The organism is Embleya sp. NPDC005971 (assembly GCF_040629175.1).
In the GTDB taxonomy this organism is placed as follows: Bacteria; Actinomycetota; Actinomycetes; order Streptomycetales; family Streptomycetaceae; genus Embleya.
The window spans coordinates 1-55,782 of record NZ_JBEXUX010000065.1; the positions used below are offsets into that span (position 1 = coordinate 1).

Genomic DNA, 55,782 nt, shown 5'->3' on the forward strand with positions numbered 1-55,782 from the left:
GCTCAGAGACGGAACCTTCTACGAATCCCGACCGGCCGAACCGGTCGCAGCATGACCCGATCTCGGTTGACGAAAGACATAGAGGCACCCCCCCCAGGCGCCGATCCGCCGTATTGGACCGACCATTACAAAACCTGTTAGCGTTCTCGCATGGCCCGACCCCGGAAGTTCGACGAAGACGAGGCGGTCCAGGCGGCGCTCGAAGCCTTCTGGGTCGCCGGCTACGAGGCCACCTCGACCCAGGACCTGTGCGACGCGACCGGGCTCGGCCGCAGCAGCATCTACAACACGTTCGTCAGCAAGCACGAGCTGTTCCTGCGGGCGCTGCGGAGCTACATCGAGCACATGACATCGCTTCAGGTCGCGAACCTGGAGAGCGATCGGCCCGTGCACGACAAGATCCGCGCACTGTTGTCCGTGATCGTGGCCGAGGAGAGCGACGAGACCGGCGACCGGCGCGGCTGCCTGGTCGTGAACACCGCGATCGAATTGGCCGGGCGCGATCCGGAGGTGGCCCTGCTGCTCAAGCGCGACTACGCGCGCCGGCATGCCGCGATCAAGGCCGCCATCGACAGCGGTCGCCTGGCCGGCGAGGTCGATCGGGACAAGGACGCCGGCGCACTCGCGCACGCCGTGATCGGCACGGTGTCGGGCATCCGCCTGGCCGCACGCAGCGGCGTGGACCGAGCCGGCCTGGAGGCGATCGCGAACACGACCCTGGGCGCGCTGTAGGCGGAGGGAAACACCCACCGGAAACACCCGCCCGCCCAGGCGACCCACTCCGCGCGCCGCCGGGAGCGACCACGCATGCGCTCGTTTTGAACTGATCATTCCAAAACACATCACCCACGACACTCGGGAGTCCCCCATGCCCCTTGCCGTCTACATCCTCGGACTGGGCATATTCGCCCAGGGCACCTCGGAGTTCATGCTCTCCGGGCTGCTGGAGACGATGGCCGCCGATCTCGGCGTGTCCATCCCCGACGCCGGGTTGCTGATCTCCGCCTTCGCCGTCGGCATGGTCGTCGGCGCGCCGCTGCTCGCGGTCGCCACGCTGCAATGGCCGCGCCGCACCGCGCTGGTCGCGTTCCAGGTCGTGTTCGTGCTCGGCCACGTGGTCGGCGCGCTGGCGCCCGGCTATTGGCTCGTGCTGGCCACCCGCTTCGTGAGCGCCGTCGCGTACGCGGGCTTCTGGGCGGTCGCCGCCGTCACCGCGCTGGGCCTGGTCGCCGCGAACGCGAAGGCCAAGGCGATGGCCGTGGTGGCGGGCGGACTGTCCCTGGCCACCGTGGTCGGCCTGCCGCTGGGCACGATGATCGGCAACTGGGCCGGTTGGCGTGCGGCGTTCTGGGCGGTCGCGGTACTGACGGCGCTCAGCACGGTGGCCGTGTACATGGTCCTGCCGGCCGGGCGCCCCACCCACGAGACGCCGCGTTCGGTACGCACCGAACTGCGCGCGATGCGGCGGCCACAGTTGTGGGTGGCCTACGCGACCACCGCGTTCAGCTTCGGCGCCGTGGTCGCGGTCTTCAGCTACCTGGGCACGATGCTGACCAACACCACGGGCATCGGCGAGGCGTGGGTGCCGCTGGCGTTGTCCTGGTACGGCGTGGGCGCGGTGGTCGGGATCACCGCGGGCGGCCGACTGGCCGACGAGCACCCGTTCGGCACGTTGTACGCGAGCATCGGCACGATCGTGGCCGTGTGCGTCCTGCTCGCGCTCACCGCCGAGAACCTCGCGGCCACCCTGGTCCTGGTCTTCCTGCTCGGGCTGGCCGGATTCGCCGCCAACCCGGCCGTCAACGCCCGGGTGTTCGCGATCGCCGCCGACGCGCCGACCCTGGCCGGGGCGACCAACACCGCGTCGTTCAACGTCGGCATCACCATCGGGCCGCTCCTGGGCGGCCGGGTGATCGCGGCCGGCTTCGACTACGCGGCGGTGGCCTGGGTCGGCGCCGGGCTGGGGCTGGCCGGACTGGCGGCCGCTCGACTGGACTCGCGGTTGCGCGCCCGCGGCCGCGGCCGGCTCGACCGGGCCGCGCCGCCGACCCTTTCGGCGCCGGAGCCGGTCGGGCTGTCCGGGCGGGGCGTCTGACAGAGCATCAGTTCCTTGATTTTCCCGGGCGCCGGGGCTGCCGATCGGGTTACCGGCGGGTCTAATCTGATGACCTGCTTCCGATGGTCCTTTTCGGTCGAACGGGTGTAAAACCACCCGTCTAGGACAGGACGGTTCGCCATGGCCACCATCGACCCCGCAAGACCCTCCCCGTCCGAACCGCCGCTGCGTCGCGCAGCCGGCGAGAAGGGCCTCAAGACCGGCGCGCTGGGCCTTGCCTCCAGCGTCGTGATCGGGCTCGCCTCCACCGCACCGGCCTACAGCATCGCCGCGACGCTCGGCATCATCGTCGCGGGCGTCGGCCTGCAATCGCCGATCGTGATGGTGCTGGCCTTCATCCCGATGTTCCTGATCGCCTACGGCTACAAGGAACTCAACGAGGACACCCCGGACTGCGGCACCACGTTCACGTGGGGTTCGCGCACGTTCGGGCCGATGACCGGCTGGATGGGCGGCTGGGCCATCATCGTCGCGGACGTCATCGTGATGGCCAACCTCGCGCAGATCGCGGGACAGTACGGCTTCCAACTGATCGGCGCCCACGGCCTGGCCGAGGACACGTTCTGGACGACGTTCGCCGGGGTCGTCTGGATCATCCTGATGACCTGGATCTGCTACGTCGGGATCGAACTGTCGGCCAACCTCCAGAAGGTGCTGCTGACCATCGAGATCGTGGTGCTGATCGCCCTCGGTCTGACCGCGCTGTGGAAGGTCTACCTGGGCAACGCGCCGGACGGCTCGGTGCACATCGGCTGGTCCTGGTTCAACCCGTTCGAGATCGACTCGATCGACGCGCTGACCAAGGGCGTCCTGGCCGCGGTGTTCATCTACTGGGGCTGGGACACCGCCGTCTCGATCAACGAGGAGACCGCGGACACCCGGCACACCCCGGGTCGGGCCGCGGTCGTGTCGACCGTGCTCCTGCTGCTGATCTATCTGTTGATCAGCACCTCGGCCCTGTCCTTCGCGGGCGCCGGCGACACCGGCAACGGTCTGGCCAATCCGGACAACTCCGGGGACGTCCTGTCCAGTCTCGGATCGAGCGTGTTCGGCACCGAGGGGTTCGGCTGGTTCATGGCCAAGCTGCTCGTGTTCATGGTGCTCACGTCGTCGGCCGCCTCCACCCAGACCACGATCCTGCCGACCGCACGCACCGCGCTGTCGATGGCCGCACACCGGGCCATCCCGCAGAACTTCGCCCGCGTGCACCACCGGAACCTGGTGCCGACCTGGTCCACGGTCGGGATGGGCATCGCGTCGGTGGTCTTCTACGTCGCGATCACCCGGGTCAGCACGAACGTGCTCACCGACTCGATCGGTTCGATCGGGCTGGCCATCGCGTTCTACTACGGCATCACCGGCTTCGCGTGCGTCTGGTTCCACCGGCGGGTGCTCACCCGCAGCCGACGCGACCTGGTCACCAAGGGCATCATGCCGGGCCTGGGCGGGGCGCTGCTGGCGTACTTCTTCGTCGACGCGTGCATCGTGTATTCGGACAAGGACTACGGCACGACCTACTGGACCCTGCCGTTCGCGCCGCACTGGCAGCTCGGCGGGGTATTCCTGACCGGGATCGGCGCACTGCTCCTGGGCGCGGTACTGATGCTCGGGTATCGGTTCGCGCAGCCGGCGTTCTTCCGCGGCGAGACCCTGCCGCGTGCGGTGGCGGAGCGGAACCCGGCGGGCGGTCCGGTCGAGCCCTGACGTCGGACCCCGACCCGGTGGGCCCGGCTCGACGGCCGGGCCCACCATCGCTCAGCGCTCATCGCTCGGCACTCAGCGCTCAGCGCTCAGCGCTCAGCGCTCAGCGCTCACGGAACTGCTCCAACACCCGCCGCTCGCGCTTTGTCGGCCGGCCGGCACCACGATCGCGCCGGGCCACCGCGACCTCTTCGCGCGGTGGCGGCGGGGGGCTGTTGTCGATCAGACACTCGGCGGCCACCGGCGGGCCGACCCGCTTGCGGACGATGCGCTTGACCACGACGATCCGCTCGTGCCCGTCCTGACGCAGCCGCACCTCGTCGCCGACCTTGATCGCCTGCGCCGGCTTCACCTTGTCCCCGTTGACCCGCACGTGCCCGGCCTTGCACGCCGCCGCAGCCAACGACCGAGTCTTGGTCAACCGCACCGACCAGACCCAACTGTCGACCCGCACGGTCCCCTCGTCAGTCGCTCCCATCCCCCGACTCTAATACCGCCCCCACGAAGACCGACCCGATATCGCCGGCCACCGGCAACGTGGAGAGAACGCGACGACCCCGGAGGTCGACACGATCACGGCGACGGCCGCGCCGATCAGCTTGGTGCGCATTGATTCCGCCCGTTCGTGCGAGGTCATCGGCCTGCCCCGAGCCGGGGTACCCGGAGCGCTTTCCATCACTGCGCCCCGCTTGGTTCACGTGGGCGGACCGAAGGACGGTTGGGTGATGCCGTCGAGGATGTGGTCGGTGCAGGGCCATCGGTCGGGCCGTCGGACGAGGTGTCGGTGGCCGGAGTGGATCGGGCGCCCGGCGGCTCCGAAGAGTCGGAGATGGGCCCGCGACGTATGCGCGTGCAGGGCCGAGGTGCGTGACGGGTCCAATGCACCACCGCCCTGGTGTGGTTGGCCCCACCTGTTTGCACCGGGCTGCACGACCGGGTGTTCGGGTGTCCGCACGGTGGTTGGTCGATGGGGCTGCGCGGGACGGTGAGGCGGTGTTGCCGAATCGTCGAGGAGTCGTCGTGTCCCCACCCGTGGTCCATGTCCCTGGCAGCCCGTTTCTCCTGACCCGCCGTCGGTGTTGTGCGCTGGCCGTCGCGCTGACCGGCTCGGCGGTGGTGGTGGCGATGCCGGCCGCCGCTGCGGAGCGCGGGCCGGTCGGCCGCGAGCAATTGCGCCGCGAGGCACAGTGGTTGCTGGGCGAGGGCGGCTACGTGAACGCCGCGATCGTGGCCCGCGATGGGCGCGAGTGTGCCGAGGGGTATGCCGGACCGGCCGATCTGCGCACCGGGCGGCCCGTACCGCGTGCCGCGCGACTGCGGATCGGCAGCGCGACCAAGACGTTCGTGGCGACCGTCGTGCTGCAACTGGTCGCCGAAGGACGGTTGTCGCTCGCCGACTCGGTGGACAGGTGGTTGCCGGGAGTCGTCGCAGGCAATGGCAATGACGGGCGTCGGGTGACCGTGCGGAATCTGCTCCAGCACACCAGCGGTTTGCACAACTACTCGAATGAACTGCCGGATACCGCCGAGGGGTTCGAGCGGGACCGGCTGCGCAGCAGTACTCCGGCCGGGCTGGTCGCCGGGGCGATGCGCTTCGCGCCGAGCTTTCCGCCGGCCGACCCGGTGGACCCGACGCCGAACTGGGAGTACTCGAACACCAATTACGTCCTGGCCGGGATGATCGTCCGGCAGGCCACCGGGCGTTCCTGGGCCGAGGAGGTGCATCGCCGGGTGGTGCGCCCGCTCGGTCTGGTCGACACCTACGCCCCCGGCGACGATCCGACGCTGCGTGCGCCCTACACGCACTCCTATCACCGCTTCGCGGATCGGGACGCCTGGGTGGATACGACCATTCGCAACATGACCTGGGGCGATGCCGCCGGCGAGATGATCAGTACCCATGCCGACCTGGACCGCTTCTTCACCGCGCTGTTGCGGGGCCGGTTGTTGCCGCCCGCGCAACTCGCCCTGATGTGCGACACCGTGCCGATGCTGGCCGACTTCGAGCAGGTCATGCCGGGAGTGCGCTATGGGCTCGGACTGATGCGCCAACCGCTGCCCGGCGGCGGATTCCGCTGGGGACACGGCGGCGACATCGAGGGCAGCAAGATCCGGATGGGGGTCACCGAGGACGGCCGGCGCAGCGCCGTGATCGTGGTCAACGGCACCTACGCGGACGACGAACACGAGTTGCCCGCCGAGGTGTCCGTGCAGCGACTGACCGACCGGCTGCTCGCTCCCGGGGCCTCCTGAGCACGTCTGCACGTGTCCCGAGGTGATCGCCCGCCCGCACGCGCCCGGCGACCACCTCGGACTCGCTGCCGAGACCACACCACCACCGTCACCGGCCCACGCCGCCACCGCCAACCCGGAAAGGAACCCACGATGAACTTAGCCACCCGGCCATCCCGTTCGAGGCTCCGTGCCGCATGCCTCCTGACCGCCGCCGCCGTTCTCGTCGGAGCAACAACGGCCGCCGCAGCGCCGAACGACCCTTCCCACCGGCCCCCTTCCCACCTCCAACGCGACGCCGACGCCATCCACGCCGCCGGCGCCATCGGCGTCACCGTGCACTACTCCGCGCCGGCCACGATCCGCACCGCCCGCAGCGGCGAAGCCGAACTCGGCACCGGCCGGCCACCGCCCCGCAACGGCTACTACCGAATCGGCAGCACCACCAAGACCTTCGTGGCCACCGTCACCCTGCAACTGGTGGCCGAGGGCCGGCTGCGCCTGGACGAGCCGATCGAGCCCTGGCTGCCGGGGCTGGTGCGCGGCAACGGCAACGACGGCCGCCGCATCACCCTGCGGCAACTGCTCCAGCACACCAGCGGCATCCCGAACTACACCGCCCTCCCGGCCGCCGTCCCGGGGCTGTACTCCGCACGCGGCTACCGGGAGAACCGCTTCCGGCACTACCGGCCCGAAGAACTGGTCGCCGCCGCACTCACGTTGCCGAGCCGCTTCGAACCCGGCACCTCGTGGGCCTACTCCAACACCAACTACCTGCTCGTCGGCATGATCATCGAGCGTGCGACGGGCCGATCGTGGGGCACCGAGGTGCACGACCGGATCCTGCGCCCACTCGGCCTGCACGACACCAGGGTCCCGGGCGACGACCCCTACCTGCCCCGCCCGCACGCACAAGCCCAGCACACCTTCACCGGCGACGACCGGCCCACCGACACGACCGTGCTCAACCACACCGTGGCCGACGCGGCGGGCGCGATGTACGGCACGCCGAGCGACATCGACCGCTTCTTCACCGCGCTGCTCTCCGGTCGGCTGCTCGGCCCCGCCGAACTCGCCGAGATGCAGCGCGTACACCCGATTCCGGACGAGCCCGGGCGCGGCTACGGCCTGGGCCTGGAGAGCACCGAGCTGAGCTGCGGCGGGCGCTATTGGCAGCACGGCGGCGACGTTCTGGGCTTCTCCAGCGAGAACGGCGTCACGGCCGACGGTCGGCGCGCCGTCCTGGTGGTGAAGAACGGCGTCGACGAGAACGACGAGGCGGGCGGCGCCCGAGTGGACGCGGCGACCAGGACGCTGATCGACCACGCCCTGTGCGCGCCGGACTCGTCCCGACCGTGACCCCCTGCCGACTACGGCTTGGGCGAGAGCAGTTCGGCCCACCCCTCCAGGGTCGGCCGTTCCGCGAGGTCGGCGAAGTCCACCGCGACGCCGTGCTCCCGGGTCCAGCGTTCGACCAGGGCCATCACCCGCACCGAGTCGAGGCCGTAGTCGACCAGGTTCTCGTCGTCGGGGATGTCCACCGGATCCTCGCCGAGGATGTCGGCGACGTCGGTGCGAATCAGTTCGAGGTTCAGGGCCATGTCCGGTCTACTTCCCCGCGAACAGCGATTTGGTATCGGTGACCACCGCGCAGTTCGCGGCGGCCCATTGCAGTGCCATCCGGTGGTTGTCCGAGGTGAAGTCGGCCACCGCGTCGGCCACCACGAACGCCTGGATGTCCTGCATCCACGCGTCGCACGCCGTGGTCATCACGCCGATGTGCGCGTATACCCCGACGATCACCAGTTGATCGCGGCCGAGTTCGCGCATCCACTCGCGCAGCTCGGTGCGGACGAAGGCGCTGTACTTCCACTTGGTCAGCACGGTGTCGGCCGGGCCCGGTGCCACGGCCGGGGCGATGGCCGCCGCGTGCGGATCGTCGGGGAGCCCGGGGCCCCAGAAGTCCTGCTGTAGGCCGCGCTGTTCGGCGCTCTGGCCGCCGGGCTGCGCGGAGTGGACCACCGGCACGTCGAGCCGACCGCAGTCGTCCTTGAGTCGGGCGACGTTGGTCAACAACTCGGTGACCGGCGAGGCGTCCGGGGTGAACGCGGACAGGAAGTAGTTCTGCAGGTCGTGCACGAGCAGCACGGCACGCGCCGGGTCGACGACCCAGTCGACCCGGTTGGTCGGCAGCTCGGTCACATCCGGCATCGGATACGGAGCGATCTTCGGCAGTGCCATGACGGCCTTTCAAGGGGAGAGGGGTGAATCGCCCGAATCAGCGTGCGTTCTCGGCCAGTCCGGCGGAGATCGCCGCACGCAGGTCCTTCTTGCTGACCTTGCCGACGCCCGTGTACGGGAACGTCTCGACGAACTCGACGTGATCGGGCACCTTGTAGCCGGCCAAACCGCGTTCGCGCACGAACCGGCGGATCGCCACCGGCTTGAGCGGCTCGGCCCCGGCACGCAGGATCACGTAGGCACAGGTGCGTTCGCCCAGGTAGGCGTCCGGTACCGCGACCACGGCCACGTCGTGCACGGACGGGTGGGCGAGGATGTGGTTCTCCACCTCCTCGGCCGCGACCTTCTCGCCGCCGCGATTGATCTGGTCCTTGGCCCGGCCCTCGACCACCAGGTGGCCCGAGGGCAGCCGGCGGACCACGTCCCCGGTGCGGTAGAAGCCGTCCTGCGTGAACGATCTCGCGTTGTGCTCGGGCGCGTTCCAGTAGCCGCGAATCGTGTACGGCCCTCGGGTGAGCAGGTGACCGGTCTCGCCCTCGGGCAGATCCGTATCGGCGTCGTCGACGATCCGGATCTCGTCGTCGGGCGAGATCGGCCGGCCCTGGGAGGTGACGATCAGCTCTTCCGGGTCGTCCAGTCGGGTGTAGTTGACCAGGCCCTCGGCCATCCCGAACACCTGCTGGAGCGTGCAGCCGATCGTCGGGGCGACCCGGCGGGCCGCCTCCTCGCTGAACTTCGCCCCGCCGACGAGCAGTACCCGAAGGCTGCTCAGGTCGAAGCCGCCGCGCTCGGCCGCCACGGTCCAGGCCAGTGCCAGCGGCGGGACCACCCCGGTGATGGTCACCCGTTCGCGCTCGATCAGCGCGAACGCCACGTCGGGGGTGGGTTTGGGGCACAACACCACGCGGGCTCCCGCGTACAACGCGCCCAGCGTGCCGGGCGAGCTGAGCGGGAAGTTGTGGGCGGCGGGAAGGGCGCACAGGTACACGCTGTCCGCGTCCACCGCGCAGATCTCGTTCGAGCCGCGCAGCGAGTAGATGTAGTCGTCGTGCGTGCGCGGGATGAGCTTGGGCACGCCGGTGCTGCCGCCGGACAGTTGCAGGAAGGCGAGTTCGTCCGGGGCGGGTGGGTCGGCGAGTTCCACCGGGTCGCGTTCGATGTCGGCCAGTGCGGTGTGTTCGCCGGGTTCGCCGACCACCAGGACGTGCTTGAGCGTGGGCAGGTCGGCGCGTACCCGGCTCGCCAGTGCCCGGTGGTCGAAGCCCTCGGACACGTCGGGGATCACGTAGGCGACGGCCTCGGTGAACGAGCAGAAGTAGGCGATCTCGGTCTCGCGGTGTGCGGGCAGTGCGAACACCGGCAACGCGCCGATCCGAAACAGCGCGAAGACAACGGCGAAGAACTCGGCCACGTTGGGGAGTTGAACGACCACCCGGTCGCCCCGGCCGATGCCGCGCGCGAGCAGCCCGGCGGCGAGCCGGTCGGCCCGCTCGTGCAAGTGCGCGTAGGTCCAGCGGCGGTCGCCGTCCACGATCGCGATCCGGTCGGGGTGCGCCGCGGCGCGTTCGCGCAGCATGCCGCCGAACGTCTCGCCGCGCCAATACCCGGCGGCCCGGTAGCGCTCGGCGAACTCGGCGGGCCACGTGGGACCGAGGCTCGGGGTGCTCACGGCCGGCCACCCACGGCGTGCAGGAAGGTGTGGAACTTTGCCTCGGTCTCGGCTATTTCGGCCTCCGGCGAGGAGGCCGTCACGATGCCCGCGCCGGCGTACAGCCGCAGGGTGTCCGCGTCCGCCTCGGCGCAGCGGATGGTGACCACCCATTCGCCGTCGCCGTCCGCGTCGCCCCAGCCGACCATGCCGGTGTACAGGCCCCGGTCGAACGGCTCCAGGTCGGCGATGGTCTGCCGGGCGGTCGTGGTCGGGGTGCCGCATACCGCCGGGGTCGGGTGCAGCGCGCAGGCCAACTCCAGTGCGGAGGCCGGGTTCCGGTCCGGGAGCGTGCCGGTGACCGTGGTGGACAGGTGCCACATCGCGGCGGTGCAGACCAGGGTCGGCCGCTCGGGCACCTCCAGCGTCTCGCAGAACGGCGCGAGCGCGGCCCGCACCGCGGCCACCACGACGGCGTGTTCGTGCAGGTCCTTGTCGGATTCGAGCAGGCCGGTCGCGCGTCGTACGTCCTCGGCCAGGTCGCTGCTGCGCTTGGCGGAGCCGGCCAGCGGGTTGGCCCGCAGTTGCCGACCGGTACGCGAGACGAGCAGTTCCGGACTGGCGCCGATCAGTGTGCTGCCGGCGCGCACCCCGGGCACCGCGAAGGTGTAGCCGTGCGGGTCGCGCCGGGCCAGGCGCTGCAACAGCACCGGTATGTCCGGCGGTTGGGCCGAACGCAGTTCCAGGGTGCGGGCCAGCACCACCTTGTCCAGCGCGCCGGCGCGCATGCGCCGGACCGCCTCGGCCACGCTCACTCCGTACGCCTCGGGCGTGGGCATCGACCGGATGTCCCAGGCGGTGGAGCTCGGTTCGGGCGCGGGCAGCACGATCAGCGGGTCGGCGGACAGCGGCGGTCCCCAGCCGGCCGCCTCCGGGACCGCCAGCGCGGCGCGTTCGCCCTGATCGAAGGGGACGGCGCCGAGCACGATCGGGGCGCGTCCGCCGACCGGGCTCGCCGCGGCCAGGGTCTCCGCGACCCGGGCGGCCAACGGCCGATCGTCGTGCCCGACTTCCGCCTGCACGCCGTGGGTGAGCAGGGTGCGGGTGGGCGTGGCGAGGAAGCGCGCGTCGCCGGGTCGATACGCGTCGAGCAGCGCGGTCGCCGCGCCCACTGTGGCGAGGCCGGTGGCTTCTGGGGTGGTCACCTGAGGCTCCTTTGATTCTCCGGCGGGGTGTTGCGGAGGCCGTGTGCTGCAAAGGCCGTGCGGCGGCTCGATCGACGAGCCGGGGTCGAACCGGTGCGGGATGGTGTCCGCCGCGCCGGGGGACGGTGTCGGTCGGGCCCGGCACAGGTGCCGAGGGTCCGTCACACGTGCAGCGTCGCGCCGCCGTCGACGTACATGTTGTGCATGGTGATCTGCCGGGCCCGGTCGGAGGCGAGGAAGACGACCGCCTCGGCGATGTCGGCCGGGTCGGCGATCCGGCCCAGCGGGATACCGGTGCGGTAGTTGGCCAGGTCGCCGTCGAGGACCCGCCGGGGCGCGTCCGCGTCGGTCCACAGGGCGCGTTGCATGGGGGTGTCGGTGGAGCCGGGTGAGACCACGTTGCAGCGCACGCCGCTGCGGGCGAGTTCCAGGCCCAGACACATCGTGAACATGGTCGCGGCGGCCTTGGACGCCGCGTACGCGGCCATCCCGGTGCGCGGGATGCCGGCCGCGTTGGAGCCGACGGTGACGATGCTGCCCGCACCGCGTTCGACCATCGGACCGGCCACCGCGCGGCTGGTGTGGAAGACCCCGGTGCTGTTGACCGCGAACGTCTGTGCCCAGGCCTGGTCGCCGAGTTCGGTCACCGGTGAGGTGTGCAGCACACCCGCGACGTTGACCAGGATCGCGATCGGGCCCAGGTTTCGTTCGATCGCGGCCACGGTGGCGGTGACCGCCGGTCCGTCGGTGACGTCGAGCGGGTAGGCGACCACCGCGTCGGTGTCGTCGTCGGTCATCAGCTTCTTGACGCCGACCGGGTCGCGGTCGGTGGCGGCGACGATCGCGCCGTGGTCGACGAGGGCCCGGACGACGGCCGCACCGATGCCCTGCGCGGCGCCGGTGACCACCGCGATGCGGCCGGCGAGGTCTGATGGGTGCACGAAAATCCCCTCGGCAAACACAACTCCGGGGTCGGAGTTTAGGTGAGCCTAACCTAACTTCGCACCGGTGGTCGATGCCCCTGGAGCCGGCGGCGCTGCCTCCGGAGGTCGTTCGCGGCGCCGGTGATCCGCGCGGCGATCTCCCCGGAGGTTCCTCGAAGAGCCCTGCCTGCTTAGGTTAGCCTCACCTTATGACTGTGCATCAGCCGATTCTGCGAAATTCGGCGGGCCTTCCGAGCGACCCCGCCGACGCGCCGCCCGAATCGCCCTCGGACGAACGCCCCGACGCCCTGTCGCGGAACCCGCACGGCCGGCGCACGGTGCTCTTCTCCGGGATCGCGCTGGTCGCCGCGGTGCTGGTGCTGGCCGGCGTCTCACTCTCGGTGGGCGCCGGCGAGGTCGGCGCCGGCGGCGCGTTCGACTACCTCTTCGATCGGGGCGGCGCCCGCTCGGACAGCCATCTGACCCTGGTCATCCGCGATCTGCGCCTGCCCCGCACGCTGACCGCGCTGCTCGCCGGCGCCGCGCTGGGCATGGCCGGCTGCCTGCTCCAGACGGTCACCCGCAATCCGCTCGCCGAGACCGGCCTGCTCGGTGTCAACGCGGGCGCCTCGCTCGGCGTCGTGCTCGGCATCACGCTGGTCGGCGTGCAGACCGGATACGGCTACCTGCTCTGGGCGTTCGTCGGCTCGGCCGTCGCGGGACTGCTGGTCCTGCTGATCTCCGGTCAACGCGGCGGCGGTTCGCCGATGCGCCTGGTGCTGGCGGGCGCGGCACTGAGCGCGACATTCGGCGGCATCACCAACGTGCTGATCGTCAACTCGGCCGAGGCGTACGACACTTTCCGCTTCTGGGTACTCGGTTCGCTGGCCGGCATCCAGGGCTTCGAGTCGCTGGGCAGCCTGGCCCCGGTGCTCGCGGTCGGCTTCGCGATCGCGCTGCTGAGCTCGCGCTCGTTGTCCGCCCTGGTACTGGGCGACGACCTGGCCCGCAGCCTGGGCCACCGCCCCGCCCTGACCCGGGTCCTGGTCGCCCTGGCGGTGACCCTGCTCACCGCGTCCTCGGTCGCCCTGGTCGGCCCGATCTCCTTCCTCGGACTGCTCGCCGGCTTCCTCGCCCGCACCCTGGTCGGCCCGCGCATCCCGGCCCAACTGTGCTTCGCCGCCCTGATCGGCGCGGCCGTCCTGACCGCCGCCGACGTCGCGGCGCGCGTGGTCTCCCGGCCGTTCGAGGCGCCGGTGTCGGTGATCGTCGCGCTGATCGGCGCGCCGCTGCTGATCGGCGTGGTCCGCTCCCGACGGCTGGGCGCACTGGGCCTGACCGACCCCGCCACGGCCGAGCCGGCCACCCGTGCTGCGGCTCGCCGCTCGCCGCTGCGCAGGTTGGGACCGGCGGCGGCCGCCCGACTGCCGCGCCGACTGCGCACGCTGCCCGAGCACCTGGTGTTGCGACGCGGCGGGTTGTCCCTGTTGTTGCCCAGCCGGGCCGTGCTGACCACGATCGTGCTCACCGTCGTCCTGCTCGGCGCGATCGTGCTGTCCGTGTATGCCGGACAACGCGAACTGGGCCTGGTCCGCACGTTCGACGCGGTCCTCGGCCGCGGCGACCACTTCGACGTGCTGCTCGTCCGGGAGTTCCGGCTCGGCCGCATCATCGCCGGGGTTGCGGCCGGCGCGGCGCTGGGTGTGGCGGGCTGCCTGACCCAGACGCTGGCCCGAAACCGGCTGGCCACACCGGAGTTGCTCGGCGTCAACGACGGCGCGACCGCGGCCGTGCTGATCTCCGTCTCGTTCAGCGCGAGCGGCACCTTCGGCGCCTGGTGGGCCGGGCCGATCGGGGCGATGGTCGCGGTGCTGGTGGTCACCGCGGTCGCCGGCGGCCTGGGCCAACGCGGCTATCGGATCCTGGTGGTCGGCCTGGCGTTGTCCGCGCTGGCCTCGGCGATCACCCAGGTGGTGCTGTCCCGACGCTCGCTCAACTCGGCGAGCGCGCTGTACGTGTGGAGTTCGGGCAGCCTGAACGGGCGCGGCTACGACGTCGCCGGGCCGGTACTGATCGGCTTGGCCGTACTGGTCCCGCTCGCGCTCGTGCTCGGCCGCAAACTGGACGTACTGCGCTTCGACGACTCGACCGCCGCCTCGCTGGGCGTGGATCCGGCCCGGATCCGACTGGTCTGCCTGATCGCGGCCGTGTGTCTGGCCGGCCTGGCGGTCGGGATCTGCGGGCCGGTGGGCTTCATCGCGCTGGCCGCGCCGGTGATCGCCGGCCGGCTGGCCGGGCCGTTGCGGGTGCCGATCCTGGGCTCGATGCTGGTCGGCGCGATCCTGATCGTGCTGGCCGACATGCTCGGTCGCATCCTGCTGGACGGCGCGGAGATACCGGTCGGCGTGGTCGGCACCGTGCTCGGCGGCCCGTTCCTGCTGTGGGTACTGCTGGGACGCTCGGGGGCAACGCGCGCGTAGGGGGCGGTCGGTGGCGCTCGGCGCGGCGGATCGGCCGGTGCAAAGACCGCCGCAGCGCTCGCCCACGACCGCGATCCGGCGTGCTCCGCCGTGCTCCGGCGGCAACAAATTGCGACGAACGGGTGTACTCCCAAAGGGGCGGGGCACTATGCCCGGGCACCGAACAGCACGCACCGGGTACGAATCAGAGGGGGACGCCGACCATGAACCCGAGCGCCACGACCGCTTGCACAGCCGCCGAGGAGGCCACTGGGGCCGCTCTTCCGGTCGCGCCGGCAGCGGCCGCACCGCCGGTGGTCGAGTTGCCGATCGTCGAAGACATGGCGGACGTCACCGCGAGCGACGCGCGAGCGATGTCCAAGGTGCTCTTCGACCGACTGAAGGTGCTGGAGGAAGGCACGCACGAGTACCAATACGTGCGCAACACCCTGATCGAACTCAACATCCCGTTGGTCCGGTTCGTGGCCGCCCGCTATCGCTCGCGGCACGAGTCCACCGAGGAGATGGTCCAGGTCGGCACGATCGGCCTGATCAAGGCGATCGACCGGTTCGACGCGTCGTTCGGGACCGAGTTCCCCACCTTCGCGATCCCCACCATCTCCGGTGAGATCAAGCGCTTCTTCCGGGACACGAGCTGGGCCGTGCACGTGCCCCGCCGACTTCAGGAACTGCGCATCGAACTGGCCCGCGCCCGGGACGCGTTCACGAACGAGTTCGACCGCGAACCGACGCCCGGCGAGTTGGCCGAGCGGCTCGGCATCGGCATCGAGGAGGTCACCGAGGGGCTGACCGCCGCCGCCGGCTACTCGGCCGCCTCGCTGGACGCGCCGGCCGGGGACAACGGGCCCGCCGAGAGCTACGCCATGCGGTCCTCGTTCGTCGATCCGGGCTACGAGATCGCGGAGAACCTGCACGTACTCAAACCGCTGCTGGCAGCGCTGCCGCAGCGCGACCGGGACATCGTGTCGATGCGCTTCGGCGAGGAGCTGACCCAGGCCCAGATCGGTGAACGCCTCGGGATCTCCCAGATGCACGTGTCCCGCCTGCTCAGTCGCATCCTGACCCGGCTGCGCGGGGAACTGCTCGCCGAGTGACGCGACGGTGTGCCACCGGGTGACGACGGAGCGGGGCCGACGGGAACAGGGTCGGGCCCCGCTTCGTTGTTCGATCGGCTGCCTCGGTCGAGCTTCTCGGCCCGAGTGCGCCCTCGGGTCGGGTACGGGCCGAGGTGGTGGTGTCGGGGACACGGGGCGCGGGCGCGTGTCGTATCTCGTGGAGTGCCCGACGCACCACACGTCGACGACGCGAGTGCGCACGCGCCCGCCGAAGTGGAGGCCCAGTGGGCTCGTCCGGTGCTCTCACCCGGTCCGTACGTCGCTTCCTGGGCAGAGCGGGGACGGTGGGCTCGACGAGCCTGCGCCCGCTGGTCCGCCGGGCCAAAGAGCGGGAGGCGGCACTGCGCGCCCTGACCGACGCGGAGTTGCGCGCTGCGGCGGACGCGCTGCGGAGTCGGGCCGACACGAAAGGTGAGACCCGGCCGTCGTGGGACGACGACGCGCTGGTCGAGCTGTGCGCGCTGGGCCGTGAGGCGGCCCACCGTGCCCTGGATGAACGTGCCTTCGACGTACAGCTCCTGGGTGTGTTGGGCCTGCTGCGCGGCACCGTGGTGGAGATGGCCACCGGCGAGGGCAAGACCCTGGTCGGCGCGCTGGCCGCGGCCGGGTTCGCGATCCAGGGTCGGCGGGTGCACGTGTTGTCGGTCAACGACTACCTGGCCCGCCGCGACGCCGAGTGGATGCGGCCCGTCTACGAACTCCTGGGCGTGGAAGCCGGCTATGTGACCCAGGCGTCCACCCACGCGGAGCGGCAGGCCGCCTACGCGCGGGACGTCGTCCATGTCGCGGTCGGCGAGGTGGGCTTCGACACGCTGCGCGACCGATTGCGCACCACCGCCTCGGAGTTGGTGTTGCCCGAGCCGGACGTGGCGATCGTCGACGAGGCGGACGCGGTACTGATCGACGAGGCCCGGATCCCGCTCGTGCTGGCCGGCGGGGTGGCCGCGGGCTCGGACGAGGCGGAGGCCGCCCGGGTGGTCTCGGGCCTGGTCGACGGCCTGCACTTCGCGGCCGAGGCGGACGGGATGACGGTGCACCTCACCGACGCGGGGGTGACCGAGGTGGAACGCGCCCTGGGCGTGGACAACCTCTTCGCGCTCGGGATGGACGCCCGGCTCTCGCAGATCAACGTCGCGCTGTACGCGAGCGTGTTGCTGCGCCGAGACGTGGACTACCTGGTCCGGGACGGCCGGATCCGCCTGGTGGACGCCAACCGCGGCCGACTGGCCCAGCGCCAACGCTGGCCGGACGGGCTGCACGCGGCGGTGGAGGCCAAGGAGGGCCTGGTCGTCGGGCCGCGCGGGGAGGTGTTGGACCAGTTGATCGTCGCCGACCTGATCGGCGGCTACCCGACCGTGGCCGGGATGACCGGCACCGCGGTGATCGTGGCCGAGCAACTGCGCGAGTTCTACCGCCTGGAGACCGGCGACCTGCCGCCGAACGTGCCCTGTGTGCGGGTCGACGAGCCGGACCGGCTGTACGACGACGAACAGGCCCGCGACGCCGCGCTGATCGACCTGGTGGAGCACGCGCACGCCACCGGCCGGCCGATCCTGGTGGGGACCCGCGACGTCGCCAAGTCCGAGCAGATCGGGGCCGCGATAAGGGAGTTGGGCCTGGAGTGCGCGGTGCTCAACGCCCGGGACGACAGCCGGGAGGCGGCGATCATCGCCGAGGCCGGGGCGGTGGGGGCGATCACCGTGTCCACCCAGATGGCCGGCCGCGGCACCGACATCCGGCTCGGCGGCCGGGACGGGAAGGACCACGAACGGGTCGCCGAACTGGGCGGGTTGCTGGTCGTCGGCGTCGGCAGATATCCCACCCGTCGGCTGGACGACCAGCTTCGCGGGCGGGCCGGCCGGCAGGGCGACCCGGGCACCTCGGTCTTCCTGACCAGCCTGGACGACGAATCGATCACCCGGCACGCGTCCGACCCGCCGCCGCGCTCCGCCCGGGTCGAGGACGACGGACGCATCCGCGACGCATCGGTGCGGCGCTACGTCGAGCATGTGCAGCGGGTGGCCGAGGGCACGCTGCTCGAAGGGCACCGAACCACCTGGCGGTACAACCAGCAACTCCGGCTCCAACGCGAAGAGGTGCTCGACCTGCGCCGGCGCGTCCTGCACGACGACGAGGCCGCCCGGGTCCTGGCCGACCTGCGCCCCGACCGCTGGGCCGAACTCCTGGACGAGGTAGGCGAATCGGTCCTGGCCGAAGCCGCCCGGCAACTCCTCCTCTACGACCTCGACGCGGCCTGGACCGAGCACCTGGCCCGCACCGCCGACCTGCGCGAGGGCATCCACCTACGCGCCCTCGGCCGCCAGAACCCCCTCGAAGCCTTCCACGCCGAGACCCAACGCGCCTTCATCCCCCTGATCTCCCGCGCCCAGTCCGCCGCAGCCGACCGCCTCGACACCGCCCACATCACCGACGCCGGCCTCGACCTCGAACGCTCCGACGTGCAACGCCCCACCTCGACGTGGACCTACATGGTCCGCGACCAACACTTCACCGCGATCGACGAACCCTTCCTGACCGGAATCGGCAAACGCCTGCGCTCGACAGGTCGGGAGGACTGAATCGGTCCGGACATCGGGCCGACTGTCGGACGGGAGCGTCGGGGCCGCGAGGCACACCACCCAGGCAGACAACGCCCCTCCTCGCTGGTTCGCGGTCCGCTCGAGTCGAGCACCTGGCCGTAGGGGCTGTATGTCACCGACCGACTCAACGCCGTGCCGCTCGGCTGGAACGTGGCCACCATGTCGCTGTGTTCGTCGACGACCGCCAGGTCGGCCTGTCCGGTGCTGCCGTTGCGGATACCGACCAGGTCGCCGTTCGCACCGCGGCCATACAGGTCACCACCGTCGGTGGCCAGGTCGTTGCCCGTACCGCTGTAGCCGAAGTTGCGTCCACCGGAGGTGAGTACGCGGTCGAGACTGTCGTAGGTGTACGTGGATGATCCGTCGGCGGTGAGCCGATCGAAGGCGTCATACGTGAGGTTGGTGAACGCCGAGCCGCCGGCCGTGGTCTTCTTCGCGAGCGTGCCGCGTGCGGTGTACTGGTAGGTGCTCGCACCATCGCCGAGCAACCGGTTGCGCTGGTCGTAGGTCGCCGTGCGTGGCCCGTCACGAGTCCGGTTGCCGGCGTTGTCGTACTCGTAGGGCAGCGTCGTGGAGCCGTTGTTCCACGCCAACAAACCCGGAATCGAAATTCAGCAGGGCCAGGAGGCAATTCCAGCCGTGAATTTGTCGCGGACGATGGGTGGAATTCGGCCGCTGCAAAGCGGAAAAGTGACGGTGCGCCGCGCCGGATCCGCTCCGAGGCTTATCAACCTCTGATGGTGCCCGTGCCGCCGCCCCGGCGGAGGAGGGCGTAGTCGGCGGCGGTCCAGGCCATGGCGGTGGCGGCGTCGAGGATGGCTTGGTCGGCGGCCGGGGAGATGGCGGCTTCGGCGAAGGCGGGTTCGTGGGGGCCGCAGGTGCCGCCGGTGATGTCGAGGACGGGGTGGATGCTGGGGATGGCGTGCGAGACGTTGCCCATGTCGGTACAGGCGAAGGGGGGTCGCTCGATCGGTTCCGGACGGCCCAGTTCGCGTGCGTTGGCGCGCCACAGGGCGATCAGGGTGGGGTCGGTGCGGAAGTCGAGGTAGTCCGGCTCCGGGCGGCTCAGCCGGACCTCGCAGCCGATGGCCAGCGCGCCGGCGCGGAAGCAGGCCTCGACGCGGGTGCGCAGTTCGGCCAGGTGGGCCGCGTCGGTGGTGCGCAGTTCGTATTCGGCGGTGGCCCGTTCCGGTACCGCGTTGGGCGAGGTGCCGGCCGCCGTGGTGATGCCGTGTACGCGCCAGTCCACCGGCAACTGCCTTCCCAGTAGTCCCAGGGCGACCTGAGCCACCGTCAGCGCGTCGGCGGCGCTGCGGCCTTCGTGCGGGTTCAGGCTCGGGTGCGCGGCGGTGCCCAGGTATTCCACGGACAGCGTGCCGAGCGCGAAGGAGCGGAACTCGGCCACCTCGAACGGGCACGGATGCACCATCATCGCCGCGTCCACGCCGTCGAACGCGCCCGCGTCCAGGAGCAACGCCTTGCCCGCGCCGCGCTCCTCGGCCGGCGTGCCGACCACCCGCACGGTGAGCCCGAGTCGGTCCGCGACGGGCCCGAGCGCGAGTGCCGCGCCGACGCCGGCCGCCGCGATCAGGTTGTGCCCGCACGCGTGGCCCATCCCGGGCAGCGCGTCGTATTCGCAGGCGATCGCGACGGTGATCGGGCCCGAGCCGATGCTCGCGACGAAGGCGGTGTCCAGGCCGTACGCGGGCGCGGTGACCGCGTAGTCGTGGGCGCGCAACAGCTCGGCGCACCACGCCGCGGCCCGGTGTTCGGCGAACGCCGGCTCCGGGTGGGCGTGGATCCGCCTGCTGAGGGCGAGCAGTTCGTCCCGGTTCACCCGGACCCGGTCGCGGATCGCGGTCCGGTCGGCATCCGAGGCCGGTCGGTCCGCCACGTCGGCCACGCTCATGTTCCGCTCCGCTTCATCGAGATTTCTTCGTCCCGGGGGCACCCTGACGAACCCCCGGAAGATAGCTTAGGCTTACCTAACTTCACGTGCCGGGGACCGGTACGTGCCGTCTGTCGTCGTCGCGCCCCGGGAGTCTCCACACCATGCGTCCCCACCAGGCCGAGACCACCGTTCCGGATCCCGCCGAGACCGAGGCGCCCGTGCCGGCCCGTACCGGTCACCCGCACCCGGGCGCCGGGACCGACACCGGCTCCGCCCGCCTGCCACTGCTCGCCGCCCAGGCCGGCATCGTCTACGCGCAGGCCCTGATGCCGGACGACCCCGGCTACAACACCGGCGACCGGGTCGAGATCCGCGGCCCGCTGGACGCCGAGCTGTTCGCCCGGGTGTTGCGCCGCGTCGGCGCCGAGGCCGAGACCTTGCGTCTGTTGGTGGTGACCGGCACCGACGGCACCCCGGCCCAACGCGTCACCGACCACGAACACCCGGTGCACCTGCTCGACCTGCGCACCGCGCGGGACCCGGCGGCCGAGGCCCGGGCGTGGCTGCACGACGACCTGGCCCGCGCCGTCGACCCGACCACCGGCCCGCTGGTCACCCACGCCGTGTTCCGGCTCGCCGACGAACTGCACTGGTGGTACCGGCGCGTGCATCACATCGCGGTGGACGCCTACGCGCTCGCCCTGATCGACCGCCGCGTCGCCGAGTCGTACACCGCGCTCACCCGCCAAGTTCGGCCCACCCCCAACCCGTTCGGCACCCTGCGCCAACTGGTCGCGGAGGAGGCCGACTACCGAGGGAGCGAAGCGTACGACACCGACCGCGCTTTCTGGCTCGATCGCCTCGCCGATCACCCCGAACCGGTCACCCTCACCCGGGAACCGGCAACTCCCCTGCCCACCGGCCCGATCCTGCGTCGCAGCGTCGAACTCACGCCGGCCCGCACCGCGCGCCTGACCGAGGCCGCCTCGATCGCCCGGGCCACCTGGGCCGAACTGCTCATCGCGGCCACCGCCGGCTATCTGCACCGCACCACCGGCGCCCGGGAGATCGTGCTCGGCCTCCCGCTGCTGAATCGACGCAGCCCCACCGCACTGCGCACCCCGGCGATGACGGTCAACATCCTGCCGTTGCGAGTGCGCGTACAACCCCGGGACACCGCGCCCGAGTTGCTGCGCCGAGTCGTGCTCGAACTGCGCGCCGTGCGCCGTCACCAGCGGTTCCGCCAGGAGGACCTGCTGCGCGAACCGGGCGCGTCGGGCCGGGGCCGCCCGCTGTACGGACCGATGGTCAACATCAAGGCGTTCGAAGGCGACCTGGCCCTGGGCGAAGCCGTGGGCCGGGTGCACAACCTGGCCGCCGGCCCGGTGGACGACCTGGCCGTCGGCGTGGTCCCGACCGCCGACGGCGGCCTGCGCATCGATCTGGACGCCCATCCCGCGCGCTACTCCCCCGACGACCTGGCCGGTCACGAACTCGGCGTGCTGCGCTACCTCGACGCACTCGTCGAGCTGCTGCACGAGGCACCCGAGCGGCCGATCGGCCGGATCGACCTGCTCACCCCCGCCGAGGTCGCCCGGGCCACCGCCGGCCGCGCCGAACCGCCCGCCGACCTCACCCTGCCCGAGGCGTACTCCCGCCAAGCCGCCCGCACCCCGGACGCCGTCGCGGTCCGCGCCGGCGCGGACACCCGCACATTCGCCGAGATCGAGTCGGCCGCCAACCGCCTTGCCCACGAGCTGATCGCGATCGGGGTGACCGCCGAGATCCCGGTGGCCGTCGCGCTGCACCGGGGCGCGGACACCGTGGTCGCCCTCCTCGGCGTGCTCAAGGCCGGCGGCGTCTGCCAGTTCCTCGATCTCGGCCACCCGGCCCGGCGGATCCGCGACGTGCTCGCCGACACCACCCCGGGCTGCCTGATCGCCGCCGCCGACACGATCGCGGCGCTGCCCGAACACAGCATCCCCGCCGTGCTGTTGGACGATCCGGCCACCCGTACCCGACTGGCCGCGCGCCCGGATCGGGCCCCGCAGCCGCCCCGCCCGGGGCAGAGCGCGTATGTGATCCACACCTCCGGCTCGACCGGCCGGCCCAAGGGTGTCGCGGTCACCCACGCCTCGCTCGCCAACCTCTACGAGAGCCACGCCACCGACCACATCGCGCCCGCCGTCGAGCGCACCGGCCGCGCCCGGCTGCGGATCGCGCACAGCGCGTCGTTCGCGTTCGACGCCTCGTGGGACCCGGTGTTGTGGATGGTGCACGGCCACGAGCTGCACCTGCTCGACGACGCCGGCTACCGCGATCCGCTCGCCCTGCTCGGCTACCTGCACGAACACCGGATCGACTACCTGGACGTGACGCCCACCTACGCCGAGGCACTGCTCGCCGAGGGCCTGGACGCACCCGACCGGCACCACCCGGCCGTGCTGGTGGTCGGCGGCGAGAGCGTCGCCGAGCCGCTGTGGCGACGGCTCGCCGCGATCCCGGGCAGCCGACCGATCAACCTGTACGGACCCACCGAAACCACCGTCGACGCCTACTTCTGGGGCCCGGACGGCACCGGCGGGCCGGTCCGGGCCTCGCGCGCCTACGTCCTGGACGCCTCGCTGCGCCCCACCCCCGTCGACGTCACCGGGGAACTGCACATCGCCGGCGCCTGCCTGGCCCGCGGCTACCTGAACCGGCCCGACCTGACCGCCGAGCGGTTCGTCGCCGACCCGTTCGGCGCCACGCACGGCGATCCGGGTGCCCGGATGTACCGCACCGGCGACCTGGCCCGGCGCCGCGCGGACGGCACCCTCGAACTGCTGGGCCGGGCCGACGAACAGGTCAAGATCCGCGGCTTCCGGATCGAACCCGGCGAGATCCAGGCGGTGTTGGCCGCCCACCCGGACATCGCGCAGGCCGCGGTGATCGCCCGGGACGCGGCGCACGGCAAGCGCCTGCTGGGCTACGTCGTCCCCGTCGCCGGGCGCGCTCCGGCGCCCGAGGCGCTCCGAGCCCACCTGGCCGCCCGGTTGCCCGAGCACATGGTGCCGGCGGCGGTGCTCGTGTTGTCCGCGCTGCCGCGCACCGCCAACGACAAGATCGACCAGCGCGCGCTGCCGGACCCGGCGTCGAGCGCGCCCGGTCTGCGGGAGGGACCTCGCGGACTGCACGAGGAGATCATCTGCGATCTGTTCGCGGCCGTCCTGGAATTGGCCGAACAACCGGCCCGAGACGCCGACTTCTTCGAGCTGGGCGGCCATTCGCTGCTCGCCGCGCGACTGGCCGCCCGGGCCCGGGAGAGTTTCGAGGCACCGATCGGTCTGGCCGACGTGTTCCGCCGGCCGACGCCGGCGGGCCTGGCCGAACTCGTCCGGTCCGGGAGCGCGCCGCAATCGCGCCCGGTGCTGGAGCCGGTGGCGCATCCCGCCGACCGGCTGCCGCTGTCCGCCGCGCAGCAGCGGTTGTGGTTCATGTACCGGCTCGAAGGCCCCAGTCCGACCTACAACATCCCGCTCGTCCTGACCCTGACCGGCCCGCTGGAGCACTCCGCGCTCGAACATGCGCTGGTCGACCTCGTGGCCCGGCACGAGACGCTGCGCACCGTCTACCCGATGGTCGGTGACGAGGAGACACCGAGCCAAGCGCCGAAACCGGCCGAGGCGGGCGCGGCGGGCACGCCGGGCGAGGCGGGCGCAGCAGACTCGTCGGGGGAGGTGTGCGAGACGGGCGAGCCCTACCAGCGCATCCTGACCGTGGACCGGGCCCGTCCCGAGCTGCATCTCGCCGCGCCGGGCGAATCGATCGCCGACGCCGTGCGCCACCGCTTCGACCTCGCGGTCGAACCTCCCCTGCGCGGCACCCTGTTCCGCACCGACGAGCACACCCACACGCTGGTCCTGGTGTTGCATCACATAGCCGGCGACGGCGCGTCCACCACACCGCTCGCGCGTGACCTGGCCACCGCCTACGCGGCCCGGGTCGCCGGTCGCGCACCGGAGTTCACGCCGCTGCCGGTGCGCTACCCGGACCATGTCGCGTGGCAGGCCCGTCTGCTCGGTGGTCCCACCGCGCCCACTCCCCTGGCCGCCCGGCAACTCGACTTCTGGAAGCGCACCCTCGCCGGTCTGCCGGACGAACTCGACCTGCCCACCGACCGACCCCGCCCGCAGATTGCCTCGTACGCGGGCGACACCGTGCCGTTCCACCTCGATGCCACCGCGCACGCCGGGCTCGCCGAGTTGGCCCGGGAGAGCGGCACCAGCGTGTTCACGGCCGTCCAGGCCGCCTTGGCCGCGCTGCTCACCCGGCACGGCTGCGGCACCGACATTCCGCTGGGCATCCCGGTCGCGGGCCGCGACGACGACGCGACCGCCGACCTGGTCGGGTTCTTCGTGAACACCCTGGTCCTGCGCGCCGACACCTCCGGCGCGCCGAGCTTCCGCACCCTGCTGGACCGGGTGCGCACCGCGACCCTGGCCGGGTACGACCACGCCGACGTGCCGTTCGACCGGGTCGTGGACGAGCTCAATCCGCCGCGCTCGCCGGCCCGGCACCCGCTGTTCCAGGTGCTGATCGCGTGGCAGTCGTTGCCCGACGCCGAGTTCGCGCTCGGCCCGCTGACCGCGCGGATGACCGCGGTGCCGTCCGGGACCGCCAAGTTCGACCTCACCTTGAACGTGGGCGAGCAACCCGGGTGCGGCGTGGGCGGGTTCGTGGAGTTCCGCACCGACCTGTTCGACCGGGCCACCGTGCTGGGCCTGTCCCGGCGACTCGCCGCGCTGCTCACCGCCGCCGTCGCCGACCCGGACGCGCCGATCGACGCGCTGCCGCTGCTGGACGAGGCCGAGCGGCACCGCGCCCTGGTCGAGTGGAACGCCGGCCCCACCGCCACGGCGACCGCGTCGGCCACCCTGGTCGCCCGCTACGAACAGGCCGCCCGGACGCATCCCGAGCGGATCGCGGTGAGTTGCGCGGGCCTGTCGCTGAGCCACGCCGAACTCTCCGCCCGGGCCAACCGCCTGGCCCGGCTACTGGTCGCCCGGGACATCGGCCCCGGCGACATCGTCGCGCTCGCGCTGCCGCGTTCGCCCGAGTTGGTGGTGGCCCTGCTCGCGGTCGCCAAGGCGGGCGCCGCCTACCTGCCGCTCGACCCGGACTACCCGGCCGATCGGCTCGCCTACATGCTCGACGACGCCGAGCCCGTCGTCCTGCTCACCGACTCGGCGACCGCCCGCCGGTTGCCCGCGCACGACCTGCCCCGGATCGCGGTGGACGGCAAGGACGCGGACGCCTATCCGAGTTCGGACCTGGGTCAGCACCAGCGCAAGCGCCCGCTGCGGGCGAGCGATCCGGTGTACGTGATCTACACCTCCGGATCCACCGGTCAGCCCAAGGGAGTGCCCGTCACCCATCACAACGTGGCCCGACTGTTCACCGCGACCGACCACTGGTTCGGCTTCGGTCCGGACGACGTCTGGACCCTGTTCCACTCCTACGCGTTCGACTTCTCGGTCTGGGAACTGTGGGGCGCGCTGCTGTTCGGTGGCCGGCTGGTCGTGGTGCCGCACCTGGTCAGCCGCGATCCGGCCGAGTTCCTCGACCTGCTCGCCCGGGAGCGGGTCACCGTGCTCAACCAGACACCGTCCGCGTTCCACCAACTGGTGGCCGCCGATCGGGAGCGCCCCGGGCGCGAACTGGCGCTGCGCTACGTGGTCTTCGGTGGCGAGGCGCTGGAGCCGGCCCGGCTCGCCGACTGGTACGAGCGGCACGCCGACGACGCGCCGCGGTTGGTGAACATGTACGGCATCACCGAGACCACCGTGCACGTGTCCTACCACCCGTTGGACCGCGCGTCGGCCGCCGCCGGCACGGCGAGCACGATCGGGGTGAACATCCCGGACCTGCGGGTGTATGTGCTCGACCATCGGCTCCAGCCGGTCCCGCCCGGGGTGACCGGGGAGATGTATGTGGCCGGCGAGGGCCTCGCGCGCGGCTATCTGGGTCGGCACGCGCTCACCGCGGGCCGCTTCGTGGCGGATCCGCACGCGGCCCGGTTCGGCGAGCGGGGGGCCCGGATGTATCGCTCCGGCGACCTGGCCCGGCGCCGCGCGGACGGCACCCTGGACTACCTCGGCCGGGCCGACCAGCAGGTCAAGATTCGCGGCTTCCGGGTCGAACTCGGCGAGATCGAGGCGGTCTTGGCGGCCCATCCGGAAGTCTTCGACGCGGCCGTGGTGTTGCACGAGGACACTCCCGGCGACAAACGACTCGTGGGCTACGTGGTCGCCGCGCCGTCCCTGGACGGGCCCGCCCTGCGCGAGTACGCCGCCGCGACCCTGCCCACGCACATGGTGCCGTCGGCCGTGGTCGTGCTCGACCGACTGCCGCTGACCGCGAACGGCAAGCTGGACCGCAAGGCGCTGCCACGCCCGGAACACACCGCCGCGAGCACCGCCGGTCGGGCCCCGCGCGGACCGCGCGAGGAACGCTTGTGCGCGTTGATCGCCGACGTGCTCGGGGTGCCCTCGGTCGGTGTGCACGACAACTTCTTCGACCTGGGCGGGCATTCGCTGCTCGCGGTGCGACTGGCCGGGCGGATCAGGTCGGCCCTGGGCGCGGACGTGGGTATCGGCACGATCTTCCAGGCGCCCACTGCCGCCGGCCTGGACGCCGCGTTGGAGGCGACGGAACGCGCCGACGCGCTGGACGTGCTGCTGGCGCTGCGCCCCGCCGGGTCGGCGGCGGCGGACCGGGAGCGGGCGCCGCTGTTCTGCGTGCATCCGGCCGGCGGTCTGTCCTGGTGCTATGCGGGCCTGATCCGCAACCTGCCGGCGGAAATGCCGCTGTACGGCCTCCAGGCCCAGGGCGTGGGCCCGGCGACCGCCGGCGAGCCGCTGCCCGAGACGCTGGAGGAATTGGCCGCGCACTACGTCGACCGGCTGCGCGAGGTGCACGGGGACGGCCCGTACCGGCTGCTCGGCTGGTCGACCGGCGGAATCATCGCGCACGCGATGGCCACCCGGCTCCAGGAGTCGGGCCACGAGGTGGAGTTGCTCGCGATCCTGGACGCGTATCCGGCCGAGGGTTTTCGCGAGTTGCCCGTGCCCGATCTGGCGGAGGCGCTGGAGGCGCTGCTCACCATGGGCGGCTACGGACCGGAGATCCTGGCCGGGGCGCCCCTCGAACTCGCCGAGGTGATCGCGGTGTTGCGCCGCGAGGGCAGCCCGCTGGCCGGGCTGGACGAGGCCACGATCGAGGCGCTCAACGACATCTACCTCAACACCAATCACCTGGTCCGCGGCTTCGACCACCGGGTGTTCCGCGGCGACGTGCTGTTCTTCCGGGCCACCGTGGACACCATCGACGAGACCCTCACCCCCGACACCTGGGCCCCGTACGTGAGCGGTCGGATCGACAACACGAACGTGGCCTGCTCACACAAGGACATGACCCTGCCCGGCCCGATCGCGCAGATCGCGCGTGTGGTCCGGGACCGCCTCACCGAGTTGGAGGGCCACTCCCATGACCCCTCGTGACCACGACACCCCGCCGAACCCGTTCGACGACGACACGGGCGACTTCCTGGTGCTGGTGAACGACCTCGGGCAACACTCGTTGTGGCCCGACTTCGCCGCCGTGCCGGAGGGCTGGACCGGCGTGCACGGGCCGTGTGCGCGCTCGGCGGCGCTGGACTGGGTCACCGGGCACTGGACCGACCTCGGCCCGGCCGCGCGGTGACCGCGCACCACCCTGAACCGGCCGCACCCACGACACCGGCGGCACCGGCGACCGCCAAGCGTGCCGCCGGGTGGGTCGTGATCGTCGTCTACACCGCGGCGATGTGCATGAACGGCCTGGATTCGACGATCGTCAATCCGGCGCTGCTGACCATCGCGGAGGACTTCGACCGGCCCGCGGTGGCCGCGAACACGGTGGAAATCGCGTTCCTGGTCGCCCTGGTGGTCGCGCTGCCGGTCGCCGGGCGGTTGAGCGATCGTTTCGGTACCAAGCGGGTCTTCCTCGGCTCGCTCGCCGTGTTCACCGCCGCGTCGGCCGCCTGCGGGTTGTCCCGGGACCTGGTCCCCCTGGTGCTGGCCCGCGTCGTACAGGGCCTGGCGGGCGGGCTGTTGACGCCGGTCGGGATGACCATCCTGTTCACCGCGTTCGCGCCGCACGAGCGGATGAAGCTGGCCAAGTGGTTGATCGTGCCGACCGCGCTGATGCCCGCGCTGGGTCCGCCGCTGGGCGGGTTCCTGACCGAGCACCTGTCCTGGCACTGGCTGTTCCTGGTCAACGTGCCGATCGGCACGGCCGCCGTGTTGCTCGGCCTGTTCGGGCTGCGCGAGCATCGGGAGGGAGTGCGCGGGCCGTTCGACCGGATCGGGTTCTGGCTCACCACGCCGACGCTCGGGCTGCTCACCTACGCGCTCGGCTTCGGGCCGTCGCAGGGCTGGAGTTCGCCGGCCATCGCGGTCTCGGGAGTCCTCGGCCTGGTCCTGCTGGTGGTCGCCGTCGCCCACCAACTTCGCTCCGCCGAACCGCTGTTGCGACTTCGACTGCTGAGTGATCGGGCGTTCGGCGCGGCCGGCGCGCTGGCCCTGCTCACCTCGGCCGGGCTGATGGGCGTGTTGTTCGTCTTCCCGCTGCTCTACCAGGCGGCGCTCGGCGCCTCCGCGCTGGACGCGGGCCTGGGGGTCTTCCCCGAGGCGGTCGGGCTGATGTTCGCGTCCCAGGTGGTCGACCGGTTGTTGCCCCGGCTGGGCCCTCGGCGGCTGGCCACGCCCGCGTTGTTGTCGGCCGCGCTGGTGTTCGGCGCGCTCGCACTGCCCGGGGTCGCCGACAACGCCTGGGCGGTACGGGTGTTGATGTTCGCCGTCGGGCTGGTGCTGGGCACCGCCGTACTGACCGTGCAGATCGCCGGGTTCGGCGAGATCGAGCCGCCGGACATGGGCCACGCGATGGCCCTGTTCACCATCGTGCGCACGCTGGGCGGTTCGCTCGGGATCGCGGTCGGCGCCGCGGTGATCGAGGCGGGCGGCGGGTCGGGGCACGACGCGAGTTCGCCCGGGCCGTACCGCGCGGCGATCTGGGTCACCGCCGTACTGGTCGCGATCGGTGCGGTGTTCGCGCTGCGGTTGCCCCGCGAGGCGCCGGCTCCACCGCCGTTCGGGGACGACGACGCGGAACCGACCGCCGGCCCCGACCCGGAGCCGAACCGCGCGGAAGCGGCCACCGACCCCGGCCCGGCGCCGAACCGTCCGGGGCGGGCCACCGACCCGGACCCCGAGGCGGCCGGTGCCTCAGCCTCCGGCCGAGGCTGACAGCAGTCCGACGAGTCCGACGGCGAGCCCGCCGCGCCAGCAGGCGTAGTCGTGGCCGCCGTCGAACTCGGTGTAGGTGAGTGGGTAGCCGCGTTCGAGCAGGACATCCCGCAGGCGTCGGTTCTCGGCGACCAGCATCCACTCCAGCAACCCCACCTCGACGTGGAACCGGATCGGCAGCCGTTCGGTCGTCGCGAACCGCCGGGTCAACCACTCGGGGCCGTCGTTGCCCTCGTCCGGGTCGGGCCACCAGAACGACCCGGACTGGGACAGCACGTTGCCGAACCGGTCCGGCCGGTGCAGGGCCGCGAAGGCGGCGGTCAGGCCGCCCGCGCTCTGGCCGACGACCACGGTGTGCGCGGGATCGGGGTCGAACCCGTAGTGCCGACCGGCCCACGGCAACAACACGTCCGCCAACCAATCCACGAACGCCTCGCTACAGGTCAGGTCGGCGATCCGCCGATCCCGACCCATGGTGTCCACGAGCAGCGCGAGGGTCGGCGGAATCCGGCCCTCGGCATGCAGGTTGTCCAGCGTGTCGCCGATGTCGAGCACCGAGCCCCAGACCTCGCCGTCAAGGAATACGGCGACCCGGAAGGGCTCCGGGCGGACGCCGGCGGGCACGAGCACGCTCACCCGGCGTCCGGCCACCGTGGTGTCCAGACGCGAGCCGCGCGGCACGCCCGGCCGGCGGCGCACCCACGGCTGCGCGGGCGCGTCCGGCAGCGCCAGCACCGAGGACGGATTGCGGCCGTCCCGCGCGGCCAGCGTGGGCGCGTGGTTGTACGGGTCGGGCACCGCGCCGTCCAACACGCCCAGCCAGGCGGCCCGATCGGTGCGCAGCAGTTGCGCGCGAGCCCCGGTGCCGACGAAGAACTGGTACGACGCGCGCAGGTCGGCGGGCAGCCGATGGGTGAGCGCCCACACGTCGGTGCCGGGCAGTCGGCGCATCAGATGCGGCGTCAGATCACCCGCGTGCCGGTCCCGGTCGGTGAACGTGTGCAGCAGCGCGAGCACGTCCCGGGCGGGCGCCGTCGGGTCGTCCCGCCACACGAAGGTGACCAGGCGCTGCCCGGGGTCGGCCGGATCCGGCTCGACCAGCGGGGCGCCGACCGCCTCGACCCCGGCCCAGAACTCGGCGCCGGCGTCGGCTCGGCCGGCGGCGACCGCCTCGGTCAGCGCGTGCAGGATCGGGGTGTCCATGATGGTCGGCTTTCTGCGCGAGGACGAACGGGGCGGTCGGACGGACGCGGGCCCGCAACGGCGGCGGCCCCGGGGCGCGTTGCGCGTCCCGGGGCCGGTCGCGGCCGATGCCGGCGGGTCGGACGGCGGCGGATCAGGAGGTGGCGGACAGCGCCTTCGCGATGTCGCCGAGCACCACGTCGGCGGCCAGCGGACCGCCTCGGGTGGACCACACCGAACCGTCCACGGTGACCACGTGGTTCTTCTTGACCACGTTCAACTCCTTGTACGCCGGCTTCTCCTGGACCTCCTTGAGCGCGCTCGCGCCGTCCGCGGTGAGCGTGCCCAGGAACAGCCAGTCACCGTCGATCTCGGCGATCTTCTCCAGGCTCAACGCGGGAGTGTGCGCGTTGCCGTCCTTGTCCTGCGCCTTGGGCCGGGTCAGCCCCATGTCGAGCGCGACGCCACTGGCGAACTGGCGCTTCTCCATCCAGCTCGGGCCGTTCGGGTTCCAGCGCACGATGCTCACCGCGGCGCCCTTGTTCGCGGTCAGGTCCTCGCCGGTCTTCTTCGCCTTGGCCTCGTAGTCGGTGATCACCTTGTTCGCCTGGTCCAGCTTGTTGACCGCGTTGCCGATGCCGCGGAAGGACAACTTCCAGTCGTCGGTGGGGGCCATGGTGACCAGCGTCGCCGGGGTGATCCTGCGGAGTTGCTTGAGCACCTGCTCGTCCTGCATGTCGCCGGCCAGGATCAGGTCCGGCTTGGCCGCGATCACCTTGTCCATCACCGGCTGGAGCAGGTTCCCGACCACCTCGATGCCCTTGACCTTGTCGGTCAGGTAGGCGGGCGGCTTGTCCAGGCCCTGGCCGTTGGTGATGCCGACCGGCTTGACGCCGAGCGCGAGCACCGCGTCCAGGTCCTCCTGGGTGAGCACCACGACGCGCTTGGGGCTCGCCGGCACCTGGACCGCGGTGCCGGTCGCGTCCTTGACGGTGCGGGTGCCGCCGGCCGAGTCGCCGGCGGCCGGCGCGGCGCCGCTCTGGTTCGCGGCGGGCTTGGTGTCCGACTTGGAGTCCGAGTCGGAACCGCACCCGGTGAGCAGCAATCCGGCCGCCCCCGCCACGGCGAGCAGCCGAACCACGCGCCGCCGGGCGGTCGCGAGCGAGCGATGAGATGAGGGCATGTGGGGCTCCGGGCACGAGTAAGGACGGGGGTCGGGCTCGGCACGACCCCCGGGGTCGTGCTTAGGTTAGCCTTACCTTCCATGAGTTGCGCAAGACGGTACGGATCGCCATCCGCCCGGGTGGCGCACGTCACGCCCGGCCGCGAAGGCGCGGTGCTCGTGCGGGGATCGCATCCTCCGTTCGGGTGACGCCGGCGCGGTGGGCCGCCCTCCGCCGGGCGTCGGTCCGTACGGTGTCCGGCATGAAGCGGACCACCGTGACGCGTTCGATGTTGTCGATGGCCGCAGCGGCCGCGCTCGTGCTGAGCACCCAGGCCGGACCGGCGGCGGCCGACCCGCCCGCCGCCGGTTGCCTCGTCGACCGACTGGAGCAACTGCGCGCGCTCCAGCACCGGTTGGACGGCCTCGCGCTGGACGGCCTGGCCGGCGCCGGCCAGTACTGGTACGTCGATCACCAGCGCTGCACACTCACCATCGGCATGCTGCGCGGCGCCGCCGACCCGGCCACCTCGAACTTCCTCGCCACCGCCCGACTGACGCCCGCGCCGGTCGACATCGTCCACCTCGGCGCGGCGATCCGCCCCCGGCTGGCCCGGGGCCCGGCCGCCGACCCGAACTCCCGCCCCCCGAACGGGTTCCACGGCGGCAGCACGATCTACAGCGGGCTCACCGGCACGGTCTTCATCTGCACCGCCGGCTTCAACGGCTACCGCCCGAACACGACCGCCACGGCGGGCCATTGCGCCCGGGACGCGTCCACCTGGTACGACGGCACCGGCACCCTGATCGGCACCGTCGGCCAGTACCGCTTTCCCGACGCCGACTGGGCGGTGATCCCCGCGGCCGAGGGCCTGCCGCTGGCCGGCGACATCGTCGACGGCAACTCCACCACCAGGATCACCGGCTTCGCCAAACCCCGACTGCACGACCGGATCTGCGCCACCGGCGCCTCCAGCGGCACCCGGTGCGGCACCGTCGACGCCGTCGACGTCACCGTCAACTACCCCGAGGGCGCCGTCACCGGCCTGGTCCGCAGCACCCAGTCCGGCGCCGCCGGCGACTCCGGCGGCCCGGTCCACATCGGCTCCACCGGCGTCGGCCTGATCAGCGGCGGTCCCTCGGAGGGCGCCCCCACGTTCATCCAACCCCTGAACTTCTGAACACCCGGCATCCGGGCGCCGTCGCTCAGCCGCGCAGGAGTTTCAGTTGGGCGGTCAGGGTGTCCATGCCTCGGTAGGTGAGGCCGACCAGGGCGACGTGTTTCCAACGGAGGATGCCCTGGGCGTCGATGATGAAGACGGCTCGACGGAGGGCGTTACTGCCCAGGCCGATGCCGTAGGAGTCGATCGCCCTGTGGTCGGTGTCGGCGAGCAGGGGCATCCGCAGGTTGTGCTTGCGGGCGAATTTCTCGTGGCTGTCCAGGTCCTGTGGGCTGATGCCCCAGACGGTGGCATCCAGGTCGACGAACTGTTCGAAGCCGGAGGAGTACGAGCACAGTTGCCTGGTGCAGACCGCCGTGTCGTCGCCGGGGTAGAAGGCCAGCACCAGGGGACGGCCGAGTTGGCCGGACAGGGTCAGCGGTTCGCGGCGGGCCTCGCCGTCGGTCAGGTGAATCGCGTCGAGGGTGAAGTCCGGTGCCGGGGCGCCGATCTCGGGGGTCTTGGACACGTCGTGGTCTCCTCGGGCGAGGCGGGGGCGGAGTGCGGTCGCGGTGCGAGGCCGGCCGCGCCTCGCACCGCGACGTTACCCGGGTCGCTCAGGGCCCGACGAGCGCCGTACGTCGTACCAGCACGGTGATCGCGGGAAGTGGGAACAGCAGCAGGAACAGGTTCGGCGCCCACCATTCGAGGGCGAAGTCGCCGCGCAGCGCCCAGAACGCGACGGCCTGGAGGCCCGCGGTGCTGGTCAAAACGAGCGAGATCAGCATCAGCGGATGGGCGTTGCCGGTCGCGGTGCGCCGGCCCAGGCACAGCGCGGCCGGCCCGGTCAGCCCTGCGGCGAGGTCGAGCAACACGAACGAGTAGTTCCAGTCGCTGATCACCGGATCGGCGTAGTCCTTGTACGCGTACTCGGCCGGGATCAGCGCGAACAGGGTGACCGTCCAGTAGAGCAGGAAGCCCACGTCCGCGATGGTCATCGAGACCCGGGTGAAGCACATCAGGCCGGCGCCGGGCCGGCGCTCGGACGTGCTACCCACGGCTCGTTCCGCCACTCGGGTGGGGCACCGCGACACCGTCGACCGGCAGGCCCGCGATCACGGTGCGCCGCCGTTGCTGCGGATCAACTCGACCAACCGGGCCCGCAGATCGTTGTGCGCTTCGTCGTGCGGGACTCCCAGGTCGAGCAACCGGGCCATCCACCAGCCGTCCACGGCCATCCGAACCAGGTCGGCGACGGCCGGTTCCAGGCCGTCCCGAGCGAGGCGGCGCTGCCAGTGCGCGTATCGCTCGCGCAGGCACCCGAGCACCTCGGGGCCGCCGGCCGCGGCGACCAGCGCGAGCGGTACGCGGTCGATGCCGCTGCGGTCCCCGGTCGGGGATTGCCCGGGAATGCTCGCGTCCAGCCAGGCCAGCGTGAACGCACCCGGTGGGCAACCCGGTTCGGGCAGCACCTCGTCGAACCGGTCGGCGAGCCGCTCGACCACGCCGCGTACCAGTTCCTGTTTGCTCGGGAAGTGATGCAGCAGGCCGCCCTTGCTGACGCCGGCCTCACGGGCCACCGCGTCCAGACGGACCGCCTCCACACCGTCCCGGACCAGTATTCGCTCCACCGCGTCCAGTAGTCGATCGCGCACCGGCGCGCCCCCGTTCCCGCTCTCGAATCGCCCGGACCGTCCGGACGGTCGGGAGTCACCGTAGCAGCAGAAGGGCCCGTCCCGGGTGTCGGGATTTCGGGTGTGGTCGGGTTATCTCCCTTACACGACAAGGGAGTTGGTGGGCACGGCCCGAGCGGACCGGTCGATTGCTCGGCGGGCTCGGCCGGTCCGCTCGTGCCCACCGAAGCCGGCCCCCGCACGGCCGGCCGGGCCGGGCGGCGCGCCGGGCAGTGGGGTCACGGCCGACGCGCCCGGGACCGACGGCGGCGACGCGGGCCCGGTCGGCGCCGGCGGTTCGACGGAGGCGGGCTCCTCGGCCGTCGATTCGGCACCCGCCGATCGCGCGATGGGGGCGGCCGGGCGTCGGGCGATGTCGCGTGCGCCGCTGTCCGGCACGTTCGCCGCGGGCAGTTCCCGGAGCCGGTCCGCGTCCGGAGCCGGTCCGCGTCCGGGCGCCGGGCCGGGTCCTTGGCCGACAGACCCGGAATCGGTTCGGCCGGGCCACCCGCATGGCCCAGGCCACCCACTGCTCGCGTTCCGCCTCCGGCAACCGGCGGCCGATGCTCACCTGCTTGATCGCGACCCCGGCGTGCAGCAGCTCGTCGGTCGCCCGCCGCACCACCCCCATGCCCCGGCGCCGAGCTGTTCGTGCAGCCGATACCGGGCGGCGACCCGGCGATCCGAACCCCGCGTGCCCATGGCAGGCCACCCCCGATCGACGCCGTGGGCCGGATTCGGTCACGGCGCCGGCAAACGGACATCTCGGGTTCCGCCGAATCGAGGCCGTCGACCCCGGAATTCGATCCCGACTCGTTGTATGGACCCGCACGCGAGTCTCTGCCGTACCGACCCCGGATCCGGCACCATGACGGAATGAGCCGTGTGGAGAAACGCACGTCGGCCGAACCGCTGCTCCCCGCACCGGTACCGCCCGCGCTGCCGCCGCTCGCGAAGCGACCGATCGTGCTGATCATGATCGCGGTCTTCGCGGTGCAGGTGGCACTGTCCGGGCGCTACGGCTTCCATCGCGACGAGCTGTACTTCGTGGTGGCCGGCCGACATCTCGCGTGGGGCTACGTCGACCAACCCCCACTCACGCCGCTGCTCGCCCGCGCGTCCGGCGAGTTGTTCGGGGACCAGCCGCAGGATCTGCGGATATTCGCCGCGCTCGCGTGCGCGGCGACCGTCCTGGTCGTCGCGCTGATGGCACGCGAGTTCGGAAGCGGCCGGGCCGGCCAGTTGCTCGCCGCGGCCTGCGCCGCCACCTCCGGGATCGTGCTGGGCGTCGGCCACCTGTGGTCCACCGCGACGCTGGACATCCTCGCCTGGCTCCTGGTGGCGTGGTTCCTGCTGCGGCTGCTGCGCACCGGCGACGGGCGCTGGTGGCTCGCGGTGGGAGCGGCCGTCGGCGGCGCGATGCTGAACAAGTACCTGGTCGGCTATCTCGTGGTGGCCCTGCTCGTCGGGCTGCTCGCGGTCGGCCCGCGCGAGGTGCTGCGCAGCCGCCTGCTCGGGGCCGGCGTCGCGGTCGCGGTCCTGCTCAGCGCCCCCGGCCTGATCTGGCAGGCCGGCCACGACTGGCCGCAGTTCACCGTCGCCGGCGGGATCAGCACGGACGACGGCGTGGAGAACCGGATCTTGTTCGTCCCGCTGCAAATCGCCTACCTGTCACCGCTGTTCGTGCCGATCTGGGTGGCCGGCGGGGTGCGGTTGTGGCGTTCGGCGGAGCTTCGCTGGGCTCGCTCGATACTGCCCGGATACCTGGTCCTGTGCGTCCTGGTGATCGGCTCCGGCGGCAAGTCGTACTACGCGTTGCCGCTGCTCCTGGTGCTGGTCGCGGCCGGCTGCGAGCCGACCGTGCAATGGGCCGCGTCCCGACCGGGTCGGCGGCTGCCGGTCGGCTCGATGCTCGTGGTCGCCACCGTCACGAGCGCGGTGATCTCGCTGCCGTTGCTGCCGGTCGGCCGGGTGAACGCGGTGATCGGGATCAACCCGGAACAGGGCGAGCAGATCGGTTGGCCCGAACTGGCCGACGCGGCGGCGGTGGCCTGGGTGCAGATCCCGGCCGAACAACGCGACCGGGCGGTGCTGTTCGCGGGCAACTACGGCGAGGCGGGCGCACTGGACCGATACGGTCCCGCCCGAGGGCTGCCGAAGCCGTATTCGGGCCACATGTCGTTCGCCGACTGGGGCCCGCCGCCGGACCGCGCCGACGGCCCGGTCGTGGTCGTGCGCGAGGGCGAAGTCACCAGAAGATATCGGGACTTCGTCGGCTGCAGGCTGGTCACTCGGGTGGACAACGGCATGGGCGTCGACAACGAGGAACAACACGCGGTGGTCGAACTGTGCGCGGGCACGGCGAAACCCTGGTCGCGCCTGTGGCCGGAGCTGCGGCACTTCTACTGACCGACGGGTCGACCTTCGGCATGCCCCGAGTCGACCGATGCACCCGACCCCGAATCGACGCCCGTCGCGCCCCCGGGACGCGGCCGGGCAGTGAGGAGCGTCATGGCGAATGCGAGTCCGCCCGGCTACCGCACCGGCGGCGAGGGCCGGCCCGGGTCGATGACCGGCTCGGCGTACCGGGAGGTCCGGCGTCGGGTGTTGCACCTGGAACTCGCGCCCGGCGCACGATTCACCGAGAAGGCGGTGGCCGGCGAACTGGGCATGAGCAAGACGCCCGTGCACGAGGCGCTCGCCCTGCTCGCCGAGGACGGTTTCGTGGAGGTGCTTCCGCGCAGCGGCTACCGGGTCTCCCGGGTCACCCTGCGCTCCGCGCGCGAATTGTTCGACCTGCATCGGGTGCTGGAGCAGGAGGCGGCGGGGGCGGTGGCCCGGCGGCCGGCCGAGGTGACCGCGCCGATGGCCCGCGAGAGCGCGTGGGTACGGAGCGCGGGGCCGGTCGAGGGCACGGACGCGTGGCTGGACCGATACACCCGGCTGCACCTGCTGCTCGGCGAGCTGGCGGGCAATCGACATCTGCGCCGCGTGTTGGGCGGGACCCTGCACGCCCACCATCGGCTGCTCCGCCTGTGCGTGGCCGCCGACGGGCCGCATCCGCGCTCGATCGCCGGCGACGACGCGCCGCTGCTGGACGCGCTCGCGGCGGGCGACCCGGACGCGGCCCGGCACGCGGTGCACACCCGGCTGAGCGGATGCCGCGAGCGGGTGCTGGACACGTTGCTCTCCAGTGACGCGCTCCTGGACGTGAACATCGCCGGCTCCGCGTCGGGACCGTGACCGGACCCGATCGCCGCACCGACGCGCGGCGGCGCCCGTACCCGACCCGGCCCCGGCCGGCGGCTCGGCGGGCGGGCACTCGACGGGCGCCGGCTCGGCGGGCGACGACTCAGCGGGCCCCGGCGCGAAGCAGGGTGCCCAGGTCCAGGTCGAGCAGGTCGGCCGGCAGCTCGGCGGCGCAGCCGTCGCCGTCGCCGCGGCCCAGATGCGCGGCGACCGGCGGCACCAAGGCGCCGAACACGGCCGCGCCCAGTGCCCGGATGCCGTCCTCGACGGCGGCGGCGGCACCGTCCTGGTCGCCCGCCGCCAGTGCCGCGCTCAGCGGCCCGTGGTCGGGTGCCGGCCAGGTCGGCTCGCCGAGTACGGCGGCCAGGCACAGGTGGCGCAACTGGTGGCGCAGCACGTAGTCCTCGATCTCGGCCGCCCGCCCGTTGCCGGCCCGTTCGGCGAGCGCGGCACCGAACCCGAGCCACCCGAGCGGCACGGACGCGAACCCGGCCCCCACACGCCCCCCGGCCCCCGCCGCCGGCCCGGACGTCGCATCGAGATCCGCAGCGGGACGCGCGTCGGGTGCCGCCCCGGGAGCCGACCCGGACGTCCGCCCCGCCGTCGACCCGCCGGCCAGCACCGTGCGCCGCCACGCCCGCGCCGCCTCGGGCAAGCCGCGCAGCCCCTCCGCATCGCGCCGGCCGGCCGCCAGTCGGGCCGCCAACGTCTCGATCGTCAGCCGCAGTTCGAGCAGTTCCCGGATGTCGCGCAGGGTGACCGGCATGACCAGGTAGCCCGAATGCGGCGCGACCGCGACCAGGCTCTCGTGGGTGAGCAGATTGAGCGCCTCGCGCACCGGCGTCTTGCCCATGTCCAGGGCGGTGGCCAGATCCCCTTCGCTGAACACCGTCCCGGGCGGCATCTCCAGGCGCAGGATGCGGCCTCGAATCGTCTCCCGGGCGAGGGCGGTCCGGCTCTTGGTACGCGCTGTCGGGCTCGGCGTCATGTCCGGATTCTCCTCGGATCCGGGCCGTATTCCGCTCGGCGACGAGGATCGGCGAAGATCGGCAAGCCGGTGCCGCGACCGGTTCACGGAATCCGACGACCCGCGTGTCGATCCCGACGGGACCGGACACTCCCATGCCGGCTGGGACTAATATCTCAGGCAGTCGGGTCTGCGACAAGAACACGGGGGTGCCGCGCGCCCGGGTGGTGCCCACAACGTGGGTCCTCGGCCATCGCCGACGCCGACTCCTGCGATGATCCTCGCGACGAGGAAGGTGGTTTCGGATGACCCGCGCGGCCCGCACGCCGACCGGCGCCGCTCCGAGGCGCGCTCGATCGGGCGTCGGCCGGCCGCCACCGATCCGCGACCGGGCCTACCATCGAAACCGTGTCGAAGGCTCCACCGACCACCTCCGCGAGCCGCACCCGCACGCCATTCCCTCGGGACGAACGACCTTGGACATCGACATATGACCGCGTCGCAGCACACCCGATCCGCATCCCCCGTCACGCTCCTGCGGGAATGGCGCGAGCGCACCGACGGCGCCGCCCTGCACGAGGCCCTGTTCCTCGGCCTGAACGTCGACCTGCCCTTCCTGGAGCGCGTCGCCGTCCCCCTCGCCCGCGGCCTCTCCGCCCGCGTCGCGATCCTCGGGGACGCCGCGCAGGAGGCGCACGACCCCCGCGAGGTGCGCGGCGCGGGTCTGGACTACCTCTACGCGCCCACGGTGTGTCCCGGTGGCCTGCGCGCCAAGCTGGTCGTACTGCTCGGCGAGCACGCGTGCCGGATCGCGATCGGCGGCGGCACCCCCGCACTGCCCGGCTGGGCGGGCGAGGACCGGTTGTGGACGGTGGTCGAGACCGAGGACGACGCGTCCAACGCGTTGCTGGCCGATGTCGCCGACTGGCTGGACAAGCTGCCCGAGGCGGCCGGGGTCGCGATGGCCCCGTGGGCGGGCGAGTATCTGCGCGAGATCGCCGCGCTGCTGACCGAGCGGCACATCCTGGCGGACGAGACGCCCGGGCCCGACGCACGACTGCTGGACAACCTCGACCGTTCGCTGCTGGACCAGGTGCCGGCCGGCCCGGTGGAGGAACTGCACGTGTACGCGCCGGCCGTGGATCCGGCGGGCGACACGCTGCGCGAGTTGATCGCCCGCCTGGCTCCCGCGCGGGTGCTGCTGGGGGTGCACGAGAACTGGTCGGGCCACACCGGCGCGATGTTGCGCACCGCACTCGGCGGTCGTCCCGCCGAGGTGCTCGTGTTGCCCGAACAGCGGCTGGTACACGGCCGGTTCGCGCAGTGGCGGATCGGCGACCGGTGGTTCGCGCTGACCGGGAACGCCGATCTGACCCGCGCCGGGTTCGCCGGCACCGCGGCGGCCGGCGGCGGCCTCGACCTCGCGGTGCGGACCGCCGGCGGTCCGGCGCTGTCGCTCGGCGAGGGCCGGACCACCTCGGTCGCCGGCCTGGACGCGCTGCGCGGCGTCGCGGCCGGCGCCGAACTCGTACTGCTCGGCGCCCGGGCGGACGGCGCGGGACTGCGCGTGGTGCTGGCCGAGGCCGCCCGCGAGCCGGTCACGGTGAGCACCTCGGCCGACGGATCGCCGGGCTCCTGGCGGGAGTTGGGCATCATCCCGAGCGGCGCCTCGAGCGCCGGCTTCCCGCCCGCGGCGGGCCAGGGGCCGGCCGTGCGGGGCAGCGTCACCCGCGCCGACGGCAGCGTGCTGCACTCCGCGGTGGTCTTCGCGTACAGCCCGGCCGCCGCCGCTCGACCGAGCGAGACCCGGCCCACCGCCCGCCCGGAACCCACGCCCGAGCCGCGCTCCGCGACACCCGCACCGGTGCGCGCGGTCGCGCCGCCGCGCCCGGTCGAGACGGCGCCCGCGCCGCCGGCGACTCCGCGCCCGCCGGCCCCGACTCCGACAGCGGCCCCGACTCCGCCGGCCGTGCCGTCGCCGGCGCCGCTGTACGTCCCCTCCCACGACGCCGAGCCGGTCCCGGCCGCACCCGCCGAGGACGGCCCGTACGCCGACGCGATCGAGGAGTTCGCCGCGCACGGCTGGGTCGCCGGCATCGAGGACGGGATCTGGCGGATCACCGGCTCGTTCGGCAACCCGGTCCCGATCGCGGCGGTGGCCGCGACGCGTCTGGCGCAGTACGGCGAGCCGGTACTGATCCAGGCCGGCAACGAGCGCCGGTGGGCCTTCATGGCCTGGCACGCGCCCGACCTGACGCTGCTGAACTGGCCCGCCCGGAACTGGCGCAGCTACCAGATACGTCCCCCGGCCGACCCCGAGTCGCGCTTCCGCGGCGGCGACCTGGCGAGCGTTCCGGGCCGGGTGGGTCCGCTCAACCGACAGATCGGCGACCCGCCGCCCGCGCTGCTGCGCGTGCTGGACGAGGTCGGCATCGGCTTCGCCGAACTGGTCAAGACGCTGCAACAGATCGGCGGCTGAGCGGCGGCCCGAAATCCCGCGCGGCGCGGCCGAGTTCGGCCGGATCGCGGAGCGAACGACCGTCGGCACACCGACCACCAACACGAACGTGCTTCGGAACGGCCGGAGCCCGTGTGCGAATTCAGGAGCAGGACCCATGGCGGAGCCACTCGCGGCGGACCTACGTGCCGACGGCCACACCGATTGGCGCGCGTACGGTCCGCTGTCGTTGCCGCCGATCCTGGCCGCTTCGCTCGCCGCGTTCGACGAGCACGGGTATCACGGGACGACCGTGCGCGACATCGCCCGCCGGGTGGGGGTGACGGTGCCGGCGCTGTACTACCACTACCGGAACAAGCAGGCGCTGCTGGTCGAGTTGCTGATCGGCTCGATGAACGCCGCGCTCGGTCGCTGTCGGGGCGCCCTCGCCGAGGCCGACGACACCCCCTCCGCGCGGTTCGCCGCACTGGTCGAGTGCATCGTGCTGTACATGGCGAACCGCGCGCCGCTGGCCTTCCTGGACACCGAGATGCGCAGCCTCGAACCCGACAACCGGGCCCGCTACATCGCGATGCGCGACGAACTCGAAGCCCTGATGCACGACGCGGTCCGAGACGGCGTGGCCCTGGGCGAGTTCACCACCCCATACCCGATCGACGCCGGCCGCGCCGTCATCACGAGCTGCCAGGCCGTAGCCAACTGGTACCGCCCCACAGGCCCCCTGACCCCCCAACAAATCGCCACCCGCTACGTAACCATCTCCCTGGCCACGGTCGCCCACACCCCCAAAACCAACCCCTGACCCACACCCAACCCCCAACACCGACCAAACACTTCCCAAGCCAAATCAGCCCGCGCCCCTGAGGCAATCAGCCCCGCCGACGCATGAGGACACCCAGCCCCGCCGGCGCATGAGGCGAACCCAGCCCCGCCGGCGCATGAGGCCACCCAGCCCCGCCGGCGCTTGAGGCGAACCAGCCCGGCCGGCGCTTGAGGCCACCTCGGCCGGAGGCCGGGTCACCCCAGCCGGGGCCGGCGCTTGAGGCCAAAGGCCCAGCGCCCAGCGCCTACTTCGGCGCCATCCTGATCGCGCCGTCGAGCCGAATCACCTCACCGTTGAGCATCTGGTTCTCCACGATGTGCGCCACCAACGCCGCATACTCCGCCGGCCGCCCCAGCCGACTCGGATGCGGCACCTGCGCCCCCAGCGAAGCCCGCGCCGCCTCCGGCAACCCCCCGAGCAACGGCGTCTCGAACAACCCGGGCGCAATCGTCATCACCCGCACCGCCACCCCGGCCAGGTCCCGCGCGATCGGCAGCGTCATCGCCGCGATGCCGCCCTTGGACGCGCTGTACGCGGCCTGCCCGATCTGCCCGTCGAAGGCCGCGACCGACGCGGTGTTGACGATCACCCCGCGCTCGCCGTCCACCGGCTCGTGCGCGATCATGCGCTCCGCCGCCAACCGCAGCACATTGAACGTGCCGATCAGGTTGATGTTGACCACCCGCGCGAACAGATCCAGCGGGAAGGCGCCCTTGCGCCCCACCGTACGAGCCGCGTCGGCCACGCCCGCGCAGTTGACGGTGATCGCCAACGTGCCGTTCGCGTCCGCCGCGTCCACCGCCGCCCGTACCTCGTCCTCCCGCGTGACGTCGCCGGGAACGAACACGGCCCGCTCGCCGAGCCGTTCGGCCACGTCCTTGCCCGGGGACGAGGGCAGGTCGAACAGCACGACGGACGCGCCCTCGGCGACGAGCCGTTCGGCGGTGGCCAGGCCCAGACCCGAGGCTCCGCCGGTGATCAGGGCGGTGGTGCCTTCGATACGCATCTATCTGTCTCCGTAGTGATCCGAGCGAACAAAAAACCGAAAGGAACGGAAGAACCTCAGAGCCGCTCGATGATCATCGCGTTGGCCATCCCGCCGCCCTCGCACATCGTCTGCAGCCCGTACCGGCCGCCCGTGGACTCCAACACCCCCAGCAGCGTGCTCAACAACCGCCCGCCGGAGGCCCCGAGCGGATGCCCGAGCGCGATCGCCCCGCCGCGCCGGTTCACCTTCTCCGGGTCGGCGCCCACCTCCGCCGCCCACGCCAACGGCACCGGCGCGAACGCCTCGTTGACCTCGAACGCGTCGATGTCGTCGATGCCCAGGCCGGCCCGTTCGAGCACCTTGCGGGTGGCCGGGACGACCCCGGTGAGCATCAGCAGCGGGTCGTCGCCGGTCACCGCGAACGCGTGGAAGCGGGCGCGCGGCGTCAGCCCGAGCGCGGTCGCGCGCTCCTCGCTCATGATCAACGCGGCGGAGGCGCCGTCGGTGAGCGGCGACGAGTTGCCCGGGGTGATCCGCCAATCGATCTCCGGGAAACGTGCGCCCATGCCCTCGTCCACGAACGCCGGCGCGAGTCCGGCCAGCCCCTCCTCGGTGGTGGTGGGCCGCACCGTCTCGTCCACCCGGTGCACACCGCCGTCGAGGGTGATCGGCACGATCTCCCGATCGAACGCGCCCTCGGCACCGGCCTGCGCGGCGAGCCGATGCGAGCGGGCGGAGAACCGGTCGAGCGCCTCCCGGTCCAGGTTCCAGCGGGCCGCGATCAACTCGGCCGAATAGCCCTGCGGGATCAACCCCTCGGGGTAACGCTTGCCGAGCAATTCGCCGAACGGATCGCCCCCGCGCGCGGCGAAGCCCATCGGCACCCGACTCATCGACTCGACGCCGGCCGCGATCACGATGTCGTACGCGCCGGCGATCACGCCCTGCGCGGCGAAGTGCGCGGCCTGCTGGCTCGATCCGCACTGCCGGTCCACCGTCGTCGCCGGGACGCCGTCCGGGAATCCGGCGGCGAGCACCGCGTTGCGCGCGATGTTGAGCGACTGGTCGCCGGCCTGCGAGACACAGCCCGCGATCACGTCCTCGACCAGCGCGGGGTCGAGATCGTTGCGCTCGACCAGGGCGCGGAGCGTGTGGGCCAGCAGGTCGACCGGGTGGGTGCCGGACAACGCGCCGCCGGGCTTGCCCTTGCCGGACGCGGTCCGCACCGCGTCGACGACGACGGCTGTGGTCATGGTGCTTCGTCCCCTCGGATCCGCGACATTACTGAACGTTCGCTAAGACATTCGACCCTCCGGTGCAATCCCTGTCAAGCATCGACCCGGGCCGCGGGCGTTTCCGGTCGCGGCACCGGCGCCTGACGTACGGCACCCTGCCCGGGGGCGGCACTAGGCTGACCCCCGTGACCAGCGCACCCGTACGCGAACCACGCCAGCACCGCAGTCGCGTCACCCGAGCCAGGCTGCTGGACGCCGCCGTCGAGGTGCTGGCCGAGGTCGGCTGGCTCGGCGGCACCGTCACCGTGGTCGCCGAGCGGGCGAACGTCTCCCGGGGCGCGGTACAGCACCACTTCCCCACTCGCGAGGACCTGTTCACCGCCGCGATCGATCACATGGCCGGGGACCTGTTCACCCGGATACGCCTGGACGGGGCCCGGATCCCACCCGGCCCCGAGCACACCGAGACGGTGCTGGACGCGCTCGTGTCGATGTTCCGGGGCACGCTGTACCGGGCCGCGCTCAACCTGTGGGTGGCCGCGGTGCAGGACGAGACCCTGCGGGCCAGGGTGCTGCCGCTGGATCGGCGACTGAGCGCCGCGATGTACGACATGGCGGTCGATCTGCTCGGCGCGGACGTGTCCCGCCCCGGGGTACCGGCCGCCGTGGAGGGCACGCTCAGTCTGGCCCGGGGACTGGGCGTCCGGGAACTGCTCACCGAGAACGAGGCGCGCCGGCGCACGATCATCCGGCAGTGGGCGGCCCACCTGGACACCGTGCTGACCGGCGCCGAAGCCGGCTGCGGCGCCGGGGCCGGCTGACCCCGCCCCGGCGGATGCGATCCGGTGCCGGAGGAGTCCCCGGGCCGTCATTTCACGCTTCGATGACCAATCCTTGATGCGGACCCGGTCAAACCCGGGACGTAACGCGATCCGAGGGCCATAGCTTCACCGCGTGGACTGGAATCGACGGACCTGCGCCCGACGCGGGCACGAGACGTACGCTCCCGACGAACCGGCGCTGCGTGACCGGCTGCACGCGAGCACGCCGGTCGGCGAGGCGTGGCGCTGCCTGCGCTGCGGCGACTACGTGCTCGGCGAGGTCAAGGGCCGCGGCCCGGCCGGCGACGCGCCGACGGTGATGCGCGGGCGGGCCCTGCGCGACGTGCTGATCCTGCGTTTCCTGGCCGTCGAACGGGCCGCGCGCGGCGTACTGATCCTGGTCGCGGCCTACGCGGTCTGGCGATTCAGCAATTCGCAGGACTCGGTGCGCAGGTTGTTCGAGGACGACCTGACCGCGTTCCGGCCGGTGGCCGAGCACTTCCACTACGACCTGGACCATTCGCCGATCGTCGACTCGATCCGCAAGACCTTCGACTACAAGCACTCGACGCTGGTCTGGGTCGCCGTCGCGATGGTCGCCTACGCGGTGATCGAGATCGTCGAGGCGGTCGGCCTGTGGCTGCTCAAGCGCTGGGCGGAATACCTCACGGTGGTCGCCACCGCGGCCTTCCTGCCGCTGGAGGGCTACGAGATGCGCGAGCACGTGAGCCCGTTCAAGGTGGCCACGCTGGTCCTGAACATCCTCGCGGTCGTCTACATCATCGTCGCGAAGCGGCTGTTCGGAGTCCGCGGCGGGGCCGAGGCGTTCGAGCGCGAACGGCACAGCGAATCGCTGCTGGAGATCGACGAGGCGATCCACGCCGGGCCGCCGCGGCAACCGTGGGAAGAGCACGTACACACGCCCAAGGCGCCACCCGCACGCACCCCCTGACCGTCCCACACCGTCCCGCACCACGAAACCCCGGGCGTCCGGGCCGACTTCCCGGCCCGGCCGCCCGAGCCGCCGGGCGGCCCCGACTCACGGCACCAGCACCAACCGCCCGCGCAGCCCGCCCTCCGCCAGCCGGGTGAACGCCCGGGCCGCGTCCGCGAGCGCGACCACCTCGGCCACCCGCAGGGTCAGCGCGCCCTCGGCCGCCAGCGCGGCCAGTTCCGCCGATCGCGCACCGTCCGCCCGCACCCACAACGGATGCACCCGGATGCCGCGCAGGGCCGGCGGCGCGGCGCCCGCGTTGACGGCCACGAATGCCCCGCCGCCGCGCACCGCGTCCAGCGCGTCCGGGCCGAGCATCGCCGCGTCCAGCACCGCGTCCACGCCACCCGGCACGATCTCCCGCACCCGGTCCGCGAGTTCCGGACCACGCGGGACGAACGAGGCGGCCCCGACGGCGCGGACGAAGTCCTCGTCCGCGGCGCCCGCGACCGCCAGCACGCCCACCCCGCGCGCCGCCGCGAGTTCGACGGCGAAGCCGCCCACCCCGCCCGCCGCACCGGTCACCAGCAGGGTGTCCCCGGCCGACAGGCCGAGCAGGTCCAACCCCTGCCACGCGGTCAGCCCGTTCAGCGGGATCGTCGCCGCCGCGGTCGGGTCCAGACCGGCCGGCAGCGCCCCGACCGCGTCCGCGTCCAACACCACGAACTCGGCCAGTGCCCCGACCCGTACGTCCAGCCGATCGCGCAGCCCGAGCACCGCGTCGCCGACCGCGAACCCGTCGACCCCCGGGCCCACCTCGACCACCTCGCCCGCGACGTCCCAGCCCAGGCCGAACACCTCGCGGGCGGACACCAGGGCGAACCGCACCGGCGCCCCGTCCAGCACCATCGCGTCCACCGGGTTCACCGTCGCCGCCGCGACCCGGATCCGCAGTTGCCCCGGCCCGGGTTCGCGGTCGGGGGTGTCCACGACCTCGACCGCGGGCGAGCCGGCTCGGGCGATCACCGCACGCATGACACCACTCCCACACTCTGCGTCGGGCCGGCCCTCCCGGCCCCTCGACCGCAAACCTACGAAGAGTTACTCTCCCCGGGTAAGCACGTACCCGAAAGTGCGTATCCAACCCGAAGGAGAGCCATGCCGACCCGTACCGCGGCCGAACGCCGCGCCCAGGCCCGCTCCGCGTTCGACGCGTACATGGCCGAGTGCCCGGCCCGGCGGCTCCTGGACGGGATCAGCGACAAATGGGTCAGCCTGCTCGTCAACGCGCTGGCGGACGGCCCGCAGCGTTACAGCGACCTGTCCCGCCGAGTCGCCGGAGTCAGCCAGAAGATGCTCACCCAGACCCTGCGCAACCTCGAACGCGACGGCCTGGTCACCCGCACCGTCACGCCCTCCGTCCCGGTCCGGGTCGACTACGCGTTGACCCCGCTGGGCGAGAGCCTGCTGCCGCTGATGCGGGCCATCAAGTCCTGGGCCGAGCAGCACATTCCCGAGGTGGACCGGGCGCGCGAGCGCTACGACGGGCAACACCCGCCGACGGTCGGCTGATCGGGCCCGGCCCGGCTCCGCCCACTCGCCCGCCCGCCGCCGGCAGCGCCCCACCTGCGTGTTCGGGCTGCACGGCCCCGGGTCACCGGGGGTCCGCCAGAAGATCGCCGACTGTTCATTTTCCGGCCCGCCGAGGGTATTTCCGGCTCCATATCGTGATCTTGACCGGCGGAACGGACGCCGGCCGAACTTCCGAGGAGCCCAGTCGTGTCGCCTGGCCGTGAGACCCACGAGCGCGAACGGCGGATCGAACTGCTGATGGCGGAGAGCACGCCGTTGCGCAGGTACGTGAGCGGAATCCTGGGCGCGGATCTGCACACCGTCGAAGACGTGGTCCAGGAAACGCTGTTACGTGCCTGGGAAGCGGCGGACCGGCTGGACTGGGACGGCAGGCCGATCCGGATGTGGCTGTTCCGGGTCGCCCGCAACCTGGCCGTGGACGCCCGACGGCGCAACCGATCGCTGCCCGTGGGCATCGACCCGAGCGAGTTCGCCGGGTTGCCCGCGGTGCCCGATCCGGCCGCGACCATCGTGGATCGGTGCGTGCTCGTGGGGGCGTTGCGCGCACTGGCCGCGCCGCACCGCGAGGCGCTCGCCCAGGTGCATCTGCTCGATCGCAGCGGCGCGGACGTCGCGCGCACCCTGGGGATACCGCGCGGGACGGTCAAGTCTCGTACCTACCACGGGATCGCGGCCATCCGTCGGGAGCCGGCCGCGATCGAGGAGAGCGGATGACAGGCTCCGAGGACCTCGCCATGCAGGTCGCCGGACACGATGTGACGACCCTGCTCGGCTATGCGGGGATCCTCATCCTCGTCTACGCCCTCGCCCACTGGGCCGCGATGCGGCGCGGCGGATGGCGCTTCGTGCGCCGTCGGCTGCGCCGCGAACTCGCGCTCACGGTGTCGGCGTTCGCCGAGCCGGTCACCGCGTTCAGCCGCTATCGGCGACGCCGTCGGCTGCTGGTGCGGGCGTTGCGCGAGCCGAACACCTGGGTCGACGCCGAGCACGCGCTGCAACTCGCGGCGCGGGTCGCGGCCGGCGCCCGTCCGTACGGCGCGTTGGTCGAGCGCGACGTGGTGGGCGTGTTGGTCTCCTGCGGGCCGGACCTGCCCGTGCCCGCCGAGCCGTGGGCGGTCGACGAACTCGACCCCCGGCTGTGGTGGATCGCGCGCACCGACCTGGAAGTCGGCAGTGGTCCGGCTCCATTGCTGGTCGCGGTCGGCACCCGGCAGGAGGCGGTGGTCTTCCTCGACCTGTTGACCGGCCCGCGCGTACTGGCGGTGTCCGGCGAACGACGCGGCGCGCGGGCCACCGTGCAGGCGCTCGCGGCCCAGCTCGACGCCCGGTTGCCGGCCGGCGCGGTCACCGTCGCGGAGGGCATCCATCCCCGGCACGCCGGACCGAGCACGGCCGAGGCGTTCACCCGGGCGACCACCGCCGCCGCGAGCCGCCGCCATCCGCAGGTCGTGGTGTGCGCGGACACCCCCGATGTGCCCGCCGCCTCACCGGTGTCGGTGCTGACCCTGGGTCGACCGCGCGGCCACGCCCGGTTGTTGGCGGTGTCGCCGACCGGCGCGCTGCTCGTGCACGGCACCCCGCTGCGGGTGGACGCCCGGCCGCTGCCGCGCTCGGTCGCCGCGACGGTGTGGCAACTGCCGCCGTGGGCCACGGAGGACGCGACGCTCCCGGTGCCGATCGCGGCCGATCCGGACCTGGATCCGGTGCCGGCCGCGGCGTCGACGCCGGTTTCCGTCCAGGGCCCGGCGAGCCCGACCGAGCCGACCCCGCACGACGATTTCGACGAGCCCGCCGACACCGACAAGCCGAGCGGCGTCTCCGTCGACGTGTGATCCCCCGCTTCCCACACGCCGGACGGGCCGTTGATCGGCCCGTCCGGCGTTTGCCCGCGTCCCTGCCCAGGCCGCACCCCCGGCCCCAATCCCCGCCCACCCCCAGGAGCACGCCAACGTGAGACTCACCGTCACCACCGTGGACACCGCGGACGGTTTGCGCCGCGACCATCTCGTGGACCTCCCGCCCGGGAGCACCGTGGCGGATCTCGCGACCGCCGTGCGGCGACCGGCCGCACCCGTGGAAGCCGCCCCCGAGGGGCGACCCGCCGAGCTGAGCGCGTTCCTGGACGGCAACGCGCCGGACGACGGGCAGACGCTCTACCTCGGCGACACCGCGCTGGACCCGCAGGCTCCGCTGACCGTCTCCGGCATCCACGAGGCCGCCGTGCTCGGCTTGGGCGCACCGGCCGCCGAGCCCGATCGGGTGCGGCTACCCCGGCACCCCTTCGATCCGCAGACCCTGGTGCAGGTGCACGCGGTGTCCGGCCCCTACACCGGCCGGGTCTGGCCGCTGGGCCCGGGAAGCCACGAGATCGGCGCCGACGAGGGCTGCGCGATCCGGCTGCCGGCCGCCGACGTGCCCGCCCGGGGCCTGTGGGTGACGATCTGCCCCGACGGCTCGGCGTATTGGCATCGCACCGTCCCCGACGACGGCGCGGTGCACGGCCGCGAGGTCGCGCCGCCGCCCACCGACGCGATCACCGCCGCCGCGGCGCTGCCCCGCAAGCACGAGGAACGGGTCCTGGAGGACGAGCGCGAGGCGGACCTCAAGGTCGAGCGGGAGAGCGCCCGGATCGCCCCGCCCAAGGAGCCCGCGGTCCGCGCTCCCGCGCCGCCGGGAACCCCCTGGCTGCACGAGTCGGACCTGGTCGTCGGCCCGTCCCTGCTCCGGCTGTCCGAGCCGGTCGAGCCGGACGCCGACGTCACGCCCTCCGACGACGGCATCGGGTTGGACTACAACCGGCCGCCCCGGATCGCCCCGCACCTGGACGCGGAGAAGATCCGGCTGCCCTCGCCGCCGCTCGACCCGAACCGGCTGCCGTTCCCGCTGCTGGTGATGATCGCGCCACTGGTGATGGGTCTGGCCATGGTCGGGTTCTTCAAGTCGTACTTCTATCTGATCTTCTGCATCATGAGCCCGTTCATGGCGATCGCGAACTGGATCTCCGGCCGCCGCAGCAATCGGGTCAAGCATCAGCTCGACGGCGTGCAGTACCGACGCCGGTTGCGCGTCCTGCACGCGGACATCCACACCGCCGTGCGACGCGAGCGCATCGTCCGCAGCGACGTCGGCCCCGACCCGGCCGCGGTCGCGCTGATCGCGACCGGCCCGGGCAGCCGGTTGTGGGAGCGGCGCCGACGCGACGCCGACCATCTGGTGTTGCGGATCGGCACGGTGGATCAGCCGTCGGTCAAGGAGGTCGAGGATCCGGCCCGGGACGAGCATCACCGCACCGCGAGCTGGACGTTGCCCGATACGCCCATCGGCGTCGAGATCCCCGACCACGGGGTGCTCGGCGTAGCCGGTCCGACCGAGCCGATCCAGGCGCTGGCCCGCTGGCTGGTGATCCAGGCCGCCGTCCTGCACAGTCCGCGCGACCTGCGCGTGGTGGTGCTGACCGATCCCGAGCGGGCCGCCGACTGGGCCTGGGTGCGCTGGTTGCCGCACCTGCGCCCGCAGTCGCGCTCGGCCGCGCCGGTCGTCCTGCTCGGCACCGACCCGGAGTCCACCGCCAACCGCATCTCCGAACTGGTCGCGCAGATCCAGGGCCGACAGCGCAGCATGGGCTCGTCGATGGGCCAGGCCATGTTCAGCGGTCCCGACATCCTGGTGATCGCCGACGGCGCCCGGCAGTTGCGCGAGGTGCCCGGCATGGTCCAGGTGCTCACCGAGGGCCCGCCGGCCCGGGTGTTCAGCGTCTGTCTGGACGAACGCGAGCGGCTGCTGCCGGAGGAGTGCACCGCCGTCGTGCTGGCCGCGGGTCGAAACCTGACCGTGCGCCAGACCGGGCTGCCCGACGTGGCGGACGTGCGGGCCGACCACGTGGACGCGGCGTGGTGCGAGCAACTGGCCCGTTCCCTGGCCCCGTTGCGCGACGTCAGCCCCGAGCACGACAGCGGCCTGCCGCAGACCGTCAAGCTGCTCGACCTGGTCGACGCCGAACCACCGAAGGCGGCCGATTTCCTGGCCCGTTGGGCCCGCCGACCGGCCTCGACCACCTTCACCCTGGGCGCCGGGTACGACGGGCCACTGCGCATCGACCTGGTCCGCGACGGCCCGCACGGCCTGATCGCGGGCACCACGGGATCGGGCAAATCCGAGCTGTTGCAGAGCTTCGTGGCCGCGCTCGCGGTGGCCAATCGCCCGGACGAGCTGACCTTCGTACTGGTCGACTACAAGGGCGGCAGCGCGTTCAGCGAGTGCGCCGAACTCCCGCACACCCTGGGCATGGTCACCGACCTGGACGAACACCTGGCCACCCGGGCGCTGGAGTCGCTGGCCGCGGAACTGCGGCGCCGCGAGCACCTGTTGGCCGACGTGGGCGCCAAGGACCACCCCGAGTACCGGGGCAAGCGCACCGCCGACCCGACCCTGGCGCCGTTGCCCCGACTGATCCTGGTGATCGACGAGTTCGCCACCCTGGTCCGCGAGGTGCCGGACTTCGTCACGGGGCTGATCAACATCGCCCAGCGCGGCCGTTCACTCGGCATCCACCTGGTACTGGCCACCCAGCGCCCGGCCGGCGTGGTCACCGGCGACATCCGCGCCAACACCAACCTGCGGATCGCGCTGCGGGTGACGGACGCGGGCGAGAGCCAGGACATCATCGACACCATGGAGGCCGTGCACATCTCGGCCGGCACCCCGGGCCGGGCGCTGATCCGCACCGGACCCAACGCCGCGGTGCCGTTCCAGGCCGCGTGGGTGGGCGCCGAGCGGCCGATCCCCGGCGGCCCCGAGACCGGCCCGACGCGTTCGGTGCGCGCCACCGAGCTGACCCTGAGCGGCCTGGGCCGCCCGGTGGCGCTGCCGGTGATCGACGAGGGCCCGGAGACCGCCGACGCACCCAACCCGACCGACCTGAACTCGCTGGTCCTGGCCCTGCGCGAGGCGGCCGAGACACTGCCCGACTACACCGCGCAGCCCAGCCCGTGGTTGCCGGCGCTGGCCGAACGGGTGCTCCTGGACGACCTGCCGACGGTGGAACGCGCCGACGTCGACCCGTCCGACACCTGCCCGGCGCCCATCCCCTACGCCCTGGAGGACATTCCGCAGCTCCAGCAGCAGCGGGTGACCACGATGGACCTGGCCACGTTCGGCCACCTGTACGTGATCGGCTCGCCGCGCTCGGGCCGCACCCAGGTACTGCGCACCCTCGCGGGTTCCGCGGCGCACTCCGCGAGTTGCGCCGACGTGCACCTGTACGGGATCGACGCGGGCGGCGGCGGGCTGGCCGCGCTGGAGACCCTGCCGCACTGCGGCGCGGTGGTCTCGCGGCACGACATGGAGCGGATGGGGCGCCTGTTGGGCCGCCTGGTCCGCGAGTTGACCGAGCGGCAGGAGCAGTGCAGCGCGCGCAACGCCGCCGGATTGGTGGAGTTGCGCCGGATGCTCCCGGCCGCCGAGCGGCCCGCGCACATCGTGGTCCTGCTGGACGGCTGGGACTCGCTGGTCGCGCTGCTCGACGACCACGACGGCGGCCGGCTCGTGGACGACATGATGCGCCTGCTGCGCGAGGGCGCGGCGGCCGGCATCCACATCGTGGCGACGTCCGAACGGGCGCTGCTGAGCGGGCGGTTGGCCGCGCACAACGACCACAAGTTGTTGCTGCGCCAGGCGGATCGCAGCGACTACCAGATCGCCGGCATGCCGATGCGCAAGGTGCCGGCGGTGATCGGGCCCGGGCGCGGCTGGCACGTGTTGTCCCAGACGGAGAGTCAGGTCGCGCTGCTCGCGCCCGATCCGAGCGGGCAGGAGCAGGCCGAGGCGCTGCGCCGGATCGGCACGGCGGCGGCCTTGCGGGACGCCGCGGTGCCGCCCGCCCGCATGCCGGTGCTGATCCCGACGCTGCCGCGGGTGGTCGAGTTCGCGGCCGCGTACGAGCGGGTGCCGGCCGAGTTGCGCCGCCCGATGTGGGGGCTGCTGGGCATCGGCGGCGACAGTGCGGAGCCGATCGGGGCGGACTTCGCCGCCAGGTCGGTGTTCTGCGTGATCGGGCCCGCCGGGACCGGGCGCAGCACCACCCTCGCGTCGTTGTCGGTGTCCTTGCTCGCGGGCGGCACTTCGCTGGTGGTACTGACCCCGCGCGAATCGCCGCTGCGTGGCCTCGGGCAACATCCGCAGGTGCGGCTGCTGACCGAGGAGAACCCCGCCGCCGAGGACGTCGAGCGCGCGTTGGCGGAGTTGTCCGGTCCGCGTGTGGTGGTGGTCGACGACGCCGAGCTGCTCGGGATGCCCGCCGCCGACCGGGTCCTGCGCGACCTGGCGGTCGCGGGCCGCGACCGAGGGCAGGGGCTGCTGTACGCGGGGTCCTACGACGCCCTCCAGGTGGCGATGGGCAGTTGGCTCACCGCGGCCCGGCGCGGCAGTCGCAGCGGCATCCTGCTCGCACCGAAGAACATGCAGGAGGGCGACATGATCGGCGTACGGCTGCCGACGAACGTGGTGCGCTCGGCGCCGCCCGGGATCGGCCGGGGCTGGACCGCCGGTCCCGGTGGTGCGCCGATGGCGGTGCAGGTGCCGCTGACGGTACTGCGGTCGGCCCCGTAGCCGGGCCGGCCTCCGCGTCGGGCACACGAGTTCGGGCCGCTTCCCCTCGGGGGAGGCGGCCCGAATCGGTTCGGCGAGGGCTCAGTTCTTCTTCAGGTTCTTCGCCATCTCCACGTCCATCTCGTGCATCTGGGTGCGGATCTTGGCGAACATCTCGGAGAAGATCAGGATGCCGTCGACGGCGGCGGTCAGGCTGGTGTTGAACTTCGAGTAGGCCTCGCGCATGGCCGGGCTCGATTCCTTGAAGACCATGCCGTTGTCGAGCAGCCCGTTCACGTCGGAGAGCAGGGTGTTGATCATCGGCGTGATGGTCTCTTTGGCCGTGGTGAGCTTGCCGGCGACCTCGTCGATGCGGCCGAAGTCGAGTGCGATATCGGGCATGGTTCCTCCAGGGAAGATCGGCTCGTCGTGGGGGTACGACGAACGGGGGCTACGGGGGCTTGGGGGATGCGGGGGCGGGTCAGTCGCGGCGCGGGATGCGCCCGCCGCCACCGCCGCCGCCGGAGCCGGGCGGAACGGGCTTCTCCGGGGGCTTGGGTGTGGTGTCCACCCATTGGTGTTTGCCGTCGACGCGCACGTAGGTGTGCGTCTTCCCCTCGGAGTCGACCACCTTCTGGGTGCCGCCGCCGTCCGCGTTCAGGTGCGTCTCGGTGGTGGTCACGCTGCCGTCCGCCGCGGTGGAGACGGTGGTGTAGTTCAGTCGGCTCGAGTCGTAGGTGGTGACCGAGGTGTAGGTCTGGCCGTTGCTGACGACCTTGGTCTCCTCCTTGATCACGTTGCCGTCGGCGTCCAGGGTCAGATGGGTCTCGATCCGGCCGCCGTTGGGCGTGGTGATCACCTGATCCAGCGGCGGTTTGTCGCCGGGGTCGGTGGCCTTGCAGAACTCCGGGAGGTTGCCGTCCGGGCCGGGTGTGGCGCACTCGGACAGGTGGTCCTGCTTGTACTTCCAGGCGGCGACCTTGTTCCGCCACTCCGCCAGGCCCATCGTGGCGCCCATCACGCCCATGCCCTCGGTGATCTGCGCGTCGGCGTTGAAGTAGGCGTCGCCGACCTTGCCGAAACAGTCGCCGAGTTTCTTCAGCAGGTCCTCGGCCCGGGTCATCGGGCCCGCGGACAGCCGGTACAGGCTGCGGAACGCGCCGGTCAGCGTCGGGTCGCCGAAGACCGCCTGGGCGTCCGTGTAACCGCCCTTGCCCAGGGTCGCGAAGTCGCTGGACTTGAGCGTGGGCGAGATCCGGCCGGCGAGGTCGTACAGGTCCTTCTTGGCCTCGCTCAACGTGCTGTAGTCCAGCGCGAAGTCGACCACGTCCGCTCCCGTCGGCCATCGCGGATCCACCGACCGGATCCGTCGCCGTGACCACGCCCGGGCCACTCGGTCGGTTCATCGCGAGGCCGATGAGCGGACGCCGGCAGGCACGTGGGGGTGGGCGTGGCGAGCCTGACGAACCTGCTC

At 72.4% G+C, this 55,782-nt stretch carries 41 protein-coding genes; 22 read left to right on the top strand and 19 right to left on the bottom strand.

What is annotated here, in order from left to right:
• Positions 1-150 precede the first annotated feature (150 nt).
• The 3 genes from ABZ374_RS38380 (at position 151) to ABZ374_RS38390 (ending at position 3,820) form a co-directional block, all read left to right on the top strand.
• Positions 151-732: a TetR/AcrR family transcriptional regulator gene (locus ABZ374_RS38380; RefSeq protein WP_360320643.1), complete on the top strand. Its 582-nt coding sequence runs from the start codon at positions 151-153 to the stop codon at positions 730-732.
• Between the two features lie 136 nt (positions 733-868).
• Positions 869-2,095, top strand: a complete 1,227-nt coding sequence (locus ABZ374_RS38385; RefSeq protein WP_360320646.1) for a Cmx/CmrA family chloramphenicol efflux MFS transporter — start codon at positions 869-871, stop codon at positions 2,093-2,095.
• Between the two features lie 141 nt (positions 2,096-2,236).
• On the top strand, positions 2,237-3,820 hold the full coding sequence (locus ABZ374_RS38390; RefSeq protein WP_360320648.1) for an APC family permease: 1,584 nt from the start codon (positions 2,237-2,239) through the stop codon (positions 3,818-3,820).
• 100 nt (positions 3,821-3,920) lie between these two features.
• Here ABZ374_RS38390 and ABZ374_RS38395 read toward each other — a convergent pair whose 3' ends face one another.
• A complete protein-coding gene (locus ABZ374_RS38395; RefSeq protein ID WP_360320651.1) occupies positions 3,921-4,295 on the bottom strand; it encodes an RNA-binding S4 domain-containing protein in 375 nt (124 codons plus the stop codon).
• 542 nt (positions 4,296-4,837) lie between these two features.
• Here ABZ374_RS38395 and ABZ374_RS38400 point away from each other — a divergent pair.
• Both ABZ374_RS38400 and ABZ374_RS38405 read left to right on the top strand, forming a co-directional pair.
• Complete coding sequence (locus ABZ374_RS38400) at positions 4,838-6,070, top strand: serine hydrolase domain-containing protein (protein WP_360320654.1); 1,233 nt, start codon at positions 4,838-4,840, stop codon at positions 6,068-6,070.
• A gap of 132 nt (positions 6,071-6,202) precedes the next feature.
• On the top strand, positions 6,203-7,408 hold the full coding sequence (locus ABZ374_RS38405) for a serine hydrolase domain-containing protein (RefSeq protein WP_360320657.1): 1,206 nt from the start codon (positions 6,203-6,205) through the stop codon (positions 7,406-7,408).
• 11 nt (positions 7,409-7,419) lie between these two features.
• Here the strand turns inward: ABZ374_RS38405 and ABZ374_RS38410 are convergent, their stop codons facing one another.
• From ABZ374_RS38410 to ABZ374_RS38430, 5 genes are all read right to left on the bottom strand, one after another.
• Positions 7,420-7,650, bottom strand: a complete 231-nt coding sequence (locus tag ABZ374_RS38410) for a phosphopantetheine-binding protein (RefSeq protein ID WP_360320660.1) — start codon at positions 7,648-7,650, stop codon at positions 7,420-7,422.
• A 7-nt stretch (positions 7,651-7,657) separates the two neighbouring features.
• Entirely contained in the window at positions 7,658-8,290 is a 633-nt protein-coding gene (locus ABZ374_RS38415; RefSeq protein WP_360320663.1) for an isochorismatase family protein, read from the bottom strand.
• Positions 8,291-8,327: 37 nt separating this feature from the next.
• On the bottom strand, positions 8,328-9,959 hold the full coding sequence (locus ABZ374_RS38420; RefSeq protein WP_360320666.1) for a (2,3-dihydroxybenzoyl)adenylate synthase: 1,632 nt from the start codon (positions 9,957-9,959) through the stop codon (positions 8,328-8,330).
• On the bottom strand, positions 9,956-11,143 hold the full coding sequence (locus tag ABZ374_RS38425) for an isochorismate synthase (RefSeq protein WP_360320669.1): 1,188 nt from the start codon (positions 11,141-11,143) through the stop codon (positions 9,956-9,958). Before ABZ374_RS38425 ends, ABZ374_RS38420 begins: the two co-directional genes overlap by 4 nt.
• A gap of 161 nt (positions 11,144-11,304) precedes the next feature.
• Positions 11,305-12,084, bottom strand: a complete 780-nt coding sequence (locus ABZ374_RS38430) for a 2,3-dihydro-2,3-dihydroxybenzoate dehydrogenase (protein ID WP_360320672.1) — start codon at positions 12,082-12,084, stop codon at positions 11,305-11,307.
• A gap of 191 nt (positions 12,085-12,275) precedes the next feature.
• On the opposite strand from ABZ374_RS38430, the gene fhuB reads away from it, so the two are divergent.
• The 3 genes from fhuB (at position 12,276) to secA2 (ending at position 18,240) form a co-directional block, all read left to right on the top strand.
• The gene (gene fhuB, locus ABZ374_RS38435; RefSeq protein WP_360320675.1) at positions 12,276-14,546 is read left to right on the top strand and encodes a Fe(3+)-hydroxamate ABC transporter permease FhuB; all 2,271 of its coding nucleotides are present in this window, start codon (positions 12,276-12,278) and stop codon (positions 14,544-14,546) included.
• A gap of 320 nt (positions 14,547-14,866) precedes the next feature.
• A complete protein-coding gene (locus tag ABZ374_RS38440) occupies positions 14,867-15,640 on the top strand; it encodes a SigB/SigF/SigG family RNA polymerase sigma factor (protein ID WP_360320678.1) in 774 nt (257 codons plus the stop codon).
• Between the two features lie 305 nt (positions 15,641-15,945).
• Complete coding sequence (secA2, locus tag ABZ374_RS38445) at positions 15,946-18,240, top strand: accessory Sec system translocase SecA2 (RefSeq protein ID WP_360320681.1); 2,295 nt, start codon at positions 15,946-15,948, stop codon at positions 18,238-18,240.
• On the opposite strand, the gene ABZ374_RS38450 is transcribed toward secA2, so the two are convergent.
• Both ABZ374_RS38450 and ABZ374_RS38455 read right to left on the bottom strand, forming a co-directional pair.
• Complete coding sequence (locus ABZ374_RS38450) at positions 18,147-18,857, bottom strand: hypothetical protein (RefSeq protein ID WP_360320684.1); 711 nt, start codon at positions 18,855-18,857, stop codon at positions 18,147-18,149. The two genes, secA2 and ABZ374_RS38450, sit on opposite strands and share 94 nt — an antisense overlap.
• Before the next feature lie 131 nt (positions 18,858-18,988).
• Positions 18,989-20,170, bottom strand: a complete 1,182-nt coding sequence (locus tag ABZ374_RS38455; RefSeq protein WP_360320687.1) for an amidohydrolase — start codon at positions 20,168-20,170, stop codon at positions 18,989-18,991.
• Positions 20,171-20,313: 143 nt separating this feature from the next.
• Here ABZ374_RS38455 and ABZ374_RS38460 point away from each other — a divergent pair, with 143 nt between their 5' ends.
• From ABZ374_RS38460 to ABZ374_RS38470, 3 genes are all read left to right on the top strand, one after another.
• Entirely contained in the window at positions 20,314-27,693 is a 7,380-nt protein-coding gene (locus ABZ374_RS38460; RefSeq protein WP_360320690.1) for an amino acid adenylation domain-containing protein, read from the top strand.
• Entirely contained in the window at positions 27,680-27,895 is a 216-nt protein-coding gene (locus tag ABZ374_RS38465; RefSeq protein ID WP_360320693.1) for an MbtH family protein, read from the top strand. The genes ABZ374_RS38460 and ABZ374_RS38465 overlap by 14 nt, the downstream gene beginning before the upstream one ends.
• 77 nt (positions 27,896-27,972) lie before the next feature.
• Positions 27,973-29,478 carry a DHA2 family efflux MFS transporter permease subunit gene (locus tag ABZ374_RS38470; protein WP_360320696.1) on the top strand — a complete coding sequence of 502 codons (1,506 nt, stop codon included), beginning with the start codon at positions 27,973-27,975 and terminating at the stop codon, positions 29,476-29,478.
• Here the strand turns inward: ABZ374_RS38470 and fes are convergent.
• Positions 29,458-30,681: an enterochelin esterase gene (gene fes, locus ABZ374_RS38475; protein ID WP_360320699.1), complete on the bottom strand. Its 1,224-nt coding sequence runs from the start codon at positions 30,679-30,681 to the stop codon at positions 29,458-29,460. The genes ABZ374_RS38470 and fes overlap by 21 nt on opposite strands.
• A gap of 133 nt (positions 30,682-30,814) precedes the next feature.
• Positions 30,815-31,843, bottom strand: coding sequence for an ABC transporter substrate-binding protein (locus ABZ374_RS38480; RefSeq protein ID WP_360320702.1), 1,029 nt, complete (start codon positions 31,841-31,843; stop codon positions 30,815-30,817).
• Between the two features lie 242 nt (positions 31,844-32,085).
• Here ABZ374_RS38480 and ABZ374_RS38485 point away from each other — a divergent pair, with 242 nt between their 5' ends.
• The gene (locus ABZ374_RS38485) at positions 32,086-33,003 is read left to right on the top strand and encodes a S1 family peptidase (protein WP_360320705.1); all 918 of its coding nucleotides are present in this window, start codon (positions 32,086-32,088) and stop codon (positions 33,001-33,003) included.
• Between the two features lie 25 nt (positions 33,004-33,028).
• Here the strand turns inward: ABZ374_RS38485 and ABZ374_RS38490 are convergent, their stop codons facing one another.
• The 3 genes from ABZ374_RS38490 to ABZ374_RS38500 form a co-directional block, all read right to left on the bottom strand.
• The gene (locus tag ABZ374_RS38490) at positions 33,029-33,511 is read right to left on the bottom strand and encodes a peroxiredoxin (RefSeq protein WP_360320708.1); all 483 of its coding nucleotides are present in this window, start codon (positions 33,509-33,511) and stop codon (positions 33,029-33,031) included.
• A gap of 88 nt (positions 33,512-33,599) precedes the next feature.
• On the bottom strand, positions 33,600-34,040 hold the full coding sequence (locus ABZ374_RS38495; RefSeq protein WP_360320711.1) for a DUF5360 family protein: 441 nt from the start codon (positions 34,038-34,040) through the stop codon (positions 33,600-33,602).
• A 57-nt stretch (positions 34,041-34,097) separates the two neighbouring features.
• Entirely contained in the window at positions 34,098-34,637 is a 540-nt protein-coding gene (locus ABZ374_RS38500; RefSeq protein WP_360320714.1) for a TetR/AcrR family transcriptional regulator, read from the bottom strand.
• Positions 34,638-35,531: 894 nt separating this feature from the next.
• Between ABZ374_RS38500 and ABZ374_RS38505 the strand changes: the two genes are divergently transcribed.
• Both ABZ374_RS38505 and ABZ374_RS38510 read left to right on the top strand, forming a co-directional pair.
• Positions 35,532-37,064 (top strand): glycosyltransferase family 39 protein, encoded by a 1,533-nt coding sequence (locus ABZ374_RS38505; RefSeq protein ID WP_360320717.1) that lies wholly within the window; start codon positions 35,532-35,534, stop codon positions 37,062-37,064.
• A 102-nt stretch (positions 37,065-37,166) separates the two neighbouring features.
• Complete coding sequence (locus ABZ374_RS38510; protein ID WP_360320720.1) at positions 37,167-37,898, top strand: GntR family transcriptional regulator; 732 nt, start codon at positions 37,167-37,169, stop codon at positions 37,896-37,898.
• Positions 37,899-38,007: 109 nt separating this feature from the next.
• On the opposite strand, the gene ABZ374_RS38515 is transcribed toward ABZ374_RS38510, so the two are convergent.
• Positions 38,008-38,892, bottom strand: a complete 885-nt coding sequence (locus ABZ374_RS38515; protein ID WP_360320723.1) for a GntR family transcriptional regulator — start codon at positions 38,890-38,892, stop codon at positions 38,008-38,010.
• A gap of 469 nt (positions 38,893-39,361) precedes the next feature.
• On the opposite strand from ABZ374_RS38515, the gene ABZ374_RS38520 reads away from it, so the two are divergent.
• Positions 39,362-41,350, top strand: a complete 1,989-nt coding sequence (locus tag ABZ374_RS38520) for a hypothetical protein (protein ID WP_360320726.1) — start codon at positions 39,362-39,364, stop codon at positions 41,348-41,350.
• A gap of 136 nt (positions 41,351-41,486) precedes the next feature.
• Positions 41,487-42,131 (top strand): TetR/AcrR family transcriptional regulator, encoded by a 645-nt coding sequence (locus tag ABZ374_RS38525; RefSeq protein ID WP_360320729.1) that lies wholly within the window; start codon positions 41,487-41,489, stop codon positions 42,129-42,131.
• Positions 42,132-42,396: 265 nt separating this feature from the next.
• On the opposite strand, the gene ABZ374_RS38530 is transcribed toward ABZ374_RS38525, so the two are convergent.
• A complete protein-coding gene (locus tag ABZ374_RS38530) occupies positions 42,397-43,158 on the bottom strand; it encodes a 3-hydroxyacyl-CoA dehydrogenase (protein WP_360320732.1) in 762 nt (253 codons plus the stop codon).
• Positions 43,159-43,214: 56 nt separating this feature from the next.
• Complete coding sequence (locus tag ABZ374_RS38535; RefSeq protein ID WP_360320735.1) at positions 43,215-44,393, bottom strand: thiolase family protein; 1,179 nt, start codon at positions 44,391-44,393, stop codon at positions 43,215-43,217.
• Positions 44,394-44,560: 167 nt separating this feature from the next.
• On the opposite strand from ABZ374_RS38535, the gene ABZ374_RS38540 reads away from it, so the two are divergent.
• Together ABZ374_RS38540 and ABZ374_RS38545 are read left to right on the top strand one after the other, a co-directional pair.
• The gene (locus ABZ374_RS38540) at positions 44,561-45,196 is read left to right on the top strand and encodes a TetR/AcrR family transcriptional regulator (RefSeq protein ID WP_360320738.1); all 636 of its coding nucleotides are present in this window, start codon (positions 44,561-44,563) and stop codon (positions 45,194-45,196) included.
• A gap of 133 nt (positions 45,197-45,329) precedes the next feature.
• A complete protein-coding gene (locus ABZ374_RS38545) occupies positions 45,330-46,148 on the top strand; it encodes a DUF2127 domain-containing protein (protein WP_360320741.1) in 819 nt (272 codons plus the stop codon).
• A gap of 87 nt (positions 46,149-46,235) precedes the next feature.
• Here ABZ374_RS38545 and ABZ374_RS38550 read toward each other — a convergent pair whose 3' ends face one another.
• Positions 46,236-47,165: an NADP-dependent oxidoreductase gene (locus ABZ374_RS38550; RefSeq protein ID WP_360320744.1), complete on the bottom strand. Its 930-nt coding sequence runs from the start codon at positions 47,163-47,165 to the stop codon at positions 46,236-46,238.
• Between the two features lie 123 nt (positions 47,166-47,288).
• Between ABZ374_RS38550 and ABZ374_RS38555 the strand changes: the two genes are divergently transcribed.
• From ABZ374_RS38555 to ABZ374_RS38570, 4 genes are all read left to right on the top strand, one after another.
• Positions 47,289-47,702 carry a helix-turn-helix domain-containing protein gene (locus ABZ374_RS38555; RefSeq protein ID WP_360320747.1) on the top strand — a complete coding sequence of 138 codons (414 nt, stop codon included), beginning with the start codon at positions 47,289-47,291 and terminating at the stop codon, positions 47,700-47,702.
• A gap of 207 nt (positions 47,703-47,909) precedes the next feature.
• Complete coding sequence (locus ABZ374_RS38560) at positions 47,910-48,437, top strand: sigma-70 family RNA polymerase sigma factor (protein ID WP_360320750.1); 528 nt, start codon at positions 47,910-47,912, stop codon at positions 48,435-48,437.
• Complete coding sequence (locus ABZ374_RS38565; protein WP_360320753.1) at positions 48,434-49,555, top strand: hypothetical protein; 1,122 nt, start codon at positions 48,434-48,436, stop codon at positions 49,553-49,555. Before ABZ374_RS38560 ends, ABZ374_RS38565 begins: the two co-directional genes overlap by 4 nt.
• Before the next feature lie 118 nt (positions 49,556-49,673).
• On the top strand, positions 49,674-54,329 hold the full coding sequence (locus ABZ374_RS38570; RefSeq protein ID WP_360320756.1) for an FtsK/SpoIIIE domain-containing protein: 4,656 nt from the start codon (positions 49,674-49,676) through the stop codon (positions 54,327-54,329).
• Between the two features lie 81 nt (positions 54,330-54,410).
• On the opposite strand, the gene ABZ374_RS38575 is transcribed toward ABZ374_RS38570, so the two are convergent.
• Positions 54,411-54,710 carry a hypothetical protein gene (locus ABZ374_RS38575; protein ID WP_360320759.1) on the bottom strand — a complete coding sequence of 100 codons (300 nt, stop codon included), beginning with the start codon at positions 54,708-54,710 and terminating at the stop codon, positions 54,411-54,413.
• Between the two features lie 79 nt (positions 54,711-54,789).
• Entirely contained in the window at positions 54,790-55,665 is an 876-nt protein-coding gene (locus ABZ374_RS38580) for a hypothetical protein (protein ID WP_360320762.1), read from the bottom strand.
• Positions 55,666-55,782: the final 117 nt, after the last annotated feature.

Coding starts and splice junctions, on each gene's coding strand:
- ABZ374_RS38550 (WP_360320744.1), bottom strand. CDS start 47,165: ATGCGTGCGGTGATCGCCCGAGCCGGCTCGCCCGCGGTCGAGGTCGTG.
- ABZ374_RS38390 (WP_360320648.1), top strand. CDS start 2,237: ATGGCCACCATCGACCCCGCAAGACCCTCCCCGTCCGAACCGCCGCTG.
- ABZ374_RS38455 (WP_360320687.1), bottom strand. CDS start 20,170: ATGAGCGTGGCCGACGTGGCGGACCGACCGGCCTCGGATGCCGACCGG.
- ABZ374_RS38465 (WP_360320693.1), top strand. CDS start 27,680: ATGACCCCTCGTGACCACGACACCCCGCCGAACCCGTTCGACGACGAC.
- ABZ374_RS38415 (WP_360320663.1), bottom strand. CDS start 8,290: ATGGCACTGCCGAAGATCGCTCCGTATCCGATGCCGGATGTGACCGAG.
- ABZ374_RS38380 (WP_360320643.1), top strand. CDS start 151: ATGGCCCGACCCCGGAAGTTCGACGAAGACGAGGCGGTCCAGGCGGCG.
- ABZ374_RS38505 (WP_360320717.1), top strand. CDS start 35,532: ATGAGCCGTGTGGAGAAACGCACGTCGGCCGAACCGCTGCTCCCCGCA.
- ABZ374_RS38405 (WP_360320657.1), top strand. CDS start 6,203: ATGAACTTAGCCACCCGGCCATCCCGTTCGAGGCTCCGTGCCGCATGC.
- ABZ374_RS38385 (WP_360320646.1), top strand. CDS start 869: ATGCCCCTTGCCGTCTACATCCTCGGACTGGGCATATTCGCCCAGGGC.
- ABZ374_RS38410 (WP_360320660.1), bottom strand. CDS start 7,650: ATGGCCCTGAACCTCGAACTGATTCGCACCGACGTCGCCGACATCCTC.
- fes (WP_360320699.1), bottom strand. CDS start 30,681: ATGGACACCCCGATCCTGCACGCGCTGACCGAGGCGGTCGCCGCCGGC.
- ABZ374_RS38515 (WP_360320723.1), bottom strand. CDS start 38,892: ATGACGCCGAGCCCGACAGCGCGTACCAAGAGCCGGACCGCCCTCGCC.
- ABZ374_RS38575 (WP_360320759.1), bottom strand. CDS start 54,710: ATGCCCGATATCGCACTCGACTTCGGCCGCATCGACGAGGTCGCCGGC.
- ABZ374_RS38535 (WP_360320735.1), bottom strand. CDS start 44,393: ATGACCACAGCCGTCGTCGTCGACGCGGTGCGGACCGCGTCCGGCAAG.
- ABZ374_RS38485 (WP_360320705.1), top strand. CDS start 32,086: ATGAAGCGGACCACCGTGACGCGTTCGATGTTGTCGATGGCCGCAGCG.
- fhuB (WP_360320675.1), top strand. CDS start 12,276: ATGACTGTGCATCAGCCGATTCTGCGAAATTCGGCGGGCCTTCCGAGC.
- ABZ374_RS38480 (WP_360320702.1), bottom strand. CDS start 31,843: ATGCCCTCATCTCATCGCTCGCTCGCGACCGCCCGGCGGCGCGTGGTT.
- ABZ374_RS38555 (WP_360320747.1), top strand. CDS start 47,289: ATGCCGACCCGTACCGCGGCCGAACGCCGCGCCCAGGCCCGCTCCGCG.
- ABZ374_RS38440 (WP_360320678.1), top strand. CDS start 14,867: ATGGCGGACGTCACCGCGAGCGACGCGCGAGCGATGTCCAAGGTGCTC.
- ABZ374_RS38510 (WP_360320720.1), top strand. CDS start 37,167: ATGGCGAATGCGAGTCCGCCCGGCTACCGCACCGGCGGCGAGGGCCGG.
- ABZ374_RS38530 (WP_360320732.1), bottom strand. CDS start 43,158: ATGCGTATCGAAGGCACCACCGCCCTGATCACCGGCGGAGCCTCGGGT.
- ABZ374_RS38565 (WP_360320753.1), top strand. CDS start 48,434: ATGACAGGCTCCGAGGACCTCGCCATGCAGGTCGCCGGACACGATGTG.
- ABZ374_RS38520 (WP_360320726.1), top strand. CDS start 39,362: ATGACCGCGTCGCAGCACACCCGATCCGCATCCCCCGTCACGCTCCTG.
- ABZ374_RS38460 (WP_360320690.1), top strand. CDS start 20,314: ATGCGTCCCCACCAGGCCGAGACCACCGTTCCGGATCCCGCCGAGACC.
- ABZ374_RS38525 (WP_360320729.1), top strand. CDS start 41,487: ATGGCGGAGCCACTCGCGGCGGACCTACGTGCCGACGGCCACACCGAT.
- ABZ374_RS38395 (WP_360320651.1), bottom strand. CDS start 4,295: ATGGGAGCGACTGACGAGGGGACCGTGCGGGTCGACAGTTGGGTCTGG.